This is a genomic window from Vibrio sp. 10N.286.52.C3, from assembly GCF_041468865.1.
Lineage (GTDB): Bacteria > Pseudomonadota > Gammaproteobacteria > Enterobacterales > Vibrionaceae > Vibrio > Vibrio crassostreae_C.
Window position 1 is genome coordinate 115,344 of sequence record NZ_JBFRJM010000004.1, and the last position, 44,347, is coordinate 159,690.

General features: G+C 43.2%; 49 protein-coding genes and 1 pseudogene (1 of these 50 running past the window's edge). 25 read left to right on the plus strand and 25 right to left on the minus strand.

Annotation, left to right across the window (positions count from 1 at the left end):
* On the plus strand, positions 1–934 hold the 3' portion of the coding sequence (locus AB4138_RS02180) for an amidohydrolase family protein (RefSeq protein ID WP_372304863.1). 728 nt of this gene lie to the left of the window's left edge; 934 of the gene's 1,662 nt are visible here — the last part of the coding sequence; its start codon lies off the left edge, out of view; it ends in the stop codon at positions 932–934.
* 17 nt (positions 935–951) lie between these two features.
* On the plus strand, positions 952–1,338 hold the full coding sequence (locus tag AB4138_RS02185) for a hypothetical protein (RefSeq protein WP_017071821.1): 387 nt from the start codon (positions 952–954) through the stop codon (positions 1,336–1,338).
* Between the two features lie 59 nt (positions 1,339–1,397).
* Here AB4138_RS02185 and AB4138_RS02190 read toward each other — a convergent pair whose 3' ends face one another.
* Positions 1,398–2,306, minus strand: coding sequence for a LysR family transcriptional regulator (locus tag AB4138_RS02190; protein WP_017039121.1), 909 nt, complete (start codon positions 2,304–2,306; stop codon positions 1,398–1,400).
* 582 nt (positions 2,307–2,888) lie between these two features.
* On the opposite strand from AB4138_RS02190, the gene AB4138_RS02195 reads away from it, so the two are divergent.
* The 3 genes from AB4138_RS02195 to AB4138_RS02205 all read left to right on the plus strand — a co-directional run bounded on the left by AB4138_RS02195 (position 2,889) and on the right by AB4138_RS02205 (position 4,545).
* Complete coding sequence (locus AB4138_RS02195) at positions 2,889–4,100, plus strand: carbohydrate porin (protein ID WP_017039122.1); 1,212 nt, start codon at positions 2,889–2,891, stop codon at positions 4,098–4,100.
* A gap of 80 nt (positions 4,101–4,180) precedes the next feature.
* Complete coding sequence (locus AB4138_RS02200) at positions 4,181–4,384, plus strand: hypothetical protein (RefSeq protein WP_017069640.1); 204 nt, start codon at positions 4,181–4,183, stop codon at positions 4,382–4,384.
* A 2-nt stretch (positions 4,385–4,386) separates the two neighbouring features.
* Positions 4,387–4,545, plus strand: a complete 159-nt coding sequence (locus AB4138_RS02205) for a hypothetical protein (protein WP_372050963.1) — start codon at positions 4,387–4,389, stop codon at positions 4,543–4,545.
* A gap of 216 nt (positions 4,546–4,761) precedes the next feature.
* Here AB4138_RS02205 and AB4138_RS02210 read toward each other — a convergent pair whose 3' ends face one another.
* A complete protein-coding gene (locus AB4138_RS02210) occupies positions 4,762–5,319 on the minus strand; it encodes a DUF1439 domain-containing protein (RefSeq protein WP_017065247.1) in 558 nt (185 codons plus the stop codon).
* Positions 5,320–5,481: 162 nt separating this feature from the next.
* On the opposite strand from AB4138_RS02210, the gene AB4138_RS02215 reads away from it, so the two are divergent.
* From AB4138_RS02215 to AB4138_RS02230, 4 genes are all read left to right on the plus strand, one after another.
* The gene (locus tag AB4138_RS02215) at positions 5,482–5,868 is read left to right on the plus strand and encodes a thiol-disulfide oxidoreductase DCC family protein (protein ID WP_017062190.1); all 387 of its coding nucleotides are present in this window, start codon (positions 5,482–5,484) and stop codon (positions 5,866–5,868) included.
* 397 nt (positions 5,869–6,265) lie between these two features.
* On the plus strand, positions 6,266–7,609 hold the full coding sequence (locus tag AB4138_RS02220) for an AarF/ABC1/UbiB kinase family protein (protein WP_065584895.1): 1,344 nt from the start codon (positions 6,266–6,268) through the stop codon (positions 7,607–7,609).
* A gap of 84 nt (positions 7,610–7,693) precedes the next feature.
* Positions 7,694–8,239, plus strand: a complete 546-nt coding sequence (locus AB4138_RS02225) for a glutathione peroxidase (RefSeq protein ID WP_372304866.1) — start codon at positions 7,694–7,696, stop codon at positions 8,237–8,239.
* Positions 8,236–8,703 (plus strand): DUF3429 domain-containing protein, encoded by a 468-nt coding sequence (locus AB4138_RS02230; protein ID WP_017062213.1) that lies wholly within the window; start codon positions 8,236–8,238, stop codon positions 8,701–8,703. The genes AB4138_RS02225 and AB4138_RS02230 overlap by 4 nt, the downstream gene beginning before the upstream one ends.
* 74 nt (positions 8,704–8,777) lie before the next feature.
* Here AB4138_RS02230 and AB4138_RS02235 read toward each other — a convergent pair whose 3' ends face one another.
* The 5 genes from AB4138_RS02235 to AB4138_RS02255 all read right to left on the minus strand — a co-directional run bounded on the left by AB4138_RS02235 (position 8,778) and on the right by AB4138_RS02255 (position 12,881).
* Positions 8,778–9,212, minus strand: coding sequence for a GNAT family N-acetyltransferase (locus tag AB4138_RS02235; RefSeq protein ID WP_372304868.1), 435 nt, complete (start codon positions 9,210–9,212; stop codon positions 8,778–8,780).
* A gap of 151 nt (positions 9,213–9,363) precedes the next feature.
* On the minus strand, positions 9,364–9,978 hold the full coding sequence (locus AB4138_RS02240; RefSeq protein ID WP_372304871.1) for a LysE family translocator: 615 nt from the start codon (positions 9,976–9,978) through the stop codon (positions 9,364–9,366).
* A 130-nt stretch (positions 9,979–10,108) separates the two neighbouring features.
* Positions 10,109–10,426, minus strand: a complete 318-nt coding sequence (locus tag AB4138_RS02245; RefSeq protein WP_017070274.1) for a hypothetical protein — start codon at positions 10,424–10,426, stop codon at positions 10,109–10,111.
* A gap of 75 nt (positions 10,427–10,501) precedes the next feature.
* Positions 10,502–11,938 (minus strand): lipopolysaccharide biosynthesis protein, encoded by a 1,437-nt coding sequence (locus AB4138_RS02250; RefSeq protein ID WP_017067059.1) that lies wholly within the window; start codon positions 11,936–11,938, stop codon positions 10,502–10,504.
* A 19-nt stretch (positions 11,939–11,957) separates the two neighbouring features.
* Positions 11,958–12,881, minus strand: a complete 924-nt coding sequence (locus AB4138_RS02255) for a glycosyltransferase (protein WP_136974210.1) — start codon at positions 12,879–12,881, stop codon at positions 11,958–11,960.
* A 316-nt stretch (positions 12,882–13,197) separates the two neighbouring features.
* On the opposite strand from AB4138_RS02255, the gene AB4138_RS02260 reads away from it, so the two are divergent.
* The gene (locus AB4138_RS02260) at positions 13,198–14,346 is read left to right on the plus strand and encodes a glycosyltransferase family 4 protein (RefSeq protein ID WP_372304874.1); all 1,149 of its coding nucleotides are present in this window, start codon (positions 13,198–13,200) and stop codon (positions 14,344–14,346) included.
* Between the two features lie 185 nt (positions 14,347–14,531).
* Here AB4138_RS02260 and AB4138_RS02265 read toward each other — a convergent pair whose 3' ends face one another.
* The 5 genes from AB4138_RS02265 to AB4138_RS02285 form a co-directional block, all read right to left on the minus strand.
* Positions 14,532–15,305: a viroplasmin family protein gene (locus AB4138_RS02265; protein ID WP_372304877.1), complete on the minus strand. Its 774-nt coding sequence runs from the start codon at positions 15,303–15,305 to the stop codon at positions 14,532–14,534.
* Between the two features lie 81 nt (positions 15,306–15,386).
* Positions 15,387–15,692 (minus strand): NIPSNAP family protein, encoded by a 306-nt coding sequence (locus AB4138_RS02270; protein WP_017062221.1) that lies wholly within the window; start codon positions 15,690–15,692, stop codon positions 15,387–15,389.
* 56 nt (positions 15,693–15,748) lie between these two features.
* On the minus strand, positions 15,749–16,078 hold the full coding sequence (locus tag AB4138_RS02275) for an AzlD domain-containing protein (protein WP_372304881.1): 330 nt from the start codon (positions 16,076–16,078) through the stop codon (positions 15,749–15,751).
* A 2-nt stretch (positions 16,079–16,080) separates the two neighbouring features.
* Positions 16,081–16,809, minus strand: coding sequence for an AzlC family ABC transporter permease (locus AB4138_RS02280; protein WP_372132922.1), 729 nt, complete (start codon positions 16,807–16,809; stop codon positions 16,081–16,083).
* 104 nt (positions 16,810–16,913) lie between these two features.
* Entirely contained in the window at positions 16,914–17,747 is an 834-nt protein-coding gene (locus AB4138_RS02285) for an AraC family transcriptional regulator (protein ID WP_372132925.1), read from the minus strand.
* Between the two features lie 237 nt (positions 17,748–17,984).
* On the opposite strand from AB4138_RS02285, the gene AB4138_RS02290 reads away from it, so the two are divergent.
* The gene (locus tag AB4138_RS02290) at positions 17,985–18,323 is read left to right on the plus strand and encodes a hypothetical protein (RefSeq protein ID WP_372304884.1); all 339 of its coding nucleotides are present in this window, start codon (positions 17,985–17,987) and stop codon (positions 18,321–18,323) included.
* Positions 18,324–18,387: 64 nt separating this feature from the next.
* On the opposite strand, the gene AB4138_RS02295 is transcribed toward AB4138_RS02290, so the two are convergent.
* The 4 genes from AB4138_RS02295 to AB4138_RS02310 all read right to left on the minus strand — a co-directional run bounded on the left by AB4138_RS02295 (position 18,388) and on the right by AB4138_RS02310 (position 21,545).
* Positions 18,388–18,927 carry a lipocalin family protein gene (locus AB4138_RS02295; protein WP_017062226.1) on the minus strand — a complete coding sequence of 180 codons (540 nt, stop codon included), beginning with the start codon at positions 18,925–18,927 and terminating at the stop codon, positions 18,388–18,390.
* Between the two features lie 52 nt (positions 18,928–18,979).
* Complete coding sequence (locus AB4138_RS02300) at positions 18,980–19,447, minus strand: MarR family winged helix-turn-helix transcriptional regulator (protein WP_017062227.1); 468 nt, start codon at positions 19,445–19,447, stop codon at positions 18,980–18,982.
* Entirely contained in the window at positions 19,410–20,423 is a 1,014-nt protein-coding gene (locus tag AB4138_RS02305) for a DUF2955 domain-containing protein (RefSeq protein ID WP_017070267.1), read from the minus strand. The genes AB4138_RS02300 and AB4138_RS02305 overlap by 38 nt, the downstream gene beginning before the upstream one ends.
* Before the next feature lie 72 nt (positions 20,424–20,495).
* Positions 20,496–21,545: an HlyD family secretion protein gene (locus AB4138_RS02310; RefSeq protein ID WP_017062229.1), complete on the minus strand. Its 1,050-nt coding sequence runs from the start codon at positions 21,543–21,545 to the stop codon at positions 20,496–20,498.
* Positions 21,546–21,831: 286 nt separating this feature from the next.
* Here AB4138_RS02310 and AB4138_RS02315 point away from each other — a divergent pair, with 286 nt between their 5' ends.
* On the plus strand, positions 21,832–22,593 hold the full coding sequence (locus tag AB4138_RS02315) for a transporter substrate-binding domain-containing protein (RefSeq protein ID WP_017070266.1): 762 nt from the start codon (positions 21,832–21,834) through the stop codon (positions 22,591–22,593).
* 211 nt (positions 22,594–22,804) lie between these two features.
* Here the strand turns inward: AB4138_RS02315 and AB4138_RS02320 are convergent, their stop codons facing one another.
* Both AB4138_RS02320 and AB4138_RS02325 read right to left on the minus strand, forming a co-directional pair.
* Entirely contained in the window at positions 22,805–23,512 is a 708-nt protein-coding gene (locus AB4138_RS02320) for a hypothetical protein (protein ID WP_102393850.1), read from the minus strand.
* A gap of 43 nt (positions 23,513–23,555) precedes the next feature.
* Positions 23,556–24,263, minus strand: coding sequence for a helix-turn-helix domain-containing protein (locus tag AB4138_RS02325; RefSeq protein WP_136978159.1), 708 nt, complete (start codon positions 24,261–24,263; stop codon positions 23,556–23,558).
* 174 nt (positions 24,264–24,437) lie between these two features.
* On the opposite strand from AB4138_RS02325, the gene AB4138_RS02330 reads away from it, so the two are divergent.
* Positions 24,438–24,998, plus strand: coding sequence for a recombinase family protein (locus AB4138_RS02330; protein WP_102393848.1), 561 nt, complete (start codon positions 24,438–24,440; stop codon positions 24,996–24,998).
* 21 nt (positions 24,999–25,019) lie between these two features.
* Here AB4138_RS02330 and AB4138_RS02335 read toward each other — a convergent pair whose 3' ends face one another.
* Positions 25,020–25,232, minus strand: coding sequence for a helix-turn-helix domain-containing protein (locus tag AB4138_RS02335; RefSeq protein ID WP_102393847.1), 213 nt, complete (start codon positions 25,230–25,232; stop codon positions 25,020–25,022).
* 101 nt (positions 25,233–25,333) lie between these two features.
* Between AB4138_RS02335 and AB4138_RS02340 the strand changes: the two genes are divergently transcribed.
* The 3 genes from AB4138_RS02340 to AB4138_RS02350 all read left to right on the plus strand — a co-directional run bounded on the left by AB4138_RS02340 (position 25,334) and on the right by AB4138_RS02350 (position 28,643).
* Complete coding sequence (locus AB4138_RS02340; RefSeq protein ID WP_102393846.1) at positions 25,334–25,876, plus strand: hypothetical protein; 543 nt, start codon at positions 25,334–25,336, stop codon at positions 25,874–25,876.
* On the plus strand, positions 25,873–27,288 hold the full coding sequence (locus tag AB4138_RS02345; RefSeq protein ID WP_170963076.1) for a DEAD/DEAH box helicase: 1,416 nt from the start codon (positions 25,873–25,875) through the stop codon (positions 27,286–27,288). The genes AB4138_RS02340 and AB4138_RS02345 overlap by 4 nt, the downstream gene beginning before the upstream one ends.
* A 365-nt stretch (positions 27,289–27,653) precedes the next feature.
* Entirely contained in the window at positions 27,654–28,643 is a 990-nt protein-coding gene (locus AB4138_RS02350; protein WP_032545875.1) for a calcium/sodium antiporter, read from the plus strand.
* A gap of 311 nt (positions 28,644–28,954) precedes the next feature.
* Here the strand turns inward: AB4138_RS02350 and gmtX are convergent, their stop codons facing one another.
* The 5 genes from gmtX to AB4138_RS02375 form a co-directional block, all read right to left on the minus strand.
* On the minus strand, positions 28,955–29,593 hold the full coding sequence (gene gmtX, locus AB4138_RS02355) for a gamma-mobile-trio protein GmtX (protein WP_102319972.1): 639 nt from the start codon (positions 29,591–29,593) through the stop codon (positions 28,955–28,957).
* The gene (locus tag AB4138_RS02360) at positions 29,586–32,174 is read right to left on the minus strand and encodes an integrase family protein (protein ID WP_102319973.1); all 2,589 of its coding nucleotides are present in this window, start codon (positions 32,172–32,174) and stop codon (positions 29,586–29,588) included. Before AB4138_RS02360 ends, gmtX begins: the two co-directional genes overlap by 8 nt.
* Entirely contained in the window at positions 32,171–33,646 is a 1,476-nt protein-coding gene (gene gmtY / locus AB4138_RS02365; RefSeq protein WP_102319974.1) for a gamma-mobile-trio recombinase GmtY, read from the minus strand. The genes AB4138_RS02360 and gmtY overlap by 4 nt, the downstream gene beginning before the upstream one ends.
* Positions 33,647–34,110: 464 nt before the next feature.
* Positions 34,111–34,668, minus strand: coding sequence for a DUF1349 domain-containing protein (locus AB4138_RS02370; protein WP_198589518.1), 558 nt, complete (start codon positions 34,666–34,668; stop codon positions 34,111–34,113).
* 17 nt (positions 34,669–34,685) lie between these two features.
* Positions 34,686–35,714 carry a radical SAM protein gene (locus AB4138_RS02375; protein WP_055023927.1) on the minus strand — a complete coding sequence of 343 codons (1,029 nt, stop codon included), beginning with the start codon at positions 35,712–35,714 and terminating at the stop codon, positions 34,686–34,688.
* A 299-nt stretch (positions 35,715–36,013) separates the two neighbouring features.
* Here AB4138_RS02375 and AB4138_RS02380 point away from each other — a divergent pair, with 299 nt between their 5' ends.
* From AB4138_RS02380 to AB4138_RS02390, 3 genes are all read left to right on the plus strand, one after another.
* Entirely contained in the window at positions 36,014–36,304 is a 291-nt protein-coding gene (locus tag AB4138_RS02380; protein ID WP_102322251.1) for a putative quinol monooxygenase, read from the plus strand.
* Positions 36,305–36,402: 98 nt separating this feature from the next.
* A complete protein-coding gene (locus AB4138_RS02385; protein WP_136978158.1) occupies positions 36,403–37,143 on the plus strand; it encodes a sulfite exporter TauE/SafE family protein in 741 nt (246 codons plus the stop codon).
* 44 nt (positions 37,144–37,187) lie between these two features.
* Positions 37,188–37,967: a glycine betaine ABC transporter substrate-binding protein gene (locus tag AB4138_RS02390; protein WP_102322250.1), complete on the plus strand. Its 780-nt coding sequence runs from the start codon at positions 37,188–37,190 to the stop codon at positions 37,965–37,967.
* A gap of 60 nt (positions 37,968–38,027) precedes the next feature.
* On the opposite strand, the gene AB4138_RS02395 is transcribed toward AB4138_RS02390, so the two are convergent.
* Positions 38,028–38,951, minus strand: coding sequence for a LysR family transcriptional regulator (locus AB4138_RS02395; RefSeq protein ID WP_102490406.1), 924 nt, complete (start codon positions 38,949–38,951; stop codon positions 38,028–38,030).
* A 216-nt stretch (positions 38,952–39,167) separates the two neighbouring features.
* Between AB4138_RS02395 and AB4138_RS02400 the strand changes: the two genes are divergently transcribed.
* From AB4138_RS02400 to grxB, 6 genes and pseudogenes are all read left to right on the plus strand, one after another.
* Positions 39,168–39,458, plus strand: a complete 291-nt coding sequence (locus AB4138_RS02400; RefSeq protein WP_102322248.1) for a putative quinol monooxygenase — start codon at positions 39,168–39,170, stop codon at positions 39,456–39,458.
* A 199-nt stretch (positions 39,459–39,657) separates the two neighbouring features.
* On the plus strand, positions 39,658–39,948 hold the full coding sequence (locus tag AB4138_RS02405) for a putative quinol monooxygenase (RefSeq protein WP_055026561.1): 291 nt from the start codon (positions 39,658–39,660) through the stop codon (positions 39,946–39,948).
* 82 nt (positions 39,949–40,030) lie between these two features.
* Positions 40,031–41,113 (plus strand): L-dopachrome tautomerase-related protein, encoded by a 1,083-nt coding sequence (locus AB4138_RS02410; protein ID WP_102322247.1) that lies wholly within the window; start codon positions 40,031–40,033, stop codon positions 41,111–41,113.
* A gap of 202 nt (positions 41,114–41,315) precedes the next feature.
* Positions 41,316–42,083, plus strand: a complete 768-nt coding sequence (locus AB4138_RS02415; protein WP_102281786.1) for a glycine betaine ABC transporter substrate-binding protein — start codon at positions 41,316–41,318, stop codon at positions 42,081–42,083.
* Positions 42,084–42,227: 144 nt separating this feature from the next.
* Entirely contained in the window at positions 42,228–43,253 is a 1,026-nt protein-coding gene (locus tag AB4138_RS02420) for a zinc-binding alcohol dehydrogenase family protein (protein WP_136978157.1), read from the plus strand.
* 27 nt (positions 43,254–43,280) lie between these two features.
* Positions 43,281–43,890: pseudogene (gene grxB, locus AB4138_RS02425) on the plus strand (glutaredoxin 2).
* Positions 43,891–44,347 lie beyond the last annotated feature (457 nt).

A 44,347-nucleotide genomic window follows, 5' to 3' on the forward strand; every position in this document is an offset into this window, starting at 1 on the left:
CGCTAACCCTTCAAATCCAGAAGCACAGCTGGGTTTTGACGAAATCTTTACCAATGCGATGCTTCTCGACTTACCATTTTTGATGCTCCACAACAACGACTTCGGTTGGTGGGAAGTAGAAGAAAAGCTAAAGCTTGCACGAGAGAAAGGCTTAGTGATGTGGTCTGAATACTATCCATATGATGCGGCATCCACTGCGATTGGTTCATCTTTCCTTGTACCGGAGTCTGTGGAAGGGATGTACAACGCGAAGTATGAAGAAATGATGTACGACCCAACACGCGATAAATTTCTGACCAAAGAAGAGTATCTGGTCATTGCCGCTGAAGAACCGGGTCACTTGGTGGTTCTGTTTAGCCCTGCACGTAAAGATTGGATGAAATACTGGCTACAAATTCCAAACATGACCGTTGCAGCAGATTCTATCTATTCAGGTTTAGGTACTGATTCTTGGGATGCCGATCCAACAGAATATCAAGGTCACCCTCGAACTGCGGGTACTCGAGGCAAAGTATTACGTATGGCACGTGAAGAAGGCGTACCATTGTTATTCACACTTGCTCAAACGTCTTACTGGGCAGCAAAGCATCTAGGTGATGCGGGTGTTGAATCAATGAAAGTTCGTGGTCGTATGCAAGAAGGCATGGTTGCGGATATCACCATTTTCGACCCAGAAAACGTAACCGATAATGCGACTTACAAAGCCAAAGAACAAGGCAATCCAACAACCGGTATTTCTTATGTCATCGTAAATGGTGAGCAAGTGGTTAAAGAAGCTGAGTTCCAAAAAGTATGGGCAGGCCAACCCATTCGTAACACACCATCGGATGAATCGCGATTTGAAGGATTGAGCAAAGAAAAGTTCTTGGAAAACCTAACAGTACCAACGATTTCTATCGATGACTCGGGTGCCTCTGGCAATCCGCAACTATAGAAAAAAGTGAGGTAATCATGATCAAAAAGGCTATATGTGCATTGCTACTCACGGGTTCGTTTTCAGGAACGACAAGTGCAACTAGCATCGATGATATGGGATTTGATGTGTCTAGTTTTAAACAAACAGGACAACAAATATCTGTCAAAGAACCGAAAGCGCCAACGTTAGTTCAGGAGAGTAAACTGGCCTCATATGTAAGCGAAGTCGGCGTAGATGTCGCCAATTTGTCTCAGGTGCAAGTTGATGATTTGATCGGAAGTTATGACCAATTGCCATCAGCGATCTTTTGTGATGAACATCAAGAGTTCGAGATTCAGATATCAAGGACGAATATCTGGCAAAGAACGAAACTGATGAAGTTACGACAAGCGATTGGAGACGATCTACCTAACGCGCACTAATATGCCCTCATAACAGCCAGTGATTTTTACTGGCTGTTTTTTCATCTAATAAACCCAAGTTAGAAGTATTCATCATAAACGTGTTGGATGTATTCATTAGCAGCAGTAACGATAGATTCCCTTATCCCTTCAATATGTAAAGAATGTGGGCTCCATAAAGAAATGGGAACCTCTAAACCTTTTTTAATCTCAGTAGGCTTGAGCTCAACTAAATTCTGCTGCACAAATTCAGAGTAAATAACAGAGCGAGGAAGTAACGCCCAACCTAAGTCTAGCCGAACCAATTGGATCACAAGCGCAAGTTGGTCAACAAGCTCATAGTTAGCAGAAAGGGTGACTTTATCTGCCATCCCTTCATCGATTAATGATTTCAAGATTAACTGCTTAGATATTTTTAACTTAGAGAACAGTTCGTTTGGTGGCGTTTTACTCAGTTCACTGCCTTTACTTGCGAATGGGAGCAGCGTAAGGGTTTCTAGGTAAACCGCGTGAAAGCTATTCATCGCCCTACTCTCATGAGTATTCAAAAAACCGAAGTGCAGTGTCCCATCTTCAATCCCCTGCTCAATCTCCTTTTTATTCATGACCAGCATATTGACTCGACAACCTGGAAAGTCTTTTTGTAATTGCATTCTGATATCAGCCAAAATGAGCTGTGGCATAAAGCTTAGATAACCGATATTGATGGTTTCTGGTTCGCCTTGGGAGATGTTGAGCGCTATTTTATCAAAGGCTTTTAGCTGCTCAACGGCTTGCTTGGCATAGCGGTAAAGTAATTTACCTTCTTGTGTTGCTTCAACACTGCGACCTTTGCGCTCAAAGAGTGCGACATCAAGAATATCCTCTAAATTGACAACAACTTGCCCGATGGTACTACGGTGTTTATCTAGCTTAGCGGCAGCCTTGCTAAAAGATTTTTGCTCGTAAACCGTCACAAAGGTGGAGAGTTGCTCGAGGCTGAAATTCATAGATGACTCCAATATTCAAATAATGCTTTATTACTTTCAAATCAATCACTTTGACGTGGTGAGTATAGACAGAACATACATAGGTTACGACTTCCACCTCAAAAAAACCAACAAGGTTCAAATAGTTTGTCTGATCACGTCAGACAATAGCAATTCTGAGTTTCCATTAAACGTTTATATCATTCCGGCTTATCTAAACAACCTATGTGAAATACCGATACGAATACAAAGAAGACTTTATCCAAAGCGGTGGATTTGGCATCAACAACCAAACCGCGATTGGTGATACTGCTGCGGCATTCCTGAACGTTAAAAACTGGCGACGATGGCACTTTTTTCACCTTCAATCCGGAATACACATATATCGACGGCGATCTTGAAAGCAGCACCTTGAAAACAACACTCCGTCTAGCAACACCTTTATCACAAGATAAATCTCGCTGGGGAGAGCTTAGAGTTGAGAACACTTATGGCGAAGTAACAATCAAGTTCAGTCATCCAATCCTAAAGTAGATACATCATTATTTTTGCACTCAGCGTATTTGATTAACCAAGCTGAGTCGTAATTACTAAGAGGTTAAAATGAAACATCTTTTGAATATGTCAACGATTGCTCTGATATTGGCATCAGGGGCAACAACCGCTGAAGTAATGTCAGTAGAGTCCTCGACTTCGCGTTCACATTACGATTCATGGAATGAAACCAAGCAAAACCTTCAAAAAGAGCATGGCTTACAGTTGGGCATGGATTACAACATGCTGAGTATGGGAGCGATTGATCCTCTTGGGGATGCATCTGCTGCGGCAGGAGCATTAAGAGTCTTTGGTCAATGGGATCTTATAGAGACAGAAGATGGAGACAAAGGCGGAATTGTATTCAAGTTTGAGCATCGACATAAATACACAGAAAACTCCCCGAAAGAATACGGTTTGGCCGATCTCGGTTACTTAGGTTTTGCTCACTCCTTATATGGTGATCAAGGCTTTAGAACCACTCATTTATTTTGGCGTCAATCTCTACTGCAAGAACAGATGGTGGTTTACGCCGGTTTCTTAGACATGACGGATTACACCGATTTCTATGCGTTAGCTAGCCCATGGAATGACTTCAACAGTGGTGTGTTTACTTCCGGAAGTGGAACGATTGGTGGATTGCCTGATGGTGCACTGGGTGTTATGGCCGGCGGTTTTTTCTCAGATAGCATTTATGGCTCGGCCAGTATTCTTGATGCTAAAGGCAACGCTTCTGACTTAGTTGAAGGAGCCAAAGAGCTCTTTGACACAGGGGCCACTTGGAAAAGCTTAGAACTCGGTTGGACACCAAGTAAAGATATGCTGTTCATCAGCAATGCTCATATCAGCCTATGGCAGCGTGACGCAGTTGGAAACGATGATGAAGGTTACGGTATCAACCTGTCTCTATCAGGTTTAGTGGCTGAACGTTGGTTGCCTTTCATTAGGGCTGGATGGGCTCAAGATGGCGGAGCCATGTATGACGCCTCAGTAAGCGCCGGCTTTGGTTACATTCCTGCACAGAGAAACCAAGACATGTTTGGACTGGCAGTTAACTGGGCAAGCCCAATGGAGAGCACAACGCAAGGGTTGGACTTAGACGACCAATATACAACTGAAGCGTATTACCGAGCTCAAATCACACCATGGCTGCAAATTTCTCCAAGTGTGCAAGTTCTGAATCACACCGCGGTTGATCTGACCAATGGCTTCGACAACATCAATTTAATCCAGAATAAAACCGATGTGGTATTTGCCCTAAAAGCAAAATTCGAGTTCTAAATTAAACACACGTACAAATGATATTAAGGAAAATATCGTTATTAACCTTGCAGGAGTGCTAAATAAATTTCGAGTAAAAAATGAAAGTAAAAATATTCTTGGCGATACTCTTAGGTATGGCTTGTAATACTGCGACTGCGGAAGCAGAAAAAACAAGTAACGATCAAGTACAACGAATTATTCTTGTTCGACATGCCGAAAAGCCAGATGACGGCCTTGGTAACCATTGCTCCAACTGCGATCCAATATGGCATGCCCATCAACACACAATATGGTTGGAATGACTTTGAAGTTATTCTTAGATAAATACCGTAATGCAGATCTTTTACTGGCGTGGGAACACATCAGCATTGAAGTGCTTGTTACTTTGATTAAGCATCGCTTTGATAACGTTGACCCAATCCCAGAATGGCCAAATTCTGATTACGACATGTTTTTAAGTTAATCATCGATTGGAGTAAACCGAGTGATCTGACAATCAATGTTCATAAACAACAGTTTGGAGACATCTCGACTGAATGCCCTAGCACCAAATAAGTTGCTGGTTAATGGCTTTTATCGAACAACAATCAGAAGAGTGAATTAACCTCAGCCCGAGTACACAATAACAAGTTACTCCGTACTCAGGCAAAAACTAGTCAACCTTTAATACAACAAGCCTCTAATCAAACAATTCGATAACCAATTTATTGTCTTTAATCACTAGATTGGGTTCCGATGACTTAATCAACGACTCTTGAACCTTGTTGCTGTCGAGTTTGTAAACCGGAGACTGGGACAAAGCAAAACCTATCATCGATACAGCTGGTTTGAGTAGTGTCTCTATTTCAGGCGAAAGCTGTTTGCCTTTTTCTTCAAAGCGCTCTAGTCGCAGCGACTTTAGATACACCTCGCCACTCTCCTTGTCGTATTCGGGAATCGCGCTGAACTCTAAGTCTAAATCCAACCCCATATTAGGCATATTGAACACTTGAACTTTTGCATTGGTATTCGCCAACACGGACACGCGTTGTGCATCGGCTCGACCAATTTGCACTTCTAGATCATCCACAGCCACTTGTGCGTACATCACACTTTGTACACCAACCTCTTGTTCTAGCATCACTGAGTCTTCAAGGTACTTCGTCATTTCTTGCTCGGTAATACTGTAGCTAACACAACCACTGAGCATCAGGGCTGTCACAGCTATAATCAAACGGTTCATTAACTTTGTTGTCATTGGAGATAGGCTCTTATTTTTTAAATGCATGGAACGGATGTTACCTCGAGATGATACTGTAAATTGGTTGTCACAATAACAGTGTCGGATAACTGGGCAGAATGATCCACCTAAATGGTGATGTCGTATCAATGAGAATTGACGAAAATAGTAAGGAAAACAATGACTGCATTAACGATATTTTACGATGGAACCTGTCCACTTTGTGCAAAAGAGATGGCAGCACTGACTAAGTCTGATTCCAAAGATCAGATCCAGACCGTCGATATCTACAGTGAAGCGTTTTCAAACTACCCGCAAATAGATGCCGAGGCAGCCAATACAATCTTGCATGCACTGGACGAAAACGGAAAGCTGCTGCTCGGTTTAGACGTGACTTACCAAGCGTGGAAGCTAGTAGGAAAGGGTTGGCTGTATGCCCCGTTACGTTGGGCGATTTTTAAGCCAATGGCAGATTGGTGTTATCTACGGTTTGCCAAAAATCGATATAAGATTTCGTTTTGGCTAACCGGAAAATCACGTTGCAACGGTAACAGCTGCACAAAATAGTGTTGAGTTAAGACATGCCGCTGGCGACTTTGTAGTAAACGATGCCAAATAGGGCTGCGAACACCAATACCGTAACGGCCACTTTCAACCAAATAAATTTCATGCTTTGTCCTTTTAATTCTGTTTACTGTTCCACGCGACAAGTTAGCACAACAAAACATACGGTTGTGTAATGATTGATAGAACTTTGTAGTCATACCAATCACAGTAGGTAAGTGTCAAGAAATAGCGCAGGAAAAAAGCTTGAGAACAAGGCGGCTCTTTTCGACAAGAAGTTTAGATAAGTAGTTATTCTACAATCAAAAAATCTAACGAATTTATCGAGATTTTTAACAAGCTAGGGTGAACAGTTATTTACTACGATTGGTATCAACCCTGATTCCCAGAGAGAACCTTTATGTCGGCAAAAGAGAGAAACCTTCCCACACATCGAATTTCTAGATTCAGTAAGTTCGCTTCGTTGGCGACAAGAGTCGCGGGTAACGTGCTAACGGAAGGCACCAAACAAATTGCACAAGGCAACAGGCCCAAAGCAAAAGACTTACTGTTAACGCCACAAAACATTGCTCGCCTGACCGATCAACTCGCACACCTGCGCGGTGCGGCTATGAAGTTAGGACAGATGCTATCAATGGATGCGGGTGATGTCTTAGAACCAGAGTTAGCCGACATTCTCTCTCGCCTGCGCTCCGATGCCGATCCACTGCCAACAAAACAGCTCAATCAAGTGTTAGAAAGCTCGCTCGGGAACCATTGGAAAACCGAATTCCTGTCCTTCAATTTTAAACCGATCGCCAGTGCATCTATCGGACAAGTTCACCAAGCCTATAGTGATGCTGGGGACAAACTCGCAGTCAAAGTCCAATACCCCGGCATTAGAAAAAGTATCGACAGTGATGTAGATAACGTAGGCACGCTGCTCAATATTGTTGGCTTGATACCAAAGTCGGTCGACTACAAAGGCTTGTTAGAAGAGGCAAAGAAACAGCTCCACGATGAAGCAGACTATGCTCGCGAAGCTGATTACGCAACTCGTTACCATGATGCATTGAAAGAATACTCTCACTTCGTCGTACCTAAGATTCATCCGCAAGTCTCTTCAGAATCGGTGCTCGCCATGGACTTCATCGAAGGCGTCTCGATAGAGCAAATCGAAAGTTACGACCAAAGCACACGTGACTTTGTAATGCACAGCTTACTGGAGCTTCTGTTCAGAGAGTTGTTCGATTTTAAGATGGTGCAAACCGATCCCAATTTCGCCAACTACCTTTATGTTGAAAACACCCGACAAATTGGCTTATTAGATTTCGGAGCAACCCGTGAGTACAGTGACCGCTTCAGCGAGGGTTATCGCTTGGCCTTTTCCTCTGTCATTAACAACGATGAGCAAGTGCTCAACCGAGCTTTAGAGCAAATAGGATTCTTTAGCGAGACAATTCTTCCCGAACAACGCCAAGCGATTCTAAATCTAGTGAAGATGGCCTGTGAGCCGATGTTAGTTGACGAAGAGTACGACTTCAAAGCCAGTGGATTGGCACAAAGGCTTCGTGAAGCAGGCACCATTTTGAGCATGGAACAAGAGTATTGGCATACGCCGCCCGCCGATGCGCTGTTCCTGCACCGAAAAATTGGTGGCATGTATCTATTAGCGGCTCGCCTTGGTGCAAAAGTGAATATCAGTCGCTTGGTCGCTCCATATCTTATCTCAGAGAGCAAAAGCACAACTAAAAGCGCGAGTTAATGAGACAGTAAATAATACGCAAAGTGATCATTTCATCGTGCTCAAGAGTAATAACCATTACGCCAACTAAAATGAGCCAACCCTATGAAATGTTCACTACTTTGCTCAACCGCACTGATTACAAGCCTCACGAGTTCCATCGCCTTTGCAGCGAGCTGTCCCGAAATACTTAATGGCAAACAGCGCTTGTTAAACTCAACCGAAGAAATCGCCTTGTGCGATGAGTTTCAAGGCAAAACTCTATTGGTGGTAAATACAGCGAGCCAATGTGGCTTCACTCCGCAGTTTGAGCAACTCGAGCAACTTCATCAAACCTACAAAGACCAAGGCTTCACGGTTATCGGTTTCCCAAGTAATGATTTTCGCCAAGACAAGGGAAGCGAAGAGAAGACGGCAAAGGTTTGTTACCTAGACTATGGCGTGACCTTCCCAATGATGGCGCGAGCTTCACTGTCTGGTAGCAACGTCAACCCCGTGTTTACAGAGATACAACAGCAAGCGGGCGTAACGCCTAAATGGAACTTTTACAAATTCTTGATCAGTAAAGAAGGTAAAGTCGTCGCCACCTTCCCTAGCTCCACATCTCCAGTGAGTGCCACACTCAAAAACGCGATTGAGCAGCAGTTATGAAGGCGGATTACATGGCAACAACTCAAACCCGTAACACCATGGCCAAACTGGGGTACATGGGGTTAATTCCGTTTTTATTCGGTCTTCTCCTTTCGCTCACCGACAGCCAATTTATGGGGATAAGCGGTGAAACGCTGTTCATCACCTACAGCGTGGCAATTTTGAGTTTTCTTTCAGGGATCTTGTGGGCAAATGGCATCGAAAACTTTGAAAGCCAATCAAGTAACAAAGCACTGCTAATAAGCAACGCGATTGTGCTCATCGCTTGGCTGGCAGTATTGCTTGGCGAACAAAAAGAGCTAGTGACAACTCTGATTCTCATCTTTGGTTATATTGCGGTTTGGCGAGCTGAAAGGACGATGAGAGAAGAGAACCAGAGCCAAGGTCCTGATGGCTACTTTGATATGAGGACTCGGCTGACCTCTAGTGTCGTGTTAATGCACGGTATCGTGATGCTAACCTAGAGCTACGAGATTGTCTTTGAAGTGTGAGCCTTTGATTTAGTTAAGCGCCTTTGTTAAAAACCGTTAGCAACAATCTAGATGATGAGCTTCATCACTAACCTCGGCTCATCATCACCAAAGTAGTTGTCTTCTTGCTTGATGGTAACGAACCCCATCGATGCGTAAAGCGCACGAGCCGATGTGTTATTTGGGTCTACAGTGAGCAAAAGCCTAGCATCTCGAGGCAAATGCTCAACCGCCTGTTGCATCAGTTTCCGGCCAACTCCCATGCCACGATAATTCTGGTCTACAGCCAATGATAGGACCCAAAACTCATTCTGCTTGTCTGTGGTTGTCGTTAAGGCATAGCCAGCAATCTTTGAGTCTTGCTTAGCAACCAATAAACCTTTTCCCCAGCAATCAAAGGCCTGACGAAAGAAAAACAGCGGATAGGCGTGAGCGCCAAACAAAGCATGTTCAAGCTGGTAGATATCAGCCAGTTCTTGTTTTTCCGCACAAACAACATTCATAGATAGACCTCATTTAAACCGAACCTCAAGTTTAAACATGCAAACTCAAAGGTGCTATTAATAATATATCAACAGCCTAAAGGCTTACGAACTACCTTAACGAAGATGCCACTTAACTAACGCCTGAGGAGTAGATTAGGTTACTTATGTTTTACTGTCGAATAACCAACAAATTTGCGCCAGATAACGCAAGAAAAACCGAGCACGCTTTGTTGAAACGTTTTGCCATTTGTGGCTTAGAGAACCAGTTTCTGAGGTATAAGCCAAATGCCGCGTAGATCGATATCGCGAGCATTTCTAACACTAGAAAGGTGCTACCTAAAACAAAGAATTGAGTATTTACGTTCGCTGAAACATCGACAAATTGAGGAAGGAATGCAGTGAAAATGAGTATCGCTTTTGGATTGCCAGCAGCGAGTGCAAATTCTTGTTTAAACAGACCAAACCAATTCTTATTTTGTTCGATATCCACGACCGGACTGGCGTGTGAGCGCCATAGGTTGAACGCGATCCACAACAGATACATCGCGCCAAATAGTTTGATCAGGAAAAACAGCGTTTCAGAAGTATAAAGCACAACCGCTAAGCCAGATGCAGCCAAAGCAATCATGCCAGAAAAAGCGAGGATTCTTCCTAGGCCTGCGACAAAGGCGGCCTGAAATCCGTAACAACGGGCGTTGTTCATTGATAACAAATTGTTTGGGCCCGGAGTCATGTTGAGCGCAAAACAAGCGGGGATAAACAGCAGTAACTTCCAGATTTCCATTGGTGCTTCCTAATTGCCAAATGCCGTGATTATAAAATCCTTAAACAAGGTCTTATCGTTTATAACAGCATTTCATATCTTTTGTAACTGCATAAAAAATAAGCACCAAATCTATACAGTAAATTTTCAATCAGTTCTCAAAAAACTGTTCGTACTCGGGTGTCGCTAGATTTTCGGCGACACCAATCTCACCGACGAAATAGATAGCGCTCGCAATTGTATCTATCGTTGGGTTTGATTCTCGCTCTGGGAAGTCGCCAACAGCAGGAACAGATTTTGGCGCAGACACCGAACTACAAACAAGGCTATTACATACCCTGTTTTGATTTTCTAAGGAGATAGCTTCAGGAACGTCAAAGTGCTGAGTGAGTACGTCGTGGTTAGACAATTCAGACGAAGCGTACGATAAGGTTGAGAATAGAGCTGAGAGCACAATCCACTTGTTCATGTATCTTTCCATTGATGGCATTCATTGAATTTATAAACACTATCGAATCTCACACATTATGAACAGTGTTTTATTTTAATTTGCGTGAGACTGCTTACCCAGCATCAACTTGTCGAGCAGAGCTTGCGGGACAACGATCACTGAGTATTTAACAAAGGCCACCAGCGCGATTACACCAACAGCCGATCCAAGAATAAAGTCATGGACATCAACCAACACCAATCCCAGAAGTTGATCACTCGCTATCGCTACTAATGCGATGCTAACTGCGGTTACCCACTTGCTGTGTTCATAAGGTAATTGTTCCATCGCTTGGCTTACAACATACAGAAGCATGAGCCGCACAACATAAGTTGCACAAAGAACCGCGACAACACCCCACACGCCATAAATAGGCGTCACTGTGAAATAACCAATGGCCGCCAAGACCGCACATCCACCTTGAATCCACATTTGAGATTGACTCGAATCGCCACTGAAACAACCAAGGTTAAGATAATCACCTGCATTTTTGATAACGCTAATCGCAAGCAGCGCAACAACAATGGCCCCCGCGTAATGATAACTGCTCGGTAAAATGAGAGAAATAAATCCGGGTACCGTTAGAATCATCAACGAACCTAAAACAATGGCGAGGTTCACTCCGACTAACGCCCTATCGGCACACATCTTACTGCCACCCGGCTGTTGAAGCATCGCCACACGGTTTGGAAACCACCAAAGCGCGTAAGGCTGCAACAACAGACCAAGAATCAACGCGAACTTTCCGCTAACCGCATAAATCGCGAGTTCTTCGACACCGACGAAGCTTGCCATTACCCAGCGGTCGAGCCCCATGATCATATACATTGATGCACCGCCAACCAGAACGGGCAGTCCGAATTTTAAGATCTTCGCCGAGTATTTGAAGCAACCAAAAGATCCCATCTCTTGCCATTGATAACGCACTAAACAAACCATTAGCAACACACTGGATACCGCAGCTGAAATCAACACGCCATCTATACCGTATCCAGCCTCAAGCAAAACAAAAGTCATGATGGCTTGAACACCGGCTTTCAACACATTGAGCATGCAAAAACGTTTCGCCATCGCGTTCATACGCATCAGCGTTAGCGGGATAGAAATCGCCCCATCGAGCATGGTAGGAATAAGCAGAAGCAGTATCTGGTAAGGCTGGAATTCAACTGGCAACATTAAGATTAACAACGGCATACTGAGGGCAATCAAGGCGCCCCCAAGCACGCACACCAGCACGCTCAATGTGAAGCAGTTCGAGACGAGCTTTTGCTTTTCATCACCTTCGGCGACACCCACATAACGATACATGGCATCGACAATACCGAAGCTGAACAATATCGTCCCAATGTCTGCCAGCAAGACAATGGCTTCTAAGGAACCATACTCTGCCAACGTCATATTGTGCGTAATGTACGGGATCATCACCAATGAAATCCCTTTCATCATTAATATACCGATGGCGTAGTAAGCCGACTGCTTTAAAGAACCCATAGTCGTCACCTTTTCCTTATCAAGCTGGCTTTAGGAAACTTTTACAGTCTCCAATTAGGTGTCGCAATGTGCGTTTTTGAGGTGACATGACCAAAGAACGGAAACTGTAGGCAATAGCCTGTCTATTCTGTTGTAAACCTCGATAATAGTCAGCATAACCTTCCAGTATTCTCGCCTTTGCGATTTTGAAGCTAGAAGTGGGTAGATTCCATCGTTGACTGTCATTTTGGTAATGTTGAAGAATAGTCTCTATAGACTGCAAATTTCTCAATTTAAGACTTTCAGTTTGGGTAACAGAGCTCGCTCTCATCAAGTAGCCAACCTGCACCGAGTTCAACACACCGATCTGATGGTTTTCACTCATTCGAAGCCACAGTTCCCAATCTTCCCCATACTTGATGTCAGCATTGAAACTGTCTGTTTGAGAAAACACATCCGCTTTCACCATGACCGTTGATGTTCCAATCACGTTATTTTCTATGATGAACTCCAACGGGTTCTCGATATTGATGAACAGCTCATCTTGATCTTGAAACTGCGACCAGTAACTAAAGCAGTCGACTATTACTTGGTAATCTTCAGTAAGATGCTCGTAGTTAGTAAAGCTCATCGCGAGATCAGGGTAACGTTGATGAAATTCGAGTTGGCGCTCAATTTTTTCAGGAAACCAGAAATCGTCTGCGTCTAAAAAAGCGATGTATTCACCGGTCGCCTTTTCAATCCCTAGGTTTCTCGCTTGAGGCGCACCAACACCCAATGTGGACAACGTAATAATGCGTTCATCGTCTATAGAAGCAAGATACGTCGACGTTCCATCGTTACTGTTATCGTCAATGACAATCAGCTCAACATCTTGATGAGTCTGCTTTAGTACACTACCAATCGCTTTCGGCAGGTAATCCAAACAATTGTAGGTAGGAATAACAACACTTACTTTAGCCATAATGACGCCCTCAGATTTATACGTTATATGGCTGACGTTGCATGTTCTATGCCGAGAGTGTCTTACTACAAAATCACCTCTATATCAGTCACCTACGCGTCCATTCTCAAAATGACGACCAAACACAGATGTTCAAAAAAACTGCAACTCCAATTTGATTATCAATTTGAGAAAACGAGCCACCTCTTAAGGGGTAACCTTCGAAAAGCAATCAGAAAGCCCTCCAAAGCTACGATTCGATCTTGGTTCGTATCTTGCTTTATTGGTTATTACCTTGGCTTGATAGCTTTAGTCATATGGATTTGAGGAGTAAGGAATGAAGAAAGTAGCATTTGTGGCGCCAACCTACCCAGTACTCAGTGAGACCTTCATTCAAACAGAAGTCGACTCTGTGAAAGCGTGTGGGCACGATGTTTGTGTAATGACGTTCAAAATTGAAAACAGTGAAAAACAGTTCGACTACGACATTGTCGAAATAGGTAAAAATGTTCGGAAGGGTAAAGTCGCCAGCATTAACTGGATAGGTTTCATCAAGGCTGTCTCATTTATTTCTAAGCAAACCAGCATGCCGAAAAAGTCACTGTTCGCTTATGGGTTTAAATTAGCGCTGCAACTCGCGGAAAACGACGTCGAACACGTACATGCGCATTTCTGTCAGCACACCACAGCTCACGCCATCGTCGCGGCAAAGCTGCTGAATATCACCTGTTCGTTCGTTGCTCATGGTCATGATGTTTACGAGTTCGCTTATGACATTGAACATAAAATCTCATCGAGTGATTTTGTGGTTGCAGTGTGTAAAGACATGCTTGCTGACTTCAATACCATGGCGAAAGGAAACATTAAGCTCCTGCATTGCGGAGTTAATACCAAACAGTTCCAACTCAACCCAAAAACCGAAACGAAGCAACTTCGCTTTATTTTCCTTGGCCGATTAGTGGAGCAAAAAGGTATCCACCATCTTATTGATGCATTGGCGCCGATTGCCGAACCTCTCGACATTCATCTCGATATCATCGGTACTGGCGATTTAGAGCAACAATTAAAGTTACAGGTCAAAGAGCAAGGGCTCACTCGAAACGTGACCTTTCTTGGCGCTAAGCCTCATGAATGGGTGAAAGAGAAACTATCGAATTATGACAGCCTAATCGCGCCCTTCTGTTTTTCCGAAACCGGGAGTGTGGATACAGGACCACTGGTTTTAAAAGAAGCGATGGCCGTAGGAACGCCAGTTATTACCACCAACATCATGGGATGCAAAGAGATCGTCTCACAAGAGACAGGTTTTGTGGTTGGCGAAAAGAATGTGGAAGAATTAAGAGAAGCGATTGAGCGTTTCGCGCAACTAAGCAGCAACGATAAAGCATCGATGGGGTTAAAGGCACGTGAGAGAGTGAAAGACAGTTTTAATTCGATCAAACAAGCTCAGCAATTATCTCGTTGGATAGAGAACCCAGCTCAATAAGGATTAACTCAGGCAGTAAGCATCACAAGGACTGCTACGCCTCACAAGAACGACTAAGCACCATAAGAAAACGGAGCACCACAAAAACAAAAGAGCGCTACATCAATTTGAAATGTAACGCTCAACTTAGCACTGCCCAATGATCGCGACTTATGCTTTCAGTAGCTTTTCATTAAGAAGCCTAACTAGCCTGCTCGCAGTGCCAAAATAGACTCAATATCGTCGATGTCACGATATTGAGCGAGTTGTTGCTCTTTCGATGAAATAGCCACAATCGACATTCTATCGGCCAGTTCGTTACCTTCAATACCAACGTGACCGTTCACATGGTAGATGGTAATTTTTGAAGCCAGTTCTTGGTAGAGCGCATACGCAGGCTTAATAATATCGAGGTTTTTGATCTCACCGCCAGACTTGGTCCAGCCCTTTTTCTCCCAACCCGTTGCCCACTTAGTAATACAATCTATCGAGTACTTAGAGTCACAATAGATCGCTACAGACAGACCCGCGTTTAGCTTCTCTTTTGCGAGCAAAAACGCCTGTTTAAGGCCATGCAACTCAGCGGTATTATTGGTACCAACAGGTTGATACAAGCCATACCACAATTCGGTTAATTGGTTGTTTTGGTATACCGCTAACCCCGTCCCTGCTTCACCAGGGTTTGGTTCACACGCACCATCGGTAAAGATCTTGATATCAAAAGGCATATCTGTGATTTGCTGCTCCGAAAGAGGCGGCACCTTAGCTTTCGTCGCCTTACCCGCAGAGCTTGGCTTTGTCGCTGTAGAACCTGACGCAGACGACGTTTTACCACCAAAAGCAGACTCAGCCTCGCCTAGTGTTGGAAACGATTTATATCTCGCACCAGCAAAGCCATCGACTTGGGATTTACACTCATTCCACGTGGTAAAAATACCCGGTGTACGACCTTTCCAAACCACATAATATTTCTTAGCCAAACTAACTCCTTACCAGAACCTAAATACACAAACAGTGAATCAGTACATTAGATGCCACCACGCTATACGTTGCAAGGTCTATCACTCTAAAACAGGTCTAAAAAAGCTGCGTTCATAACTCACGATGCAATCAACTTCGTCTGCAAATTCAAACGCTTTAATGCACTCAGCATCGCTCAACGACTTAACCCGATATTCTTCGTAGGCAGCCAAACTTTCAAAGGTAAACAGCGCCATGGCAATATTGTTCGCCCCTTCCGACGGTAAGAAATAACCATTGTGTTGACCTCCGAATTTAGCGACCAGAGGAATCCACATTTTTGCGTATGCCTCAAACTCATTTACCTTTTTAGGATCAATCACATATCGAACATAACAAGTAATCATATTTATACAGCCCTTAAAGAATAGGAGAAACACAAAGCCTAAGTTGACGTTGAAGCTCAAGAAAAAAGGAAATCAACCGCGACAAGGTTATAGAACAAAAACACCGCCATGCTGACGCCGATCGTTAGCAACACATTGCCTGTTTCCCAAATCAACAGACCTGTGACCACCGCGCCTATTAAGTATGGGTTTTCAAGGCTTGGCCAAAATGTTTGTTCAGGAGCAAATACAATTGGCCCCCAAATCGCAGTCAGCACCGCTGGGCTTGAATAGCGCAATAGGCGCCTTGCGGTTTGATTGAGTCGAAGCGGGATTGCAGGCTCAAGAAACAAATACCGACTAAAGAAAACAATCGCAGTCATGAGGAATATCGTTAACCAAATCATCTCTATTTCCCCTCCACGATTGTCTTGTTACCGTTGTTTCGCTCTTGGAACGATTCGCTGATAAAGCCCGCTAACATTCCGGCAATCGCTGCAATCATTAGCCCGCCCTCAATATTGTTAACCGACATAGCAACTGAAGTGACCAATGAAACCACCACACATACGACGACAGGCACTGTTCTGATTAATGGAAAAACTAACGCAATAAAGGTTGCTGCGACCGCGAAGTCGAGCCCAATCTCGTTAAGTGATGGAATTTGGCTTCCCGCGACAATGCCAACAAAGCTCGCGATATTCCAAACAAGATAAAAACCGCCGCCTACACCCGCAGCATACCAGCGATTAAATTCATTCTGAGACTGCCCACTACAAATCGCGAACAGCTCATCGGTGAGCCAAAATCCGAGTAATAGACGCCAACGCGCAGGAAGATGGCTAATTTTGTCACGCATCGATACGCTATACAGAAAGTGTCTTGAGGTGATGAACAGTGTGGTCAACAACATAGTGCCTAAACCAATACCCGCTTTGAACATACCCGCAGCGACAAGTTGCGCTGAGCCAGCAAACAAAATAGCCGACATCGCTTGCGCTTGAAGTTGATTCAATCCGGCATCTATCGCATATGAACCGGCTAGAATTCCCCAAGGGATTACCGCAATACTCAAAGGCATTCCCGCTAAAACGCCTTTCCATAACTGTGTTCGTCTATCCATTGTTTCACTATCCATATCATTCTTTTCTCTCTTTACATTCGCTATTCAATGTAAGAAGAGTGGAGTCGGTTCGATTGTACAAACTTGCTCGATTTCGCGAACCAATTAAGGTGTCCGATTTAGAGCATTTTAATGTATTGCCCCGGCGTGTAGCCATTGGCCTTTTTGAAGTGTCGATGAAAATGGCTTTGGTCGTGAAAGCCAGACTCTTGCGCGGTGTCTGAAATGGTATGTCCTTGTTTCAATAACTTACGCGAAAGCCTTAACCGAGATTGGATTTGATACGCATGTGGCGGAAGACCAAACTCTTTTTGAAAAGAACGCACTAAGTGAAACGGACTCAATGCCGCTAACTTAGATAGTTCGTCTAGGGAAACATCGGCTTGTGGAAAATCATCTAAGAACTCTTTCACTAAGACAAGCTGGCGCTGAGTTTTCCCATCGAGTTGAGGGTTAAGCGGCGATTTTCCGTGTCGGCTAATCAGTTTAACCAACATTCCGTACATCAAGGTTTCTCTTAACAAGCGATTGTCAGATTCATCAATCGTGTTAAAGACTAATCTCAATTGATTGGCGAGTTCAGGATCTTCAACAACCGCTCTTGGGAAATAAGGCGCGCCGTAATTCGGTAGGTTAAGCTCTTGAGTGATCTTGGCAAGTTGCTCTGGGAGTGGATACATGGCTCGATACGCCCAACCGCCTTCAGTGGCAGAGTGACCGCTATGAACTTCGTCGGCATTGACCAGAATAATCGCATCTTGTGGTGCTATATGATGCCCGCCCGTTCGATAGAAACGCTGAGCGCCCTGCTCGATGACTCCCAGCGTATAGCCCTCGTGGCTGTGGCGCGAGAAGTTCTGCTTTTCGTATTCAGCATTAAGAATTTCAAGGCCGCCGAGCTCTTCGGTTATCTTATATTCGGCCTTCTCTTTAGAGCGTTTCTTGTTCTCCATAACAATTCCCAAGCCTGTTAATTATCGAGCGACTTATCAGTCTACTCTATAGGCTCTTTCAGCTTTTGTACAAAATTGCGCTTTTGTTTGTTAATACTGTTTTTATCGTTGGCTTAATAACTCTTTCTAACTGGGAGGAAAGTCTTGGTCTATAACTAGTTGGCGAGAAATTGACAAATTAGTGTGGCAATCATGGCAATACTCTCTTCAAATCATCGGCAATAGACCTGATACAACATGAAAAATACACTGATCCTTTTCTTTTTCCTGAGCCTAGCAGGGTGCACTCATAACCAATCCAAAGCACTGAGCATGAACTCCTCGTCAGTCAATACATATCCTCAATCGATGTCGGACCTGCAACTGTGCGACACCTTGTATTACGGGCGCTCAAGCAACCAGACACTCGCAGCAATTGGCAGTGAATTCAATCGAAGAGGGTTATCAAAAAGTTGGTGTGACACCGAAACTAATAAGCTTTATTTAACCAAGACAATCGATTGGGTTGCTGACCAAGTAGAAGACAAAGAAGATTCAGAGGAAGAAGCGTCGGCAGTGGTGTTGCCAGCGAATTAGAACGGGTTAGCAATGTTGTTTGCTTATTAGCCGAGCTACCTAGTCAGGACTAGCCGAACTTACTTTATTGTTCAGGCACATCATTGATATGTTGTGACACACGAACTAGCTTACTGGTTTTAAAACCCATGCTCTGCGCCCGTTCAATCAGCGAGTCTAAGTCTTGTTTGGTGAACTCTGCAGTGCGATACAAGATCTGTAAGGTATTTTTGGTAGGACCCACCAACAAAGCCTGAGTGTAATCTTCATTCAAGAAAATTACCTTTCTCTGCTTCTCATAAGGGCTATTCGCTTCGACTGAAAACCACGCTTCGGTTTGAGAGCCCTTAAATGTTGCGGCTTGTTCTTTGGTCTTCCACTCATTCTTTTTCGCGTTGTAGCCTCGAGTTGTCAGCTTAAGATTACCGTCAGATTCAAATAAAAAGCTAAACGACAAAGAACCGAGCTTTGATTGCAATGGATGCGGGATAAAACAAGCGGAATACCATGTACCAGCGAAGCGTTCGGCATCAAAGTCAGAGGCGGGGATTTTAGACGTAGGTTTACTGCCACGAAACGTAAACAACAGCTTAATCATTAGCATCGCTAATATTTTGTATGTCATGTCACTTACTCTTTATTCGATTGTTATTAGACCCACACCTTCGATCGCATAATCAGTCGACGAATTGGTCTGTTTTTACAAGCTTAGCCAACAAGGTCTGTAACTGCTTGGATTCGTCTTCACTCAACGCACTCTGAAACTGCTCGCTGATACTATCGACCATAGGCTCACAATATTCGGCAAGCTTCTTGCCCTCTTCCGTTAAAGAAAGAAGTTTTACCTTTTTGTTCGTTTCACTCTTGCTGGCCTCAATAAGGTTCAGCTTAATCGCGTTATCAACCAAACGCTTGGTCACAGAGCGATTTCGAAGCAAGTAATTGGTTAACTCTTGCTGAGTGATTTTGCCATGCTTATCTAACACTCGAAGCGCACCAAACATCTCTAGAGAAATGCCCGAAGTGGTGCCCATCTCAGCGGTGACTTGAGCTCGAAACTGTTTGTAAGCAAAGCCCATTAAGAACATAGGATTGCTGTCGAGTGCATCAATTCCGGTGATGGATAATGCTGGTTGATTTTCCATATATAATTCCTTGGCAGACCACTAATAATACCAACACGATGGACATTAACTCTGCACGAAAGTAGGTATCTTGCAAACCAAGATCGGTTGCTGAAACATAGAGTTGCAATGGTAGCATAGTTCCTAACATCGCTTCAGTATGCATACCTCGCACGCCACCACGACTGCCGCTGATCCAAATTGCTATCATGGTCACCAAGCTTGTTAGTCCAATGATATACACCCAATTATAGGAGTGTTGCCCCGCTAACAAGGTTACGAAGACCAACGCCAATGCACAACCACCAACGTGGGCTTGTAAACAGTTTTTCACCACCATTTGATAGTTCATGCGTTCACTTTGCGCAGCCGCAATAATCACAGGCATCATACAGAACGTCGCGGCAATCAAATCGACCATCATCAAAAATGCTAAACCAACTCCAAGCATGACCACATATATCACTCGCTGCTGGTACGTCACAGGAACACTTTGCATTGGCAGCGGCGACATCGCTTTGGGCGGCTTTAAGAACAGCATCACAAATCTCACCACAACCATGGTCGTCACCATGCTCACTGCTATATCGCGAACCCAGTCCGTCATCGGCATTGGGCCATGTTGTGCAAACACAATCACCAAAAACCAATTGAGCAATGGGATGTAGATTTTCCCAAGTTTGGCAGGCGTGTCGGCCCACCTTCTTGCTAAATCAAATACCCATAAACTGATCCCCCAAACCACTGCCGGGTGTGAGGCAAATAACTGATCGACAAGCAGAGCCACACAAGCGACACCCAAGATAGGGAGAAACGCTTTGAGCATACCTCTCACTGAGTAGTCGTTAATCTTGGTCGCCGCCATTACCGGATAAAGAGCGAGGTACGCCGCAACACCTAGCTGTAGCCAAAGTTGAGCCAACATACCCAAAGACACGATAGCGCTGATCCAAGCTACTTCAGACCAGTTAATCGGGCCTCGAACTTCGTTATTCATAATCTGCCTCTTAGGTCGTAAATCGTTATTTCGTCAGTGGGTAGTCAGTTAGTCGATGATTGAAGAGCACAGTTAAACTAGGTAACGAATGCGAGCTAGCACTTCCATCCATGCACTTCCGATCACATCCCAAAACGTCGCTTCAGGCACCACCATCACGCTCACTTTAGAGCCTGAGAACAATGAGTGATCAAGTGACGGCAACGTTACTTGTGTACGCACTTTTTGTTGGTCTCGAATCCAGCGATCATCATTCACGACTTTCGCGAGGCCGCTGTTGTCGCTGCTCGCATCATAGATAGCCAGTTCACGACCTTGAATATTTCCCTCAAACACCTCACCAGGCATTGCATCAAACACCAAACGAACGGTTGTTCCCGCAGTCAGATTTGCACTGCCCTTTTCGTTGAAGTCTGCGTTAATCCAAGCATGCTGGCGATCAACCAAAAACAAAACGGGGCTGCCAGCGCCAACATAGGTTCCTGAGTTAAGGTTGAGATTGCTGATTACGCCATCAACAGGCGCGACGATTGTCGTTTTGTCCAAATCCAATTGCGCCAGTTCAACGCGAGTTCGAGCAACAGCCAAAGCACCGTTGTCGCTGCTTTTCTCAAGCTCAGCTTTTATCTGCTCAATATCGGCTTGCGCAGCTTCGACGGCTTGCTGTCTTACAATCGTGTCCGATCGGCTATCGTCTAGCGTTTCTTGGCTAACAAGTTTTCTCGAAATCAATTGCTGGTTACGCTTCAATTTTCTCTCGGCATTCAGAGCTTCGTGTTGGCGCTGACGTAACGTCGCTTCCGCGCCATGCAAGTGCTGCTTGTTTGCTTCATAGCTTTGCTCTGCTTCAACCAAAGCCGCTTCAGCCTGAGTTAACGCCAATTCAAAACGAGTTGGATCTAAGCGAACTAGCAGTTCCCCTTTTTTTACATCCTGACCATTCTTAACAGCCAACTCCACCACTGGCGCCGACACTTCTGCAGCAATACGGCTGGTTGGAATGTGCAATTGAGCTTGAGTTGTGAACGGCGCAAGGTTGTCACTTGCCACCAAGAAAAGAGCAAACAAGGCACTGGTGCCAAGTGTTAGATAGAGCATCCATTGATACGCTTTATTAGCCATAATGTTTCACCTGCAACAAAATAATGCGCTCATTGTATTGATTTTTGTTTCAGATGCAACATAAATCAAAGGTGAGTATCTTAAAGATCTTGCGAGAAGTACAGCAAGCTACTGTTTATGAAAGATATAAATAGAAATTTAGATAAGAAAAAGTCGTGTAGTTAGTTTGGGAAGCAAGAGTTCCAGAAGTTATCTAATGCCTTTGCTCACAATGATATGCATTAACATTGATATTCTTTAACATTTGATTAACCAACTTATCCATTAAAACTATAAGGAAATAAAAATGAAGTGGATATTTGTTGTATTCGTCAGTGTTTTCTCAGTATTTACTTACGCAAAAGATTGGAAGCAAATCCGATTTACGGTGGAAGGAGCATACCCACCATTCAGCTGGACAACGCAAGATGGTGAATTAGAGGGGTTTGAAGTCGATTTAGCCAACGCCTTGTGTGTCGAATTAGAAGTAAAATGTATCATCTCAAAAACTGACTGGGACGGGATTATCCCTTCGCTTTTAAGCCGTAAAAACGATGCAATTATAGCGGCTATGACAATTACCGAAGAACGTGAAAAGAAAGTTAACTTCACGATGCCTTACGCTAAAGTTCCCACTCGTTTTGTCATGGAAAAAGGGCGTGAAATCAATATGGATGACGGCAGCTTAAATGAACTAACAATTGGAGTTCAGCGCGCTACCATTGGTGACAAATACCTTTCCGAGATCTACCCAAATGTAGATATCAAGCGTTATGGATCATTCGACGAAGCCTTTACCGATTTACTCAACGGGCGCCTAGATAGCGTGTTTGGTGGTTCTATGGGACTCAATACGGGCTTTCTTGAAACGGAGCAAGGTAAGGACTACCACTTTACGGGTCCTAAATTTACAGAAGAAAAATGGTTCGGGCGTGGTATTGGTGTCGCGGTACGAAAACAAGATAATGAACTCAAAGATCTTATTGATGACGGTATCCAGCGCTTGATCGACAATGGTCAGCATCAAAAAATCGCAAGTAAGTATTTTTCATACAGCATTTACGAATAGTTTGGTATGCAGTGTGGACTAAACTAATTGCGAACTGTGTTCACTTTAGAAAGCATCAGATAGCAAAAAGCCGCTCATAAAGAGCGGCTTTTTTAAGTGATGCTTGCAGGAAGTTAGAAATTTATAGCACACTGGATACCAATCCAATTAAGCCTTTGATTTTATTTAATTTTAAATAGGTATCAGATTAGTACATATGGCTATCACTATACTACCGTTGAAATCGGTTAACCGTTGTGCGGTAACTGCTCGCTTTAACTGGTTTCAAACCCTGCTTAACTCTCGATCGATTGAGATCATCCACAAGCTTCAAGAAATCATTATGCGCTTGCGTATAGTTCACTCTGATTTGTTTTAATGAGTGGTCCCTAACAACCTTCAATAAAAGCCTCTCAACCTCATCATCCAAATATTGTGTTCGATTACCCTTACGCGCGTGAGCAGGTTTCAAGGCTTTCTTTTGCCAACCTGATTTCACGTACACACTGACCCACTCTGCTAGCGTTCGCCAGCTTGGTGGATTTGCATCCTCAATAGTTTCAGAAAATGTAGCAAGCCACGGAACCAGTCGCTTTTCGGTATACGCCGGAACATCAGAGTCCAATACTCCCCTTACGTACGCATAGCGCCTTTCCATTGTTTTTTCGTATTCTAACTCTCGGCTCGCTTTCTGGGACTTAGCCTTTTTGCCTACAGGGTTAACAAATACCGTTTCAGGGAGAGCATCTTTAATGACAGCAACCAACAGGCCTTTTTGTATATGGGATTCTAATTGGCGTGTTGCAAAGGAAAAGTGCCCACCATGCTCGATGTCTTTGATGGTAATTTCAGTTCGGCTCACATCACTTACCTGATAATGAGAACACTTGCCGCCTCGATAGCGCTTCACAAGAATAAGATTAGGGTCGCTAAAGTTCATTGTTCATCCCGTTATAAGGCTACAAAAATAAACAACCAGATGGTCACTTTCTGAAACGCTGCAACGTAGTTTCATAACTGCTCGGAGTAAGCATCGGTAGCCCTTCGTTGCATCGACGCTCATTCAGCCGTTCCATTCGCTCAATAAAATCTCGATGTGCTTTGCCTATATTAACTCTCACTGAAGACCTAGCATGCTCAACGATAACCTGAGATAGTAATTGATCTACTTCAGGGGGCAGTCGATTGGAGTGATTACCTTTATTATGATGACGTGAGAGCAGCGACGCTTTTTTCCATCCCGATTCATTAAACGCTTTAAGCCATCGGGTGAGTGTTTTATATGATGGTGGGGATTCATCTTCGATTTCTGCTGCTACCTTGCTAATCCAAGGTGTTAACCGATTTGCTGACAATGCAGGAAGATCCGAATCCAGTACTTTGTGCACATAGAAATATCGACGCTCTACCTCCATTTCATTCGCTGCTTTCTTGCCAACGGCTACAGGTTTTGTTTTCTTTTTAACAGCATTGATGAATAAAACGTCAGGAACATTATTTTTGACCGTTGCGATAAGAAGGCCGCTGTTAATGTGGCTTTCTAACTGCGCTCGTTTAAAGCAAAAGCATTCGCCATGTTCTATATCCTGTAATGACACGCATTCGGTATCAAATGAATTCACTTGAAAATAGGATTTCTTTCCGCCACGAAAACGCTTAACAAGAATAAGCTCAGGATCTCGAAAATTCATGACGTCTCCTCTTTTCTAAACGAGTAGCTTCCACATCATGCGGCTGCAAGCCTTCATTTAAGGTATACCCTAATTCAACAAACTCATCGCTTCTCAATAATGTTCATTTAGAGTGGATAAACACTTTAAATGACACTATGTTCAATAAGTCTAGATGCTAAATGAGCAAATTCAATGAGCAAGGTCGGCTACGCACGAGTTTCCACTACAGAGCAATCATTAGATCTCCAGATTCAGAAACTCACGGAAGCAGGTTGTATCAAAATCTTCTCTGATACTTCGACGGGGTCAAACATCAAACGTCAAGGTTTGGTGGATCTAATGGAATACCTAAGAGCCGGAGACACTCTCGTCATTACAAGAATCGATCGCATCGCCAGGTCTGTTCTAGATTTGCAGCAGATGGTCAAAACCTTTAACGAGCAGCAAATCCTACTGACCGCTTTAGAACAACCTATCTCAACAGATTCAGCATCCGGCAAAGCGTTTCTCGATATGTTGGCCGTCTTTGCCGAGTTTGAATTAAACATTCGCAGTGAACGTCAACTTGAAGGGATCGCGGCAGCAAAAGCCGCTGGAAAATACAAAGGTAGGAAACCACTCTCGAACGCAATAAAGCAACAAGTCATCAGTATGCATTCTGAGCATCAAAAAATTACACAGATCTCTAGTATGCTAGGCATTTCAAGAAACAGCGTATACAAGATACTTAACGACAACCGCAGCGATTCTTGAATGGTATGAATACTCTTTTAGCTATTGCGCTGGCAGCAACTCAACAACATTGCATTCTAAGGCTTGTGCCAAGCCATAGACTTTTTCGAGTGTAATATTCACTTCACCACGTTCAATGCGGCCAACGTAACTTCTATCTATATCAGCAATGAGCGCGAGTTTATCTTGAGAGATGCCTTTTTCTTTACGTACCTCACGTAATTTCGAGCCAAATTTAACCGCTAAGTCTTTCATTTTTAATCCAAGCTAAAATGAAAACTATCCTTACTTGCGGCATATAAAGCCACGGACTATAATCCGCATTTAAAATCCCACTCGAAATTTCGGTAAACAAAATGTCCAGTAAACCAATTCACCTAATTCCGTTTCTCTATCAAATTCTCATTGAGGATCAACTTGATGATTTTTCTGTATTAGAACTTAGGGATCGGTACCTGGCTCTCGCTGGTTCTACGTTAGATAAAGCTGCAGCAAGACGACTGGTGTACCGACATATCCTACGCCTAGAAAATAAACAGCTACTGTGTAAAGTAAGCGTTAAAGGCACCAAAAAAGTGACGTATCAAAAGACTGAGCTGTTTTCAAAAACAACCTGGGAACTCTCGAAAAACAACAGCACTATCAAAGTCAGCGAAAACCATAACAGCTCTTATGAAAGCAAATCAAATTCGCCTAAAACGGTTCTTCAAGAAAGATTAGAGCAATGTGAAAGTGACTTTTTAGCCTGCTTACATGAGTTTGAAACCTATCAAGGTCTTAGTTCTGAGTTCCCTCATTTAAAAGAAGGCTTACATGATGTAAGGAGCAAGACCAAGATTCAAAGTTCGAAATTGGTTGGTCAGATAAGAGCAATTAAAATGGCATTAGCACTATCATGATAGCTTTGCGCCAGTGGCAATCAGAGTGCGTCGAACTGGCCCTGCATCACTATCAGAAAGGTCAGTCTCACTTCCTCTGTCTTGCAACGCCTGGGGCTGGAAAGTCAGTCATGGCGGCAGAAGTTGCCTCTCGGCTACTTGAACAAAAAGCTATCGACTTTGTCCTTTGCTTTTCACCTTCAACCGCCATATCGCAGGGATTAGCCTATACCTTTAAGAATCACCTGAACTGTCGTTTTGATGGCGCGATTGGAGCGTTAGGTGCCTCGTATACCTATCAAGGTTTGCAGTACTTTGATGACTACTTTTGGTCTTTGCTACAAACTCACCGAGTCCTGGTTGTCCTTGATGAAATTCATCATTGCGCGGGGCTCAACATGACAGAGGCAAACGCATGGGGTGAAAAAGTTATTCAACACATACAATCCCACGCTCGATACACACTTTCATTAACTGGTACGCCATGGCGTTCTGATAAAGCACCGGTAAGCCTATCAAGCTACAACATCAACACGGCTGAAATTGAATGTAACTACGTCTATGGGTTGAGCCAAGCGGTTAAAGATAAAGTATGTCGCTTACCCAGTATTGTCTTAGTCGACAACGAAATGATCACTGCAAAATCTAACGATTCAGAAACTCGCCACTTCTCATCCATCCGTGAATATCTGGATGAACCTTTTGGCTACTATCAAAGTATCATCACCGACGATACCTGCATAAGATACCTGATAAAATTAGGCTTAAAGAAGCTAGATGCGATTCAGGAAAAGAAACCAAACGCCGCAGGGTTAGTGGTAGCGGCATCTGTTGAGCACGCGATAAGAATACACTCAATGCTTTCCGAAGAGTTTAATAAAAAGGCGGTTCTTGTCACTTACAAGCATGACGCCCCTTCAGGGATCATCGATGACTTCAGAAGCAGCGATTCCGATTGGATAGTGAGTGTGGGAATGATTAGCGAAGGGACAGATATCCCTAGGCTTCAAGTGTGCTGCCACCTTAGCAAGGTTAAAACAGAGCTTTACTTCAGGCAAATCTTGGGGCGTATTCTCAGGATAAACAAAGGGATAAACCAAGAAGCGTGGTTATATACTTTTGCCGAACCCAACCTAGTGACTTATGCCAACCGAGTCGCAGAGGAGATCCCTTTGAACGATGTAGTATTTCAAGAACACATGCCCCATAACAACGCTGCATTTTCAGAAATTCATAACACGCGGATACCAAACTACTCAAGCATAAAAAGTTCAGGCACCCAGATTTCATGGGGCGAAACACAACTAACTAAAACTGAACAAAAAGCAGCCACCTTATCTAACCACAACTCTGAAGAACAGTGCCACTACTTCGACGTAGTGGGTGATTTTAGACAACAAATTGTTGATGTGTTCCGTTTTCAAAACCCATGAATCGCTTAGTAATTAAGATACGACAGAATCCCTTGGTGATCACACCACGTAGCGGCGTCGTTCAACTCATTTATGGACAAAAGTTTGTCAACGGTTTTGCTAAATTAGCAAATTACGGATTAGTCTACGTACTGCAAATTGCTTTTCTAGCTCTATGCGTTTATAGTCTTCACCAGTTTGAGGGAGTAGCTATTTTGCTTTGCTAGCATTGCAAAAGGTTGTGTCAACATATTTGACCAGACGTCATGGTGCAACCAGTAGTTTTTAGTACCTACCCAGCGAGACTCGAACAACTTACACACTTTATGCGAGGGCTAAGTGTGGGGTTGTTCGTGTTTGTTATAGGCCCTCTGAATACTTATTCTATGACTGTTTTTTTACTCCCATCGTTAGCGTTATCAATCGGCTTAGTTTTAGTGGCATTCAGTGCAGATCGGCTTATTTCTGCATCTGCAACCTATGCCAAGCATTGCAACATATCATTGATTTTTATAGGTATGACTGTTGTTGCGTTTGGAACATCGGCCCCCGAATTACTCGTATCCGCCGTTGCTGCTTTAAATAATGCAGGAGAGTTGGCTGTAGGCAATGGTATTGGTTCTAATATTATTAATATTGGTCTTGTGCTTTCCATTGCTGTGTTAATGGCTCCCATCCAAGCTAACAAGCGCTTTATCAAAAAAGAGTTTCCGATATTGGCAGGATCAATGCTGATCTGTAGCGCACTGATGTCCACAGGAAAGCTAAATATTACAGACGGTCTATTATTGGTGATTTTTCTAGCCGTATACTGTTTCTATTTAGCTAAGTCCGTAAGACAAGGTGAGGTTTCTGAAGATGATCTCGAGTTCTTGCCATTAACTAAAAAACGAGCCGGGTGGGAAAGTTTAGTGATGTTGTTACTGCTGTTAACCTCATCGCGGTTAATGGTCTGGGGAGCGGTTAACTTGGCTCAACTAGCTGGTTTGAGCGAGCTTACCATTGGATTGACTATAATTGCATTTGGGACAAGCTTACCCGAACTGGCGGCTGCGATTGCTGGAGTGCGCAGAGGAATGTACGACATTGTATTTGCCACTGTAATAGGCTCGAATATTTTCAATTTATTGGGAGTAATCGCTATACCTTCGATAGTAGGTCAAGAGTTGATCATTCCAGAGCAAGTCGTAAGCCGAGATATTCCTTACATGATTATTTTAACAGGGGTATTAGGTGTAATGCTTGCTGTTCCCTTGCTTAAATCACAATCATCGAGTAACAAACAAGCCACTTACACTCTTCATCGTTGGGGAGGTACTTTGCCATTAATGATATTTATAGCTTACCTAACAAAAGTAGCTAATTCGGCATTTTAGGACCTCGAAGAACATAGTTTCGAATTCTGTTAACTAACATCCGAAAGACAACATTCACCTTTATATCCTCCCCAACAGTTAATGCTGTTGGGAGATAATCTTACTATTTCTGCCAACATGTTTAGGTTCAATACCCAGAGTGTTTATCCGTTTCTAACATTAGAAAATTTTGGATAATCTCAGCAGACTCGCTTAACGAAGAGCAATTACTCTAAGTGAGAATGGGGCAAAACCTTGTTAGGTGATCCGGTAACCGTTAACTCAACTCACTTCCGGGCAAAGCGTCGTCCACAGCCCTACTTCCCCCACACTTAGATTAATTTAAGCACCCCATTCACATAACCTCGCTGGTAAACCTCTATGCCATTTTCATCTTTAACTTGCCCCGTCGGCATCACAACCCATCTTTTTTCATCCATAAACTCGTCAGAAATGGCAAACCGCAGAGCCTCCACTTCTATTGGTGTCAGCTGATTTGAAGTAGCCGCCACCTGAGGCTGAGATTTAGTAGTCCGGTCTATGACAATATCGGCATTCGCTTTTAATACGTTAAGCTGGTCTCTGTATTTGTTCCTCTCCGCAATTAACGAACCGACAACCGCTCGAATGACTGGATCATCGATAGACTCCAGTATGCGTTGGTCATTATTGTTGAGAAGCTGCTTTTGACGCACCGAGAGTGGCTTCTTACGAGTCGTTCCCGAATAGGCTGCCCACGCATCAATCAATTGCTGAAAATGCTTTCCTGTTCGATTACGAATGGTTTGTGTCGAAGGTCCACCTTGTTCTTGAGATAACTTTCCAATCGTGACAATAGAGAAGTCCAATGACTTCATCTGGCTTTGTTGTTCTAGAATTTGGTGCAATGTTCTTAGCGCTGTCGTTGTGCGGGCTGTTGCTCTTGAGCAAAGCTCTTCTAATACGATATGTGGATCAACGGGGCTAGCCATTTTTAGTCACTCCAACTTTGTTTTTCGATAAATCGGCAAGACGTAAAATATTAATTCCGGTTTGAGATTCAATAGCTTTAACCCCAATCTCCAACAAACCCGCGTCTTGTAAATACGTTTCCGTATCAAGATACGATGCGATGAGACCCATCGCTTTGGTTTTATCAAGTTCTCCTGTCGCTTTGAGCATGGCATTAATCATTGCATTGCCCGCTAACAGTTGCGTTTCATCATCAAGTTGCATCAAAAATGGCATGTAACCCGATTGCATTAGCATTGAATTCAACTTGTTTGAACGATGAGTGATCGCGGGTGTTTTTCTTAAATCATCCCGCAGATCGGCGTAAACTTCTGCGTCATCACACAGTTGTATCAATTGCCTAAATTCAGAGTCTGTATCTAGAAAGCTAAAGAAGGGAGAGATCTCGGCATGTGAGCCCATTGCGACGACTTTATCCGCTGTATCTTCTGGCAGGCGCTGCTCTTCGATATTAATGAGCTTACGAATGATCTGAAAACACGCGACTAAGTCTTTACAGTATTCATCCGCACCAATTTTTTGCTTTTCAATGCGTCGATCTATTTGATGCAAATACTCGTATTTTTTGAAAGGCTCATTATTCACCTCACAAAAGTACTCTTCATCCAACAACTCAGCTTGCTCAGCTTCTAATTCTGCTGCGATTTTGGCTGATTCAGAGGCGTGATAGCTAAGGTTGTTAAAGTGAGCGGTTAATGAATGGATGTATTTGATGTCGGTGATAAACCAGCGACAACGGACGCAATTTTCAATTCCATGAGGAACAGGGCCATACAAGTCCGCTTGATTACGATTCGCTTTTTTTAGTTTTTCACCACCATTCCAGCAACCTGCAATTGAAGTGTTTTCCACAAGGGGCGTGGTATTCCCTCCTGCTAAACAAATACCTATCGCTTTTTCCTGCCATCCTGCGGGGTTCCTCACCCTTAGTACCGTGCGCAGCGACTCAATATCTGTATAAGCGGATTTTAAGCCGATCTGCTCTATCGATTTATTGACCAAAAATGAATGCAAGCTTGCGTCGTTTTGTTCTTCAATTTTGCTTTCTGCCACCTGCATTTTTTTCGCCATCATCACAGGCGAGATCTTAGTGTAATGCATCGTCATGATGAGCCTACTGTGACCCACCAGTAATTTGGATAATACCGGCGCGGGGATTTCCCCTTCGATGGTGTAGCAAGTGATAAGCGAGACACGTAATGAATGCAGTGGGAAGAACGTCTTACGATGATTGGTAGGGTCAATAAAATTAACTTTACTACCGTCCGTTAATTTATGGTCATCTTCATGAACATCCTGTTCGAGTTGCGCCATTAAATTAACCCAAAGTGTATTCAAATACCCTTGGGTTATCGGCAATTTCTTTTCACTATTTATGGTGGCGGCGGCATTGCGGAACAAAAAACAAATGTTGCCAATTTCATTGCGCTGAATATCAGTTTTTGTGCTTCCAAAATGTTTGTAATCAAGCTGATGAATAGAGGTTGCTTCCGTAATAGGGTTGTATTTCTGTTGCCAGTTGCGCAGTTTTTCTAGCCAATATAAGACCTCTTCATGCTGCCAAGGGATCACATAGCCTCGCGTGATTTCATCCTTATTCTTATCAGCGGTCTTATTAGTATTAATGTAAAGACCTGTCATCACATCGCCAATGTCTGGTGTGATGATTCGGTGAAATACACCTTTTTGCCAAGGGTGCTTTTCACTGCCTTCAACAAAATCATTCATTTCGTTAGCAACCCAACTTCCACTTTCGTAGCGCCACGTATCGGCTTCACCAGAATCAAGCATACGAACCTGAAAAGTACGTAATGGAAGTTGCAATTTTAGGTACAGTGCCATTGCGCGAACGGGGGACCAAATCACATAAAAATGCTCACCTTTCTTAAACGGTTTTAGCACTCCATCAATTCTAATACTGCGAGGCTTATCTACTTTGATTTTCCGCCATACAAAATCAGGGTCATCTTTATCAATGACAGAGCCGTCAACAATAAACCAGTCTCTTTGATGCCGGCCATTCAATATAAATGCGTCACTTTGCTCAATCGCCCATTTCCAGTCTGAAAAGTTTCCCCTTTCAATCGGACAAAGAGTTTTTCGCAACCGTTTAATGTAGGTATAAGGTAAAGCGTTGTAGACCGTTTCTTGATTTTTAACTGGATTAGACCCTTTTTGAAAAGGGTTCTTAAACATGGCAACCAACTCACCATCATCATCCGGTTGAGAATAATAGGTGGTTATCACCCAATCGATAAACGAGCACACCTCATTGTTTTGTCGAACCCTGTAGCCTTCCGACAATTCGAATTGACCGAGAAACTGATCATAATCTTGCGGACCCATTTCGAAAAACTCGACGGGATCAATAATAAATTTCGGAACTAAGTATTCATCCAAAAACCGGTCCAATGCATTCTTCTTATGATCAATGCCATACTTCTTTTGATGCAACCACGTCGCCGCAACCTCTCGCCACGTATCCCAACCCGAACCATTCTTTTCGGTGAACCAATTAAATTCATAGTCTATTGATTTCATTTAGTTCGTTTCCCAAATTTTGGCGCTTTACCTGAAAACAAACCGTCGGGATCAATATCTTCGAACCCAGATTCCATAATGGTTTCCCAACTCAGTTCAACATCTTGCTTGAAGTTCGCATACTGCTGACCATCAAGCTTCTGCGTGGCACGCTCGCAAGCAAGTGTGACATCACGGACGCCTGGTTGGGTGTAGATCGACTGAGATAATAGAGAAGAGTGATGCAGTGCTTTCTTAATGAATCGCACATCTACCCCTGCATTAGACATGCGTCTTCCATAGGCATGGCGATGTCCATGAGGTGAACGACCTTCTGGCTTCGATGCAAGTTGACCTATTCTGCCCATACCCGCCGCATAGCTTTGATTGAAAGCATTTAGCGTTAATGCGTTACCTAGTTGCCGTCTAGAAAAAGAAACAAAAGCGTAAGGGTGATTGCGCTGAATAGGGAGCAAAGCAAATAAATATTGCTGCCATAAATAAGCAAACACTTCCCCGTAATAAGAGGGAAACCAATGAAGTTGAATATAGTTATCATCGTGATCGACCACTTTGGTTTTCCAACCAACTCTGGCGGTACCCGTGAGTTTATTGCGTGGTGTTAGGTGATACTTTTCAGCAAGGTAAGCCGAACGCGTACTTTGTCGTTTTCTACCGACCCAATGATTCGGTGCCTTGCCATCTTCAGGATGATATAAACGAACGGTAACACTATCAGAGTTCATTGGATCAAGAAACACATCATCAACCCACAAATGCAGAGCATCACTCTCTCTAACCCCAGCCCCGTGCATCAACAGCAAAATCAGCTGATCGCGAATGGCAATTCTGGAGTCTCTCGCACTGCCGACACCGTCGATAAAAAAAGATTTAAATAGCTGTTCTGGAAATGAAATCGCGTCTCCGTCCACTTTAATTACGTCTTTCTTCCCACGAACTTTCCTGACCTTTTTCAATAATTCGGGAAGTGCATTTTTTTTTATATGGCCAAGAAAATTGTACTGATTTCTCTTGTGCCACGCGGCGTAATTGAGTCGCTCTTGGTGGGTGGTTGCTTCTTCAAAGTCGTTAAGACTGCTTGTATTTTTATGGATAGAGAGCCAATCCGTTAATCCATTCAATGCAGATAAAAGCTGATTAACGTTGGAGACGGATCGAGGTAACCAAAACAAACCTGATGAATCAAACCCTACTTTGTCGATGGTCCCCGATGATAGCCGTTGTACAAAAGATTGAAATAGAAGGTTCGGTTCTGAGAATAACCCACGATTGACCTCCATGTATTCCAGTAATAACTGGCATGCAAACACAACTCGGTTCATCCAAGGAAGGCTTTTTATATGAGATTGGCTAATAACGTAATCAAGCAAAGGTTCAAATACGCCCTGTTCAGTAATAAGAACAGGAATATTGAGCATTAACCCTGAGTGATCAATCTTGATTTGAGCTTGAACTTTAACGATCGCAGTCATTCAACACCATATCAAACTAAGTTGGTATTAGTAGGTATAGTATATTTTTTGCTATTGATCTAACGACAAAAGCCAGAGTTAGGAATTTCCTAGCTCTGGCTCTGGATCAAACAAACACATGTCCAACAGCCCATAAATAAATCAATAACTTATTGTGTAAGAAAACCAGATGATGTCAAATACTAGCACCAAAAGGTGTCACATTTGGGTGAAAGGCAATATTGATCTCTTCAGCATGTAAGAAAGTTACACTACATTCTCGTATTGTTAAAAGGCTAACGACAGAATCGCTTAGTGATCACATAGAGTTTGATCGATCTCTAGCAAGCTTTTGGACAATTCCGTTTTAGCGAAATTGCTAATTCAGCAACACATGGATCATTAAAAGTATGGCAACGTCACTTAACTAACCCACTCAATCTTTATTAATGGAGCAGGCCAGTTCATCTTATGCGGGATGCACATTAGTTCAAATCAGTTAGCTCAAACTCACTAAATTCAGCAAAGTTGGGCACAGTGATTCTGCCGCTAAAGGTGTAAAGCATAACGCCTTGCTCGTGCCCTGATAGTGCGGCAGTGCTTATAATTGACTGCCATGTGTCGTTATCTTGCGTTCGATAATAAGCGCGAACTTTAGTGTCGCTTCTTTCAAGCTTTACCGATACTGTCGACTCACCGAATAATAAGCGATGTTTAATATCAGGCTGACCATTTTGTTCTACAACAAACACCAGCGATCGCGCACCCATAAACATCTCTTTACTGATTTTTATATAGTTATCATTGTCCCAGTAAATCCCTAGTCCAGCCTGCTCGAAACTGAGGTTCGGATCTAGATTAATCGTCACCTCCGCGCTGTATTCTGGCTTGTCTACCGGATAAATAAAGATGTTTTTTACATCATTAGCGCCAGCACCAAAGATATTGCCCTCTTGAACTTGCATTGTAAGCACTTCATTTTTAAACGACCAGTGCTCTGGGTTTTCATTTTGAATCGTCCAATTATCTAGATTGTTTATCATTGCGCTGTTCCTTACTATTAGATCATACGTTGGCGGAGTTGATAGAAAATATCGTCAAGATTGCCAAGATTTTGCAGCTTAATTCGGTCTAGTTCTTTTTGTACGCTGTCATACATAAGCTGATTTCGCATATCACTCAGTGTGGCGTAATAGTGCATGCGGCGACCTAAAACAAAGTTATTCTGGTCGTTTTCACTCATCATCATAAAGTGCTCAATGGTGCGCAAAAATGTCTCTTTATCTTGTGGTAATTGTCCATTAAGTTCCGTCAATACATTGATGCCATGGAAGTTGCCATAATTACCCGTTATGCCGTCTAGCTTGCTGATAAGCTGATATTGTTCTTCAAGCATCTCTCGCTCTGTTAGTGGTGTAAATTGGCCGTTTTGTACTAACTCATCCAATTCAGTTCCCGATTTAACCGCCAGCGAGAGTATGCGAATTTCGTCTGGGTTGATTTGATTCAGTAGCTCGGCCGTTGCTGCGATATGTTGCTCTGACAGTTCTTTTCCACCTAAGCCAAGGATAATGAAGGTCATCATTTTCATACCCGCTTGCTTGGCATATTCGGCTGACTTCAAGATTGATTTCGGGGTGATCCCCTTTTTCATCAGTTTTAGAACCTCGATAGATCCCGACTCCATACCGCAGTAAAGCATGTTTAGCCCAGCATCGCAGATTGCTTTCATCTCCGCTGGCGATTTTTTAGTCATGGTCTGCGCCCGGCCATACGAGCTGATCTGTTTAAGCTCCGGAAAAGCCTCTTTCAGTGTATTGAGCACGTCAAGTAAGTCTTGGGTTTCCATGGCGAATGAGTCGCCATCTTGCAAAAAACAGCTATCAAAGGTTCTGTTTTTATAAAACGCCCTCGCCGCCCAGATATCACGCTTAATATCTTCAACCGGACGAATAGAGAACTCCATGCCTTCAAAAAGGGTGCAGAACTTACATTTATTCCACGGGCACCCTTGTGTGGTTCTGATAAGCAAACTGTCTGCTTCTGATGGTGGGCGTATTGGGCCCTGTTGAAAATGTATCTGTGACATGGCTATTTATCCAATGAATTGAAATTGATTTGGCCATCCTACGGCAAATTTTACACGGTAAAAACGCGGTATTATTTGAATTATTATCAAAAACAAATAGATAAACACCGTGCACATCACCACACAACGCGATCTAATTCCCTCATTATGGTCAGACTTAAAAATCAATTCTCAAACTAAATTTGATAATAAATCAATTTCTAGACTGTTTTTACTTTGCAATAATCACCGTAATATACACCCAAACCAACAGCGCAGCACACCATCAGCTGCTTCAACTCCATACAAAGGAACACACTATGACTAAGCTAACTATCGTTGCAAACATCGTGGCCAATGAAGACAAAATCGAACTGGTAAAAGCAGAGCTGTTGAAATTAATCGACGTCACTCGTGCCGAAGACGGTTGCATCAACTATGACCTCCACCAAGACAACGAAAAACCAGCACACTTCACTTTCTACGAAAACTGGGTATCACGTGAACTTTGGCAAGCACATATGGGTAATCAACACCTTGCCGATTATATGGCAGCAGCTGAAGGCTGTGTGGCTAGCTTCGTTGTAAACGAAATGACCCAAATCGCTTAAGCCAACTTTGTATACCCCCTTATTTGAGTCAATGGCTTTAAAAGTTTTTTGCTCAAATACACTTGTTTTCATCTACGTATTTTCTTGGTTTACATATCATGATCACAGACCTTTGGTTTTATGTTGCAGCGATACCTGCCGTTTTTTTCTATGGCATGGGCAAGGGAGGGGTCGGCGGTATTTTGGGGATGCTATCGGTACCTTTGATGGCGATGAGCGTGTCGCCAGTTCAAGCCGCTGCGATTTTATTACCATTATTGTTTGGTATGGATTTAATGGCGCTGTTTTACCACCGCAAGAACTGCAATTACGTCGAGCTAAAAAGTATGATGCCCTTCGCTATTTTGGGGGTGATGAGTGCTGCTTATTTTATGGGTAGTCTGTCAACATCTGTAGTTGAACTTATCATTGGGGGGCTGGCTTTGGTCTTTTTAACACAAAAGTTTCTGCTAAAGCAGGTTCAATTTAGCCACCCGATAAAGGGCTATGCCTTAAGTATGTTGTCTGGGTTTTCCAGTACAATTGCCCATGCCGGTGGTCCGCCTGCAAGCATGCATCTACTGCCAAAAAATCTGCCGAAAGAACAATTAATCGGCACCAGCGTAGTATTTTTCACGGTGCTTAATTTTATTAAGTTGATCCCATACAGCTATATGGGGCTGCTCGATATGCAAAACTTGATGACCTCGTTAGTTTTGGTGCCGATTGCGTTTTTAGGGGTTAGAGCCGGTGTGTGGATGGTGAATATCATCTCTCAAGAGTTGATTTACAAGATAAGTTATAGCGTTCTGTTTCTTACGGGAACAAAGATGCTCTATTCCGGCCTCACGGCACTTTAAATGCGATTTTAAAACCTCTTTTTCTTTTATCATAAGGTCACGTTATGTCTAACATTATCAATCTCGGGATTACCGATTTATCTTTTCATCGCGTTACTGCATCGATAGTTAGCCATGTCTTAACTGATATGGGTTTTCAGGTGGAACGTGTCTACGCACCACATCAAGAAAATTTCCAAAATCTAAAAGTGGGCCGTATCGACATGCTCTCTTCTGCCTGGTTACCTTCAAGCCACGGTATCTATAAATCCGATGTTGAAACGGTAGAGCCTTTGTTAGAGTTAGGTTTGCACTATAAACCGTACGCTCTATGGGGGGTGCCCGATTATGTACCTGAGGAGGTTGTTTCACAAATCAGTGACCTATTAAAACCAGAAGTCGTTAAGCGCACCAACAAACACATTCAAGGTATTAACCCAGGTGCTGGCATTACCCGATTCTCTATTGAAATGATGGACCAATATGGATTAAGCGATGTGGGTTATCATTTTCACTCTGGTTCAGAAGAGGATTGCTTTGGTGCCTACGAGCGTGCGGTTGAAAATAATGAGTGGGTTATTGTGCCATTGTGGAAACCACAGTTCTTGCACCACCTATTTACTATCCGTGAATTAAAAGAGCCCAAAGGATTATTGGGTAGCGTTGATCGCGCCATATTATTACTTCGACAAGAAAGATCAATCGTATTTACCCCAGCACAGTTGGCACAGCTAGATCAATTGCGCTTTTCAAATGAAATCATCGCAGAATTGGATTACAAGGTTTGCCGTGCGGGATTAGCGGTTGATGATGTGACTCGTGAGTGGTTGGACAACCATCAGTAGTTAAGACCATCACCGCTTTACTGAGGGCTGGCAATTTCCACGCCCTCACAACCTCAACAGTTAACCCAATAGAATCCCTTTGTCCTTCATTTGGATTAGAATCTGTTCGGTCTTTTCTCTAAGCATATCCCTTATTAGGCGGACGGTTGGGGTAATAGATTGTCGGCTTGGGCATATTAACCAAAGCTCAGTGGAAGTCGGTTTATAGTCTGCCATTACATTGACCACTTTCCCTGTTAGCAAGTCATCGGCCATATCGAGGCAAGACTTGATTGCTACCCCTTTCCCCGCCACACACCAGCGCCGAACAAGATCGCCATCATTAGATGCTCTGTTACCTTTCAGTTTTACCTTAATGTCCTCTTTTCCATCATTAAACAACCACTCATTTTGCAAAATATCATGTAACTGGTAAAACAGGGCATTATGTTCAAGCAGATCATCTGGCTCGGATGGAGTACCGTATTTTGCTAAATACTCCGGGCTGGCGCACAACAGCCTTGGCACATCACAAATTTTAAAACCGTACATACTCGCATCGGTTGGTGAGCCATAGCGCAGCGCCATATCAACAGAATCTCGATAAAAATCGATGTTGCTGTCACTGATACTGGAGCGAAGTGAAACGTCTGGGTAGTCCAACAAAAATTCATCAAGCCAAGGTGTGACCACATTTCGGCCCAAATCAGACGAAAGGGCGATGCGGATCTCTCCATCAATAATCCCTAGCTCTTCACGCATGTTCATTTTGGCTTTTTCAAGCATCTGCAACGCCTCTTCACACTGAGGCAAATAACGCTCGCCGGCAGAAGATAAGCGTAAATGACGAGTCGTTCGTACAAATAATTCAGCCCCTAATGATGCCTCAACACGTTTCACCGCCGCACTTGCCGTTGCCGTGCGCATATCCAGATTTGTCGCAGCAGCAGTGATGCTGCGAAACTCTGCGACTTTTAAAATGACCTGAAAATCCTCTAAGAGCATAACCGTTACCTTTTAATCAGTGTGTTAACAAAATCTGAAAATGACTATCCCTTTATATCGCACCACATGAAATATTAAAAGATTATTATCAAATTTTAATTGGTAATTATTCAATTGACGGGCTGTTTTTCATTGGTAATGTTCGCACTATTATACCTCCATACCAACAACGCAGTGCGCTAAGCACGGCACTAACTCAGAACGAAGGAAACTCCTATGACTACATTAACGATTGTTGCAAACATCAAAGCCAATGACGACAAAATTGAACTTGTGAAAGCTGAGCTACTAAAACTTATCGAGATAACTCGTGCTGAAGAAGGTTGCATCAACTATGACCTTCATCAAGACAACGACAACCCAGCGCATTTTACTTTTTATGAAAACTGGGTATCACGTGAACTTTGGCAAGCTCATATGGGCAACCAGCACCTTGCTGACTACATGACAGCAACCGAAGGCTCTGTCGCAAGTTTCACTGTCAACGAAATGACCAAGATCGCTTAGTTAAAAATTAACGTATTTAAACATTCAATTATCAAAATAGATTTGAAAGTATTTACAATATAAGTCAGTAATTGAGTGTAGTACCTGTACTACATTTAGTGAGTAACTCAATATGACATGACGAGTTGCCCTATCACTAAAACATTAAAGACATCAAAATTACCGACGATTTCGGTATCAAATTTAAAAGGAACATCCCATGACTACATTAACGATTGTTGCAAACATCAAAGCTAATGACGACAAAATTGAACTGGTGAAAGCCGAGCTACTAAAGCTTATCGACATTACTCGCGCTGAAGAAGGTTGCATCAACTATGACCTTCATCAAGACAACGAAAACCCAGCGCATTTTACTTTTTATGAAAACTGGGTATCACGTGAACTTTGGCAGGCTCATATGGGCAACCAGCACCTTGCGGACTACATGACAGCAACGGAAGGCTCTGTCGCAAGCTTCACAGTCAACGAAATGACTAAGATCGCGTAACGACAACATAAAACAAGCTTGTTATAGCACTATGCCCTGACTAAAACGGTTAGGGCATCAAAGAACACCAATGAGGCTCGACATGAAAAATATCAAAATCTTACTAACACTTGCGACTGCGATGATAGTTAACACAGCGCAAGCGGCTGATATCGAAGTGGTTGCCAAGCTTGATGGCACACGACCAGGGAACATTACAGTAACGAAGCAGGGGCGTACTTTCCTTTCTATGCAACCCCTTGATGCACCTGAACTTCGTGTTGTTGAATTGATGAAGGATGGCTCAACCAAAGCATTTCCAACCCAAGACTGGGCAGATGGTCCAGATAAAGGTGAGGTTGGTTTGGCTTCAGTAATCGGTATTGATAGTACCGATGATGGTGTTGTGTGGGTGTTAGATATGGGCAGTGAAACTTCGCCTTCGCAAATTGTTGCATGGGATACCGTCAACGATAAGCTATTTAAACGCATTGAAATTGGAAAAGACGTACAGGTCGGTAACTCTTTTTTACAGGATTTTGCATTAGATACACTGCGTAACCAGATGTACATTGCCGATACGAGTTTAGGTAATCTGTATGGCGAAGCTGCGCCTGCCTTTGTTGTTGTAGATTTAAATACAGGTAAATCTCGCCGCGTTTTGCAATCAAATAAAGCACTGCTTTCACCTGAGCATGAGGTTGTGATTGATAGTTCTCGTATGGCGACAAAGCGTGAAGATGGTAGCGTTGATGCGCTTTATCTTGGTGTGAATCCAATCACTATTGATGCAAATAATGAATGGCTATATTTTGGTACAGTCAATGGTAGTGCTATCTACCGTATTCCTGCCGCTGCTCTTGCTAACACAGCGCTTAGTGAAGATGCATTGGCCGAGCAGATTGAATTTTTCAGTGAAAAACGTCCAAGTGATGGCATGATTATCGCAGATAACGGTGATATCTATGTCGGTGATATTGAGAAAAATGCTGTTGGTGTGGTGAATAAAGACGGCTACAAAATCTTTGCACAAGATGACAAGTTATTGTCATGGGCAGATGGTTTCTCTATCCAGGGTGATTACTTGTACGTCACTCAAAACTCTCTTCACTTCCACCCTGCTTTTAACGAAGGTGAAGAAGGTTCTAGAAAGCCATATCATGTCTTGCGAATCAAATTAGATTAAGGCGACAGTAGATAGATACGTAAATATCAAGCGTATGTATTTCATCAATGCATACGCTTTTTTATTAAGTGTAAATCGGCATCTATCAATTTATTTTTGATAATTATTCAAAAATTAGGCTGTTTTTGATTACTCTAGAGCCTTGTATTATCAATCTATCAGCAACGATAAGAGCGAAAGAACAATGAATAAAAAAATCACAATGGGTGTAACAGATTTATCATTCCATCGCACGACAGCTTCATTGGTTAGCAATGTATTGAAGACCATGGGCTTCGAAGTTGAGCGAATCTTTTCCCCTCATCAGGAAAATTTTGAAAAACTGAAAGCTGGTGAAATCGATATGCTCTCTTCTGCTTGGTTACCATCGAGCCATGGTATCTATAAGTCGGACGTTGAAAAAGTTGAGCCATTAATCGAGCTTGGACTTCATTACGAACCTTACGCACTGTGGGGTGTGCCGGATTACGTACCTGAAGAGATGGTCGCTGAAGTGGCGGATTTATTGAAGCCTGAAGTCGTCGAGCAAATGAGACCTAAAATTCAAGGTATTAATCCAGGAGCTGGAATCACTCGCTTCTCTATCCAGATGATGGAAGAGTACGGTTTAAGTAAAGCAGGCTATGAGTTTTTTACAGGCAGTGAAGACGACTGTTTTAGTGCTTTTGAAGATGCCGTCGCAAATAAAGAGTGGGTCATTGTGCCGCTATGGAAACCGCAATTTCTTCACTATCGTTATGATATTCGCGAGCTTATAGAGCCGAAAGGGCTGCTTGGAATTGTAGACCGAGCTGTACTGTTACTGAGAGATGATAAGAAAAATCTATTTACTGATGAACAGCTTAAAACCTTAGATTCATTACGTTTCTCCAACGATATTATTGCCGAGCTTGATTATAAAGTGTGCCGAGAGGGTAAACCGCAAGATGAAGTGACGTATGAATGGTTAGCTGCACAAGGTGTTATCTAACTAGGTTAACAGGTAAGTATCTCAACACTACCCGGTCGAGCAGTGTGATTATCAAAAATATATTGAATGTAATTAAAAGATTAGGCGGTTTATCTAGGGTAAAAAATCTCTATGATGAAGGTGTCCAATCAAAGGAGAAACAACATGCCAGCACCAACAACAATGAAAGCAATTGGTTTTACTCAATCACTAGCAATTACAGAGCAAGACAGCTTATTCGAGTTTGAAACAAGCCTGCCAGAGCTAAAAGACAATGACCTGCTGGTAAAAGTGAGTGCGACCTCGATTAACCCAGCAGATGCAAGAATACGTATCCGCAACGCACAAGATAAAACCCTAGAGCAGCCAAAAGTATTGGGCTATGACGCGGTGGGTGAAGTGGTTGCTAAAGGTGGCAATGTTTCAGGCTTCGAAATTGGTGACCGTGTTTATTACGCAGGTGATGTGACACGTATGGGTGCGAATGCTGAGTACCAAGCGGTCGATTACCGAATTACAGCTCACGCCCCAAAAAGCCTTTCTGACGAATCAGCAGCCGTTATGCCTCTCGCTACATTGACAGGTTGGGAAGCCTTGTTTGATCGCCTACGCGTTCGTCCAGAAGAGAAGAAATCTATTCTGATCATTGGTGGCGCAGGTGGTGTTGGTTCGATTACGGTTCAACTGGCGAAACAGCTTACTAACCTAACAGTGATTGCGACTGCTTCAAGACCAGAGACCGAGCAGTGGGTAAGAGATATGGGCGCTGACCATGTTGTGAATCACCGCAATCTGGTGGAGTCGGTACGTGAGCAAGGCATTCAGCATGTGGACTACATCTTCAACGTTGCAGATACCAAAGGCCATTGGGATGCAATGGTCGAGTTGATTGCTCCGCAAGGCATGATCAGTTCAATTGTAGAATTTGATGGTGGTGTTGATCTATCAAAACTACAAGGCAAATCAGCTGGATTCATCTGGGAACTGATGTTCACTCGCTCACTGTTTAACACTGACGATCTTCAGAAGCAGCAAGATATCCTATTCCAAGCTGCGAACTTGATTGATGCTGGCCGCATTAAGTCTACACTCACCACCACATTGAATGGTTTTAGTGTTGAGACGTTAAAAGACGCACACCAACGCATTGAAAGCAGCGCATCAATTGGCAAAACTGCGATTAAATACTAATTCAGACTTATAAAAACGGGATTTTTGATGAAACTGTATATCTACGAGCATTGTCCATTTTGTGCCCGTGTTGCTTATGTTGCTAATGCACTGAAGCTTAACGTTGAATACCAAGTTGTAGATTATGCTGATGCGCAAACTCTGATTGATTTAATCGGTCAAAAAATGGTGCCAGTTTTGGAGAAAGCGGATGGCAGAAAGCATGGATATCATTACTTACTTCATCGATCAAGCTGGTATTGATGCGGTAGCCGCACCATCAGAAGAGACGTTGGTATTTCAGCGTGAGGCATTCCCTTTGATTCAAAGAATTGGCTACCCTCGCTGGACGAAACTGAATCTAAAAGAGTTCGCGACTGAAGCAAGTGTTACTGCATGGCAAGCGAAGAAAGAGACAGAAGAGCTGAACTTTGTTCGCCTGTTAGAAAGCACAGAGCAGATTGTTGCAGATGTAAACGCACAGTTGCTTAACGCTGAAGCGTTGATCCAACCGAATGCGGGTAAATCACCACTGCCTCTGGTTGATCAGGCTATCTACTTCTCGCTACTGCGCGGCTTCTTTGTTGAGCCCACCGTTACTTGGCCGCAAGAGCTCAAGTTATGGCTGGAAACAAACAGTAATGAGCTAAGGTGCTAGTATACTAACTTTCTAGACTGGTTGGACGAAAGCGTATTAATTAGGCCCGAGTTATCAAGATGGTAGCTCGTTTTTTTTATTAATATAACCAGTCAAACTTAAAAATAGTAAAACCTGTGATTCCTTTTTACTCATTACTATTCCTCTTCCCCTAGAAGTAACCTCAAGGCAGGTTGGAAATCTTTACGACGTGATTTTCCATACCTGTAGTTATTCATTTATTTCTAATTTAGCAAAATCGCTGACTCATTTATGTCCAAAAGTTTGTTGCAAACGTGTCTACTATGTCTGTGATCACCGAGCGGTAATGTTATTGATTATCTAGGGCAAAAATTATTGGAGCCGAGAGCATCTCAAGCCGCCGCAGTACTACTGCATATTTCGGAGCATTCCGATCAGTCATTTCGGGATTATCCGATCACCCATTTCGGTTTAAACCGATCACTTTTAGCCTAAC

Excerpts from the sequence above, each read along its gene's own strand:
- AB4138_RS02405 (WP_055026561.1), top strand. The coding sequence starts at position 39,658 with ATGACTACATTAACGATTGTTGCAAACATCAAAGCTAATGACGACAAA.
- AB4138_RS02215 (WP_017062190.1), top strand. The coding sequence starts at position 5,482 with ATGACTGCATTAACGATATTTTACGATGGAACCTGTCCACTTTGTGCA.
- AB4138_RS02375 (WP_055023927.1), bottom strand. The coding sequence starts at position 35,714 with ATGTCACAGATACATTTTCAACAGGGCCCAATACGCCCACCATCAGAA.
- AB4138_RS02185 (WP_017071821.1), top strand. The coding sequence starts at position 952 with ATGATCAAAAAGGCTATATGTGCATTGCTACTCACGGGTTCGTTTTCA.
- AB4138_RS02285 (WP_372132925.1), bottom strand. The coding sequence starts at position 17,747 with ATGGAGAACAAGAAACGCTCTAAAGAGAAGGCCGAATATAAGATAACC.
- gmtY (WP_102319974.1), bottom strand. The coding sequence starts at position 33,646 with ATGACTGCGATCGTTAAAGTTCAAGCTCAAATCAAGATTGATCACTCA.
- AB4138_RS02370 (WP_198589518.1), bottom strand. The coding sequence starts at position 34,668 with ATGATAAACAATCTAGATAATTGGACGATTCAAAATGAAAACCCAGAG.
- AB4138_RS02295 (WP_017062226.1), bottom strand. The coding sequence starts at position 18,927 with ATGACATACAAAATATTAGCGATGCTAATGATTAAGCTGTTGTTTACG.
- AB4138_RS02420 (WP_136978157.1), top strand. The coding sequence starts at position 42,228 with ATGCCAGCACCAACAACAATGAAAGCAATTGGTTTTACTCAATCACTA.
- AB4138_RS02290 (WP_372304884.1), top strand. The coding sequence starts at position 17,985 with ATGAAAAATACACTGATCCTTTTCTTTTTCCTGAGCCTAGCAGGGTGC.
- AB4138_RS02360 (WP_102319973.1), bottom strand. The coding sequence starts at position 32,174 with ATGAAATCAATAGACTATGAATTTAATTGGTTCACCGAAAAGAATGGT.
- AB4138_RS02250 (WP_017067059.1), bottom strand. The coding sequence starts at position 11,938 with ATGGGTTCTTTAAAGCAGTCGGCTTACTACGCCATCGGTATATTAATG.
- AB4138_RS02200 (WP_017069640.1), top strand. The coding sequence starts at position 4,181 with ATGAAAGTAAAAATATTCTTGGCGATACTCTTAGGTATGGCTTGTAAT.
- AB4138_RS02325 (WP_136978159.1), bottom strand. The coding sequence starts at position 24,263 with ATGAATTTTCGAGATCCTGAGCTTATTCTTGTTAAGCGTTTTCGTGGC.
- AB4138_RS02335 (WP_102393847.1), bottom strand. The coding sequence starts at position 25,232 with ATGAAAGACTTAGCGGTTAAATTTGGCTCGAAATTACGTGAGGTACGT.
- AB4138_RS02235 (WP_372304868.1), bottom strand. The coding sequence starts at position 9,212 with ATGAATGTTGTTTGTGCGGAAAAACAAGAACTGGCTGATATCTACCAG.
- AB4138_RS02340 (WP_102393846.1), top strand. The coding sequence starts at position 25,334 with ATGTCCAGTAAACCAATTCACCTAATTCCGTTTCTCTATCAAATTCTC.
- AB4138_RS02275 (WP_372304881.1), bottom strand. The coding sequence starts at position 16,078 with ATGATTTGGTTAACGATATTCCTCATGACTGCGATTGTTTTCTTTAGT.
- AB4138_RS02245 (WP_017070274.1), bottom strand. The coding sequence starts at position 10,426 with ATGAACAAGTGGATTGTGCTCTCAGCTCTATTCTCAACCTTATCGTAC.
- gmtX (WP_102319972.1), bottom strand. The coding sequence starts at position 29,593 with ATGGCTAGCCCCGTTGATCCACATATCGTATTAGAAGAGCTTTGCTCA.
- AB4138_RS02210 (WP_017065247.1), bottom strand. The coding sequence starts at position 5,319 with ATGACAACAAAGTTAATGAACCGTTTGATTATAGCTGTGACAGCCCTG.
- AB4138_RS02300 (WP_017062227.1), bottom strand. The coding sequence starts at position 19,447 with ATGGAAAATCAACCAGCATTATCCATCACCGGAATTGATGCACTCGAC.
- AB4138_RS02310 (WP_017062229.1), bottom strand. The coding sequence starts at position 21,545 with ATGGCTAATAAAGCGTATCAATGGATGCTCTATCTAACACTTGGCACC.
- AB4138_RS02390 (WP_102322250.1), top strand. The coding sequence starts at position 37,188 with ATGTCTAACATTATCAATCTCGGGATTACCGATTTATCTTTTCATCGC.
- AB4138_RS02255 (WP_136974210.1), bottom strand. The coding sequence starts at position 12,881 with ATGGCTAAAGTAAGTGTTGTTATTCCTACCTACAATTGTTTGGATTAC.
- AB4138_RS02240 (WP_372304871.1), bottom strand. The coding sequence starts at position 9,978 with ATGGAAATCTGGAAGTTACTGCTGTTTATCCCCGCTTGTTTTGCGCTC.
- AB4138_RS02410 (WP_102322247.1), top strand. The coding sequence starts at position 40,031 with ATGAAAAATATCAAAATCTTACTAACACTTGCGACTGCGATGATAGTT.
- AB4138_RS02395 (WP_102490406.1), bottom strand. The coding sequence starts at position 38,951 with ATGCTCTTAGAGGATTTTCAGGTCATTTTAAAAGTCGCAGAGTTTCGC.
- AB4138_RS02330 (WP_102393848.1), top strand. The coding sequence starts at position 24,438 with ATGAGCAAGGTCGGCTACGCACGAGTTTCCACTACAGAGCAATCATTA.
- AB4138_RS02415 (WP_102281786.1), top strand. The coding sequence starts at position 41,316 with ATGGGTGTAACAGATTTATCATTCCATCGCACGACAGCTTCATTGGTT.
- AB4138_RS02305 (WP_017070267.1), bottom strand. The coding sequence starts at position 20,423 with ATGAATAACGAAGTTCGAGGCCCGATTAACTGGTCTGAAGTAGCTTGG.
- AB4138_RS02345 (WP_170963076.1), top strand. The coding sequence starts at position 25,873 with ATGATAGCTTTGCGCCAGTGGCAATCAGAGTGCGTCGAACTGGCCCTG.
- AB4138_RS02400 (WP_102322248.1), top strand. The coding sequence starts at position 39,168 with ATGACTACATTAACGATTGTTGCAAACATCAAAGCCAATGACGACAAA.
- AB4138_RS02320 (WP_102393850.1), bottom strand. The coding sequence starts at position 23,512 with ATGAACTTTAGCGACCCTAATCTTATTCTTGTGAAGCGCTATCGAGGC.
- AB4138_RS02230 (WP_017062213.1), top strand. The coding sequence starts at position 8,236 with ATGAAGGCGGATTACATGGCAACAACTCAAACCCGTAACACCATGGCC.
- AB4138_RS02220 (WP_065584895.1), top strand. The coding sequence starts at position 6,266 with ATGTCGGCAAAAGAGAGAAACCTTCCCACACATCGAATTTCTAGATTC.
- AB4138_RS02190 (WP_017039121.1), bottom strand. The coding sequence starts at position 2,306 with ATGAATTTCAGCCTCGAGCAACTCTCCACCTTTGTGACGGTTTACGAG.
- AB4138_RS02260 (WP_372304874.1), top strand. The coding sequence starts at position 13,198 with ATGAAGAAAGTAGCATTTGTGGCGCCAACCTACCCAGTACTCAGTGAG.
- AB4138_RS02195 (WP_017039122.1), top strand. The coding sequence starts at position 2,889 with ATGAAACATCTTTTGAATATGTCAACGATTGCTCTGATATTGGCATCA.
- AB4138_RS02315 (WP_017070266.1), top strand. The coding sequence starts at position 21,832 with ATGAAGTGGATATTTGTTGTATTCGTCAGTGTTTTCTCAGTATTTACT.
- AB4138_RS02380 (WP_102322251.1), top strand. The coding sequence starts at position 36,014 with ATGACTAAGCTAACTATCGTTGCAAACATCGTGGCCAATGAAGACAAA.
- AB4138_RS02270 (WP_017062221.1), bottom strand. The coding sequence starts at position 15,692 with ATGATTACTTGTTATGTTCGATATGTGATTGATCCTAAAAAGGTAAAT.
- AB4138_RS02385 (WP_136978158.1), top strand. The coding sequence starts at position 36,403 with ATGATCACAGACCTTTGGTTTTATGTTGCAGCGATACCTGCCGTTTTT.
- AB4138_RS02350 (WP_032545875.1), top strand. The coding sequence starts at position 27,654 with ATGACTGTTTTTTTACTCCCATCGTTAGCGTTATCAATCGGCTTAGTT.
- AB4138_RS02280 (WP_372132922.1), bottom strand. The coding sequence starts at position 16,809 with ATGGATAGTGAAACAATGGATAGACGAACACAGTTATGGAAAGGCGTT.
- AB4138_RS02225 (WP_372304866.1), top strand. The coding sequence starts at position 7,694 with ATGAAATGTTCACTACTTTGCTCAACCGCACTGATTACAAGCCTCACG.